At 65.1% G+C, this 54,603-nt stretch carries 54 protein-coding genes, 1 pseudogene and 1 riboswitch (1 of these 56 only partly in view); of the genes and pseudogenes, 23 read left to right on the top strand and 32 right to left on the bottom strand.

Translation table 11 applies throughout. From position 1 onward, the window contains the following. Nucleotides 1-353, bottom strand: a 353-nt coding sequence (locus AC3WK8_RS06300) for a DUF2946 domain-containing protein (protein ID WP_178087996.1), incomplete at its 3' end; no start/stop codon positions are given. 93 nt (nt 354-446) lie between these two features. Between AC3WK8_RS06300 and AC3WK8_RS06305 the strand changes: the two genes are divergently transcribed. After that, entirely contained in the window at nt 447-884 is a 438-nt protein-coding gene (locus AC3WK8_RS06305) for a DUF3995 domain-containing protein (protein WP_085598855.1), read from the top strand. 40 nt (nt 885-924) lie between these two features. Here AC3WK8_RS06305 and AC3WK8_RS06310 read toward each other — a convergent pair whose 3' ends face one another. From AC3WK8_RS06310 to AC3WK8_RS06335, 6 genes are read right to left on the bottom strand one after another with little or no spacing between them, the layout of a single operon-like run. Further along, nucleotides 925-1,293: a Na+/H+ antiporter subunit G gene (locus tag AC3WK8_RS06310; protein WP_022643987.1), complete on the bottom strand. Its 369-nt coding sequence runs from the start codon at nt 1,291-1,293 to the stop codon at nt 925-927. Beyond that, entirely contained in the window at nt 1,290-1,568 is a 279-nt protein-coding gene (locus tag AC3WK8_RS06315) for a K+/H+ antiporter subunit F (protein ID WP_022643988.1), read from the bottom strand. Before AC3WK8_RS06315 ends, AC3WK8_RS06310 begins: the two co-directional genes overlap by 4 nt. Next, nucleotides 1,565-2,053: a Na+/H+ antiporter subunit E gene (locus AC3WK8_RS06320; protein WP_022643989.1), complete on the bottom strand. Its 489-nt coding sequence runs from the start codon at nt 2,051-2,053 to the stop codon at nt 1,565-1,567. Before AC3WK8_RS06320 ends, AC3WK8_RS06315 begins: the two co-directional genes overlap by 4 nt. Further along, complete coding sequence (locus AC3WK8_RS06325) at nt 2,050-3,738, bottom strand: monovalent cation/H+ antiporter subunit D (protein WP_085598851.1); 1,689 nt, start codon at nt 3,736-3,738, stop codon at nt 2,050-2,052. Before AC3WK8_RS06325 ends, AC3WK8_RS06320 begins: the two co-directional genes overlap by 4 nt. Then, on the bottom strand, nt 3,735-4,079 hold the full coding sequence (locus tag AC3WK8_RS06330; RefSeq protein ID WP_011060906.1) for a Na+/H+ antiporter subunit C: 345 nt from the start codon (nt 4,077-4,079) through the stop codon (nt 3,735-3,737). The genes AC3WK8_RS06325 and AC3WK8_RS06330 overlap by 4 nt, the downstream gene beginning before the upstream one ends. After that, a complete protein-coding gene (locus AC3WK8_RS06335) occupies nt 4,079-6,997 on the bottom strand; it encodes a monovalent cation/H+ antiporter subunit A (RefSeq protein ID WP_103324325.1) in 2,919 nt (972 codons plus the stop codon). Before AC3WK8_RS06335 ends, AC3WK8_RS06330 begins: the two co-directional genes overlap by 1 nt. 199 nt (nt 6,998-7,196) lie before the next feature. On the opposite strand from AC3WK8_RS06335, the gene AC3WK8_RS06340 reads away from it, so the two are divergent. Further along, nucleotides 7,197-7,571, top strand: a complete 375-nt coding sequence (locus tag AC3WK8_RS06340; protein ID WP_103324324.1) for a hypothetical protein — start codon at nt 7,197-7,199, stop codon at nt 7,569-7,571. A gap of 10 nt (nt 7,572-7,581) precedes the next feature. On the opposite strand, the gene AC3WK8_RS06345 is transcribed toward AC3WK8_RS06340, so the two are convergent. After that, nucleotides 7,582-8,583, bottom strand: a complete 1,002-nt coding sequence (locus AC3WK8_RS06345; RefSeq protein ID WP_103324323.1) for a DMT family transporter — start codon at nt 8,581-8,583, stop codon at nt 7,582-7,584. A 16-nt stretch (nt 8,584-8,599) separates the two neighbouring features. Here AC3WK8_RS06345 and AC3WK8_RS06350 point away from each other — a divergent pair, with 16 nt between their 5' ends. From AC3WK8_RS06350 to AC3WK8_RS06375, 6 genes are all read left to right on the top strand, one after another. Next, nucleotides 8,600-9,163, top strand: coding sequence for a helix-turn-helix domain-containing protein (locus tag AC3WK8_RS06350; RefSeq protein WP_022643993.1), 564 nt, complete (start codon nt 8,600-8,602; stop codon nt 9,161-9,163). Between the two features lie 191 nt (nt 9,164-9,354). Next, on the top strand, nt 9,355-10,557 hold the full coding sequence (locus tag AC3WK8_RS06355; protein WP_103324332.1) for an SfnB family sulfur acquisition oxidoreductase: 1,203 nt from the start codon (nt 9,355-9,357) through the stop codon (nt 10,555-10,557). Between the two features lie 11 nt (nt 10,558-10,568). Then, entirely contained in the window at nt 10,569-11,042 is a 474-nt protein-coding gene (locus AC3WK8_RS06360) for an acyl-CoA dehydrogenase (protein ID WP_103324322.1), read from the top strand. Next, a complete protein-coding gene (locus AC3WK8_RS06365; RefSeq protein WP_053130629.1) occupies nt 11,032-12,462 on the top strand; it encodes an LLM class flavin-dependent oxidoreductase in 1,431 nt (476 codons plus the stop codon). The genes AC3WK8_RS06360 and AC3WK8_RS06365 overlap by 11 nt, the downstream gene beginning before the upstream one ends. Before the next feature lie 57 nt (nt 12,463-12,519). Continuing rightward, nucleotides 12,520-13,431 carry an AMP-binding protein gene (locus AC3WK8_RS06370; protein WP_103324321.1) on the top strand — a complete coding sequence of 304 codons (912 nt, stop codon included), beginning with the start codon at nt 12,520-12,522 and terminating at the stop codon, nt 13,429-13,431. 174 nt (nt 13,432-13,605) lie between these two features. Continuing rightward, nucleotides 13,606-15,039 (top strand): FAD/NAD(P)-binding protein, encoded by a 1,434-nt coding sequence (locus AC3WK8_RS06375; RefSeq protein WP_103324320.1) that lies wholly within the window; start codon nt 13,606-13,608, stop codon nt 15,037-15,039. A 56-nt stretch (nt 15,040-15,095) separates the two neighbouring features. Here AC3WK8_RS06375 and AC3WK8_RS06380 read toward each other — a convergent pair whose 3' ends face one another. The 6 genes from AC3WK8_RS06380 to AC3WK8_RS06405 all read right to left on the bottom strand — a co-directional run bounded on the left by AC3WK8_RS06380 (nt 15,096) and on the right by AC3WK8_RS06405 (nt 20,550). Further along, a complete protein-coding gene (locus tag AC3WK8_RS06380; protein ID WP_103324319.1) occupies nt 15,096-16,202 on the bottom strand; it encodes a Gfo/Idh/MocA family protein in 1,107 nt (368 codons plus the stop codon). 277 nt (nt 16,203-16,479) lie between these two features. Next, nucleotides 16,480-17,247, bottom strand: coding sequence for an SDR family oxidoreductase (locus AC3WK8_RS06385; RefSeq protein WP_085598833.1), 768 nt, complete (start codon nt 17,245-17,247; stop codon nt 16,480-16,482). Between the two features lie 38 nt (nt 17,248-17,285). Next, entirely contained in the window at nt 17,286-18,353 is a 1,068-nt protein-coding gene (locus AC3WK8_RS06390) for a phosphotransferase family protein (RefSeq protein WP_103324318.1), read from the bottom strand. Nucleotides 18,354-18,523: 170 nt separating this feature from the next. Beyond that, a complete protein-coding gene (locus AC3WK8_RS06395) occupies nt 18,524-19,480 on the bottom strand; it encodes an NAD(P)-dependent oxidoreductase (protein ID WP_103324317.1) in 957 nt (318 codons plus the stop codon). Nucleotides 19,481-19,495: 15 nt separating this feature from the next. Next, nucleotides 19,496-19,882 (bottom strand): VOC family protein, encoded by a 387-nt coding sequence (locus tag AC3WK8_RS06400; protein ID WP_103324316.1) that lies wholly within the window; start codon nt 19,880-19,882, stop codon nt 19,496-19,498. A gap of 128 nt (nt 19,883-20,010) precedes the next feature. Then, complete coding sequence (locus AC3WK8_RS06405) at nt 20,011-20,550, bottom strand: cysteine hydrolase family protein (protein ID WP_103324315.1); 540 nt, start codon at nt 20,548-20,550, stop codon at nt 20,011-20,013. Between the two features lie 496 nt (nt 20,551-21,046). Here AC3WK8_RS06405 and AC3WK8_RS06410 point away from each other — a divergent pair, with 496 nt between their 5' ends. Continuing rightward, nucleotides 21,047-22,327, top strand: a complete 1,281-nt coding sequence (locus AC3WK8_RS06410; protein ID WP_022644005.1) for a serine/threonine transporter — start codon at nt 21,047-21,049, stop codon at nt 22,325-22,327. 276 nt (nt 22,328-22,603) lie between these two features. Here the strand turns inward: AC3WK8_RS06410 and acnB are convergent, their stop codons facing one another. Beyond that, entirely contained in the window at nt 22,604-25,213 is a 2,610-nt protein-coding gene (gene acnB / locus AC3WK8_RS06415) for a bifunctional aconitate hydratase 2/2-methylisocitrate dehydratase (protein ID WP_053130612.1), read from the bottom strand. Between the two features lie 408 nt (nt 25,214-25,621). On the opposite strand from acnB, the gene AC3WK8_RS06420 reads away from it, so the two are divergent. Then, on the top strand, nt 25,622-26,092 hold the full coding sequence (locus AC3WK8_RS06420; RefSeq protein ID WP_103324314.1) for a DUF1289 domain-containing protein: 471 nt from the start codon (nt 25,622-25,624) through the stop codon (nt 26,090-26,092). 45 nt (nt 26,093-26,137) lie between these two features. Here AC3WK8_RS06420 and AC3WK8_RS06425 read toward each other — a convergent pair whose 3' ends face one another. Continuing rightward, a complete protein-coding gene (locus AC3WK8_RS06425; RefSeq protein WP_022644008.1) occupies nt 26,138-27,001 on the bottom strand; it encodes a universal stress protein in 864 nt (287 codons plus the stop codon). A gap of 232 nt (nt 27,002-27,233) precedes the next feature. Here AC3WK8_RS06425 and AC3WK8_RS06430 point away from each other — a divergent pair, with 232 nt between their 5' ends. The 3 genes from AC3WK8_RS06430 to AC3WK8_RS06440 all read left to right on the top strand — a co-directional run bounded on the left by AC3WK8_RS06430 (nt 27,234) and on the right by AC3WK8_RS06440 (nt 30,014). After that, entirely contained in the window at nt 27,234-27,839 is a 606-nt protein-coding gene (locus AC3WK8_RS06430; RefSeq protein WP_085598825.1) for a MiaE family protein, read from the top strand. A gap of 171 nt (nt 27,840-28,010) precedes the next feature. Further along, nucleotides 28,011-28,721 carry a response regulator gene (locus AC3WK8_RS06435; protein WP_085598823.1) on the top strand — a complete coding sequence of 237 codons (711 nt, stop codon included), beginning with the start codon at nt 28,011-28,013 and terminating at the stop codon, nt 28,719-28,721. Continuing rightward, nucleotides 28,722-30,014 (top strand): ATP-binding protein, encoded by a 1,293-nt coding sequence (locus AC3WK8_RS06440; protein WP_103324313.1) that lies wholly within the window; start codon nt 28,722-28,724, stop codon nt 30,012-30,014. It abuts the gene before it with no gap. 112 nt (nt 30,015-30,126) lie between these two features. Here the strand turns inward: AC3WK8_RS06440 and AC3WK8_RS06445 are convergent, their stop codons facing one another. Further along, nucleotides 30,127-30,927, bottom strand: a complete 801-nt coding sequence (locus AC3WK8_RS06445; protein WP_085598819.1) for a MipA/OmpV family protein — start codon at nt 30,925-30,927, stop codon at nt 30,127-30,129. A 6-nt stretch (nt 30,928-30,933) separates the two neighbouring features. Beyond that, nucleotides 30,934-32,757, bottom strand: a complete 1,824-nt coding sequence (locus AC3WK8_RS06450) for a serine hydrolase domain-containing protein (protein ID WP_103324312.1) — start codon at nt 32,755-32,757, stop codon at nt 30,934-30,936. 166 nt (nt 32,758-32,923) lie between these two features. Further along, a riboswitch (yybP-ykoY riboswitch) is annotated at nt 32,924-33,084 on the top strand. A 10-nt stretch (nt 33,085-33,094) separates the two neighbouring features. Between AC3WK8_RS06450 and AC3WK8_RS06455 the strand changes: the two genes are divergently transcribed. Further along, the gene (locus AC3WK8_RS06455) at nt 33,095-33,667 is read left to right on the top strand and encodes a manganese efflux pump MntP (protein ID WP_022644014.1); all 573 of its coding nucleotides are present in this window, start codon (nt 33,095-33,097) and stop codon (nt 33,665-33,667) included. A 55-nt stretch (nt 33,668-33,722) separates the two neighbouring features. Here the strand turns inward: AC3WK8_RS06455 and AC3WK8_RS06460 are convergent, their stop codons facing one another. Then, nucleotides 33,723-34,289 (bottom strand): GNAT family N-acetyltransferase, encoded by a 567-nt coding sequence (locus AC3WK8_RS06460; RefSeq protein ID WP_053130604.1) that lies wholly within the window; start codon nt 34,287-34,289, stop codon nt 33,723-33,725. A gap of 258 nt (nt 34,290-34,547) precedes the next feature. Between AC3WK8_RS06460 and AC3WK8_RS06465 the strand changes: the two genes are divergently transcribed. Then, nucleotides 34,548-36,251, top strand: coding sequence for a hypothetical protein (locus AC3WK8_RS06465; protein WP_103324311.1), 1,704 nt, complete (start codon nt 34,548-34,550; stop codon nt 36,249-36,251). Then, a complete protein-coding gene (locus AC3WK8_RS06470; protein WP_022644018.1) occupies nt 36,238-36,588 on the top strand; it encodes a hypothetical protein in 351 nt (116 codons plus the stop codon). The genes AC3WK8_RS06465 and AC3WK8_RS06470 overlap by 14 nt, the downstream gene beginning before the upstream one ends. 25 nt (nt 36,589-36,613) lie before the next feature. Here the strand turns inward: AC3WK8_RS06470 and AC3WK8_RS06475 are convergent, their stop codons facing one another. The 10 genes and pseudogenes from AC3WK8_RS06475 to AC3WK8_RS06520 all read right to left on the bottom strand — a co-directional run bounded on the left by AC3WK8_RS06475 (nt 36,614) and on the right by AC3WK8_RS06520 (nt 47,264). Further along, complete coding sequence (locus tag AC3WK8_RS06475) at nt 36,614-36,940, bottom strand: hypothetical protein (protein ID WP_085598813.1); 327 nt, start codon at nt 36,938-36,940, stop codon at nt 36,614-36,616. A 59-nt stretch (nt 36,941-36,999) separates the two neighbouring features. Then, nucleotides 37,000-38,534: pseudogene (locus AC3WK8_RS06480) on the bottom strand (amidase). Nucleotides 38,535-38,563: 29 nt separating this feature from the next. Beyond that, nucleotides 38,564-39,670: a polyamine ABC transporter substrate-binding protein gene (locus tag AC3WK8_RS06485; protein ID WP_103324309.1), complete on the bottom strand. Its 1,107-nt coding sequence runs from the start codon at nt 39,668-39,670 to the stop codon at nt 38,564-38,566. Between the two features lie 105 nt (nt 39,671-39,775). After that, nucleotides 39,776-40,807 carry an AraC family transcriptional regulator gene (locus AC3WK8_RS06490; RefSeq protein WP_085598809.1) on the bottom strand — a complete coding sequence of 344 codons (1,032 nt, stop codon included), beginning with the start codon at nt 40,805-40,807 and terminating at the stop codon, nt 39,776-39,778. A gap of 137 nt (nt 40,808-40,944) precedes the next feature. Continuing rightward, nucleotides 40,945-41,223 carry an Ada metal-binding domain-containing protein gene (locus AC3WK8_RS06495; RefSeq protein ID WP_103324331.1) on the bottom strand — a complete coding sequence of 93 codons (279 nt, stop codon included), beginning with the start codon at nt 41,221-41,223 and terminating at the stop codon, nt 40,945-40,947. Next, nucleotides 41,220-41,837 (bottom strand): DNA-3-methyladenine glycosylase family protein, encoded by a 618-nt coding sequence (locus AC3WK8_RS06500; RefSeq protein ID WP_103324308.1) that lies wholly within the window; start codon nt 41,835-41,837, stop codon nt 41,220-41,222. The genes AC3WK8_RS06495 and AC3WK8_RS06500 overlap by 4 nt, the downstream gene beginning before the upstream one ends. Before the next feature lie 88 nt (nt 41,838-41,925). Then, on the bottom strand, nt 41,926-42,849 hold the full coding sequence (locus tag AC3WK8_RS06505; RefSeq protein WP_103324307.1) for an alpha/beta hydrolase: 924 nt from the start codon (nt 42,847-42,849) through the stop codon (nt 41,926-41,928). Nucleotides 42,850-42,869: 20 nt separating this feature from the next. After that, nucleotides 42,870-45,107, bottom strand: a complete 2,238-nt coding sequence (locus AC3WK8_RS06510; protein ID WP_371857937.1) for a TonB-dependent siderophore receptor — start codon at nt 45,105-45,107, stop codon at nt 42,870-42,872. A gap of 127 nt (nt 45,108-45,234) precedes the next feature. Further along, entirely contained in the window at nt 45,235-46,572 is a 1,338-nt protein-coding gene (locus AC3WK8_RS06515) for a HAMP domain-containing sensor histidine kinase (protein WP_103324306.1), read from the bottom strand. Then, nucleotides 46,572-47,264, bottom strand: coding sequence for a response regulator transcription factor (locus AC3WK8_RS06520; protein WP_103324305.1), 693 nt, complete (start codon nt 47,262-47,264; stop codon nt 46,572-46,574). The genes AC3WK8_RS06515 and AC3WK8_RS06520 overlap by 1 nt, the downstream gene beginning before the upstream one ends. Nucleotides 47,265-47,458: 194 nt before the next feature. On the opposite strand from AC3WK8_RS06520, the gene AC3WK8_RS06525 reads away from it, so the two are divergent. The 7 genes from AC3WK8_RS06525 to AC3WK8_RS06555 all read left to right on the top strand — a co-directional run bounded on the left by AC3WK8_RS06525 (nt 47,459) and on the right by AC3WK8_RS06555 (nt 52,803). Continuing rightward, entirely contained in the window at nt 47,459-48,154 is a 696-nt protein-coding gene (locus tag AC3WK8_RS06525; RefSeq protein WP_103324304.1) for a helix-turn-helix transcriptional regulator, read from the top strand. Nucleotides 48,155-48,159: 5 nt separating this feature from the next. Then, complete coding sequence (locus AC3WK8_RS06530; RefSeq protein WP_103324330.1) at nt 48,160-48,945, top strand: PhzF family phenazine biosynthesis protein; 786 nt, start codon at nt 48,160-48,162, stop codon at nt 48,943-48,945. 99 nt (nt 48,946-49,044) lie between these two features. Beyond that, a complete protein-coding gene (locus AC3WK8_RS06535; RefSeq protein WP_103324303.1) occupies nt 49,045-49,689 on the top strand; it encodes a hypothetical protein in 645 nt (214 codons plus the stop codon). Next, nucleotides 49,686-50,165 carry a surface-adhesin E family protein gene (locus AC3WK8_RS06540; RefSeq protein WP_085598792.1) on the top strand — a complete coding sequence of 160 codons (480 nt, stop codon included), beginning with the start codon at nt 49,686-49,688 and terminating at the stop codon, nt 50,163-50,165. The genes AC3WK8_RS06535 and AC3WK8_RS06540 overlap by 4 nt, the downstream gene beginning before the upstream one ends. 10 nt (nt 50,166-50,175) lie before the next feature. After that, on the top strand, nt 50,176-50,484 hold the full coding sequence (locus AC3WK8_RS06545) for a hypothetical protein (RefSeq protein ID WP_022644035.1): 309 nt from the start codon (nt 50,176-50,178) through the stop codon (nt 50,482-50,484). Nucleotides 50,485-50,520: 36 nt separating this feature from the next. Next, on the top strand, nt 50,521-50,865 hold the full coding sequence (locus AC3WK8_RS06550) for a hypothetical protein (RefSeq protein WP_058435957.1): 345 nt from the start codon (nt 50,521-50,523) through the stop codon (nt 50,863-50,865). Nucleotides 50,866-51,195: 330 nt separating this feature from the next. Beyond that, nucleotides 51,196-52,803, top strand: a complete 1,608-nt coding sequence (locus AC3WK8_RS06555; RefSeq protein ID WP_053130579.1) for an alpha/beta hydrolase — start codon at nt 51,196-51,198, stop codon at nt 52,801-52,803. Nucleotides 52,804-52,839: 36 nt separating this feature from the next. Here AC3WK8_RS06555 and AC3WK8_RS06560 read toward each other — a convergent pair whose 3' ends face one another. From AC3WK8_RS06560 to AC3WK8_RS06570, 3 genes are all read right to left on the bottom strand, one after another. Then, on the bottom strand, nt 52,840-53,514 hold the full coding sequence (locus AC3WK8_RS06560) for a hypothetical protein (protein WP_103324302.1): 675 nt from the start codon (nt 53,512-53,514) through the stop codon (nt 52,840-52,842). 76 nt (nt 53,515-53,590) lie between these two features. Next, nucleotides 53,591-54,145 (bottom strand): UPF0149 family protein, encoded by a 555-nt coding sequence (locus AC3WK8_RS06565; protein WP_103324301.1) that lies wholly within the window; start codon nt 54,143-54,145, stop codon nt 53,591-53,593. A gap of 70 nt (nt 54,146-54,215) precedes the next feature. Continuing rightward, nucleotides 54,216-54,603, bottom strand: partial view of a hypothetical protein gene (locus AC3WK8_RS06570; protein ID WP_103324300.1) — the 3' portion only. Its footprint extends 14 nt past the window's final position; 388 of the gene's 402 nt are visible here — the last part of the coding sequence; its start codon lies off the right edge, out of view; the stop codon is at nt 54,216-54,218.

Below are 54,603 nucleotides of genomic sequence, written 5' to 3' on the forward strand. Positions count from 1 at the left end.
GGCCAGCTATGCTGGGCGGGGAGATCGACCTGGAGCGGGCCGGCCAGCGGCGGCGCCTGGGGCTGCGGCAGGAAAGCCAGGCCAAGGCTGGTGTTCAGCGCCGGGCCCATGCCACCGGTGGAGCACAGCGGGCAACCGAAGGCCTTGGCCAGGGTCGGCAGCGAATCCTGGTCGGTGGGGGCTTGTACCGGCGCCTGGGTGGCCGGGTCGACGCTGCAGAACTGCCCGCCGATGCCGTTAAGCTGCATGCCCAGCATCTGGCCATGGCCGATGCTGCAGGCGAACACGTTGAACAGGACGCAGCAATACAGCATCCAGGCAACGAGCGAGCGATCGGAACGGGCGAATTTCATGGGCCGGCACTTTAGCATCGAAGACGACGAACGTACTTACCAAAACGCGCAATCAGGTCCATTCTTCAGCGAAATTTTCCAGGGACGTCCAACATGACTCATCTGCTTGCACAGGGAGTGGCCGGAACCTTTTTATCGATCAGCCTGTTGCACCTGTACTGGGCCGCTGGCGGCAAGCGCGGCAGCGAGGCGGTGATCCCGCAGGTGCCTGGGCCTGCGCCCGGGCAGAGCCAGCCGGCCTTCCAGATACCGGCGCTGGCGACCTTGCTGGTGGCGCTGGCCCTGTTGCTGGTAGCGCTGCTGGTGTGCCTGCGGGTCGGGCTCTTGTTGCCGAGCGTGAGCCATCCGGCATTGCAGTGGATCATCAGCGCCATGGCCTTGCTGATGTTCGGCCGGGCCATTGGCGATTCGGAACTGGTGGGGTTCTTCAAGCAGGTGCGGGGTTCGCGCTTCGCCCGGCTCGACACGCTGTTCTATTGCCCCTTGTGCGTGGTACTGGGGGCTGGGCTGCTGGTGCTGGCCTGGGCCTGAGCAGCCCAGCAAGGCAGGCGCGGGGCGAGCCCGCGCCTGCTCAGTTGCCGGTTTCCTGGCGTTTGCTGCTGACTTCCGCCGGCACGTCGTCGCCGGCCATGCGCTTGCGAAACAGCGCGGCGCGGGCCAGCAGCAGGGTCGTCACCGGTACGGTGATCGACAGCAGGATCGGGATCAGCCAGGCGTGCAGCACCGGCCCCGACTTGAGCGCCGAGAAATACAGGATCGAGGCCAGGGCCACGGTCCACGAGCCCAGGGTCGAGGCCAGGGCCGGCGGGTGCATGCGCTGGAAGTAGCTCTTCATGCGCAGGATGCCCAGCGCGCCGATCAGGGCGAACAGGCTGCCCAGCAGCAGCAACAGGGCCACCAGGATTTCCACCCACAGGGGCAGTTGTTGCAGGTCGTTCATTCGATCACCTCGCCACGCAGGAGGAATTTGGCCAGGGCGAAGGAGCCGACGAAGCCGAACAGGGCGATCAGCAGCGCCGCCTCGAAGTAGGTATCGCTGGAGTAGCGAATGCCCAGCACCAGCATCATCAGCATCGCCAGGATGTACAGGTAGTCCAGCGCCAGGACCCGGTCCTGGGCCGAAGGCCCCCGGAACAGGCGTACCAGGGTCAGGACCATGGCCAGGGAAAAGATGAACAGGCTCAGCAGGATCGCGTTATCCATCAGTGCGCTCATTCGAAGATCTCCATCAGCGGGCGCTCGTAGGTGGCCTTGAAGTGCTGGATGAATTGCGCTTCATCCTCCAGGTCGAACACGTGCAGCAAGAGGATGCTGCGGTCCAGGGAGAGCTCGGACCAGACCGTGCCCGGCACCACCGTGGTAATGGTCGACAGCGCCGCCAGCCCGTTGGCGTCGCGCAGGTCCAGGGGCACTTTGACGAACGCCGAGCGCACCGGACGCCGGCCGTTGTTGAGCACGCCCCAGGCCACCAGCAGGTTCGACACCAGTACGTCGCGACCCACCAGCAGGAACAGGCGCAGGATGGTCCAGGGCCGGCGGATGCGGATCGGTTGCGGGCGCAGCGGGCGCATCAGCAGCGGCGCGAGAAAACCCAGCGCCGCGCCCAGCAGCAGGTTGCCGGGGCTGACGGAGAGGTTCAGCAGCAGCCACAACAACCACAACGCCAGGGACAGGAAGGGCGATGGGAACAGGCGTTTCATGGCTGCACCTCCATCGACAGTGCAGCCTTGGCCTCGGGGCTGAGCACCGTCCGGGTGCCCAGTACCGCCATCACGTAGTGCTCGGGATGATTGAGGTTGTCGGCGGTGTCCTGGGTGAAGCGCAGCAGCGGCTCGGCCTTGAAGCTCAGCACCACGCACAGGCCCAGCAGCGCCACTATCGGCACGCACTCCAGGCGCCGCAGCACAGGCGAGGGTCGCTCCTCGGGCGTCCAGAAGCGGCGGATGCCCAGGCGCGCGAAGGCGATCAAGGACGCCAGGCCGGAGAGGATCAGCAGCGCCAGGAAGCACCAGCCCGCCACCGGCACCTGGGTCTGCAGGCCACTGCCCAGGCCCTGGGGGTTGAGCAGGGCGGCGATCAGGTTGAGCTTGCCGATAAAGCCCGACAGCGGCGGCATGCCGATGATCAGCAGGGCACAGGCGATGAAGCTCAGGCCCAGGAAGGCCATGGTCCAGGGAATCACTTGGCCGACCACCACCTGCTGCTCATCGTCGAGGTTGCTGCCCCGGGGCGGCGAGGCCCCCAGTGGTTGCGGCAGGATCTCGCCTTCGTCTTCCAGGGGCGCCTCGGTGGCCGAGCGCGAGCGTTCGATCAGTTCGGCTAGGAGGAACAGCGCGCACATGGCCAGGGTCGAGCTGAACAGGTAGAACAGCGCCGCGCCGGTCAGTGCCGGTTGGGCGAAGCCGATCACCGCGAGCAGGATCCCCGCCGAGACCAGGATGCTCAGGCTGGCCATGCGCTCCAGGCGTTGCGCGGCGAGGATGCCCAGCGCCGCACAGCAGATCGTCGCCAGGCCGCCGTACACCAGCCACTGGCTGCCGAAATAGGCCGAGGCTCCGGCCTGGCCGGAAAACAGCAGGGTCCACAAGCGCAGCACGGTATAGACCCCGACCTTGGTCATCACCGCGAACAAGGCCGCTACCGGTGCGCTGGCCGAGGAATAGGCCGGCACCAGCCAGAAGTTCAGCGGCCACATCCCGGCCTTGGCCAGGAAGGCGATGGCCAGGATCGCCGTGCCGGCGTGCAACAGGCCACGGTCGGCCTCGGGCACCAGGGGGATCTTCATGGCCAGGTCGGCCATGTTCAGGGTGCCGGTGACTCCGTAGATCATCGCCGTGCCGATCAGGAACAACGACGAGGCCAGGAGGTTGATGGTGATGTAGTGCAGTCCCGAGGACACCCGCGCCCGTCCCGAGCCATGCAGCATCAGGCCATAGGACGCTGCCAGCAGCACTTCGAAGAACACGAACAGGTTGAACAGGTCGGCGGTGAGGAAGGCCCCGTACAGGCCCATCAGCTGGATCTGGAACAGCGCGTGGAAGCTGGCGCCGGCGCCGTCCCAGCGGGCCATGGCGAACAGCAGCGCGCTGACTCCGATGATGCCGGTCAGCACCAGCATCAGCGCCGCCAGGCGATCGACCACCAGCACTATGCCGAACGGTACCTGCCAGTTGCTCGGCAGGTACACGCCGAAGGAGCCGGTGGCGCCATCGGCCTGGGTCCAGTACAGCAGGTACAGCGCCAGGCCCAGGCCCAGCAGGCTGGAGAACAGGTTGAGCCGAGCCTTGAGCGGCCGGTGTTTTTCTCCCAGCAACAGGAGCAGGGCCGCGGTCAGCAGCGGCAACAGGATGGGGGCGACGATCAGGTGCGACGACAACAGGTTCATTCCTTGGGCTCCCGACCGTCGACGTGGTCGGTGCCGGTCAGGCCCCGGGATGCCAGGAGTACCACCAGGAACAGCGCGGTCATGGCGAAGCTGATGACGATGGCGGTGAGCACCAGCGCCTGGGGCAGGGGGTCGGTGTAGTGCAGCAGGTCCTGGGGCACGCCGTCCTTGACGATCGGCTCCTTGCCGATGAACAGGCTGCCCATGCTGAAGATGAACAGGTTGACCGCGTAGGACAGCAGGCACAGGCCCATCACCACCTGGAAGGTCCGGGGGCGCAGCACCAGCCAGACTCCCGAGGCGGCGAGGACACCAATGGCGATTGCAATGACTTCTTCCATCAGGCGGCTCCGCTCTTGATCAGGGATTTGGACTGGCTGGTAGGCTTGTGGGCCCGCACCGACTGGTGCGCCAGGGCGGTGAGGATCAGCAGCGTCGCGCCCACCACCACCGCGTACACGCCGATGTCGAAGAACAGCGCGCTGGCGATATGGATATCACCGAACAGCGGCAGGTCCAGGTGCAGGGTGTGGGTGGTCAGGAACGGATAGCCCCAGGCCAGCGCGCCCAGGCCCGTGGCCACCGCGAACAGCAGGCCGGTGCCCATCCAGCGCAGCGGTCGCAGGCTCATCTGCGCCTCCACCCACTGGGTGCCGGCCACCATGTACTGCAGGATGAACGCCACCGACATCACCAGCCCGGCGACGAAACCGCCACCCGGCAGGTTGTGCCCGCGCATGAACAGGTAGAAGGACACCACCAGGGCGATCGGCAGCAGCAGGCGCACCAGCACCGCAGGCACCATCATGAAGCCCAGGGCGGTGTCGCTGGCCTGGCGCGGGTTGACCAGGTCGGTGACCACGTCCGGTGCCAGCAGGCGCTGCTGGGCCGGCAGCTGCATGCTTTCCTTGGGCGGGCGGAAGCGTCGCAGCAGGGCGAACACGGTCAGGGCCACGGCCACCAGCACGGTGATCTCGCCCAGGGTGTCGAAGCTGCGGAAATCCACCAGGGTCACGTTCACCACATTGGTGCCGCCACCCTCGGGCAGGGCCCGGCTCAGGTAGAACGAGGAGATGTCGTTGGGCGTCGGCCGGGTCAGCATGGCGTAGGACAACAGCGCCATGCCCAGGCCCACGGCGACCGACAGGCTCAGGTCGCGCAGGCGGCGGATACGCGCCTTGGGCACGCTGCTGGGCAGCGGCGAGACGTCCTCGATCCGCCGCGGCAGCCAGCGCAGGCCCAGCAGGATCAGCACCGTGGTCACCACTTCCACCACCAGCTGGGTCAGGGCGAGGTCGGGAGCGGAGAACCAGACGAAGGTCACGCAGGTCATCAGCCCGCAGACGCTGACCATGGTCAGGGCGGCCAGGCGGTGATACTTGGCCTGCCAGGCGGCGCCCAGGGCGCAGGCGATGGCCAGCAGCCAGAAGGTCACGAAGACGATGGAACCGGGGATCTTCGGCCGGTCGCCCCAGGTCAGGCTGCTGTAGAGCATGGGGATCAACCCGGCGATCACCGCCGCCAGCACCAGCAGGAACAACTGGCTTTGCAGGCGCTTGGTGCTCAGCCGCCGTTCCAGGCCACGGGCCAGTCGGGTCAGGGCTACCAGGCAGCGTTCGAACAGGCGCTTGCCATTGAAGCGGCCCACGCCCGGCGGGTAGGCGAAGCGGCCACGCACCAGCGGCTTGCGCAGCAACAGGTAGAGGACGATGCCGCAGGACATGGCGATCAGGCTCATGATCATCGGCGCATTGAGGCCGTGCCAGATCGCCAGGCTGTATTCGGGCAGGGTCCCGCCCACCACCGGCCGCGCAGCGGCGGCCAGCAACGGCCCGATGATCTGGGCCGGGAAGATCCCCACCAGCAGGCAGGTGAACACCAGCAGCTCCACCGGCGCGCGCATCCAGCGTGGCGGTTCGTGGGGGGTGTGGGGCAGGTCGGTGGCCGGCTCGCCGAAGAACACATCGACGGTGAAGCGCAGGGCATAGGCGACGCTGAAGGTCCCGGCGATGGTGGCGATCACCGGCAGGGCGATCTCGACCCAGGCGCTGGAATTGATGAACACCGTCTCGGCGAAGAACATCTCCTTGGACAGGAAGCCGTTGAGCAGCGGCACCCCGGCCATGGAGGCGCTGGCCACCATGGCCAGGGTCGCGGTGTAGGGCATCAGCTTGATCAGGCCGTTGAGCTTGCGGATGTCGCGGCTGCCGCTCTCGTGGTCGATGATCCCGGCGGCCATGAACAGCGAGGCCTTGAAGGTGGCGTGGTTGAGGATGTGGAATACCGCGGCCACCGCCGCCAGCGGGCTGTTCAGGCCCAGCAGCAGGGTGATCAGGCCCAGGTGGCTGATGGTGGAGTAGGCCAGCAGGCCCTTGAGGTCGTTCTGGAACATCGCGCAATAGGCGCCCAGCACCAGGGTACAGGCGCCGGCGCCGCCGACGATCCAGAACCATTCTTCGCTGCCGGACAGCGATGGCCACAAGCGGGCCAGGAGAAACACCCCGGCCTTGACCATGGTCGCCGAGTGCAGGTAGGCCGAGACCGGTGTCGGTGCGGCCATGGCGTGGGGAAGCCAGAAGTGGAAGGGGAATTGTGCGCTCTTGCTCAGCGCACCGAGCAGGATCAAGGGAAGCAGGACAGGGTAGAGGGCATGGGCCTTGATCTTGTCCGCGGCAGCCAGTACCTGGTCCAGGTCATAGCTGCCGACCACATGGCCGAGCAGCATGACCCCCGCCAGCAGGCATAATCCCCCGGCACCGGTGACCATCAACGCCATGTAGGCGCCACGGCGGGCGTCGGAACGGTGATGCCAATAGCCGATCAGCAGGAACGAGAAGAGGCTGGTCAGTTCCCAGAAGAACACGATCTGGATCAGGTTGCCGGAGATCACCAGGCCCAGCATGGCGCCCATGAACGCCAGGAAAAAGGCGAAGAAGCGCGGCACCGGGTCCTGGGGCGACATGTAGTAGCGCGCATACAACGACACCAGGGTGCCGATGCCCAGCACCAGCAGCGAGAACAGCCAGGCGAAGCCGTCCAGGCGCAACACGAAGTTCAGTCCCAGGCTGGGCAGCCAGGCGTACTCCTCGCGAATCACTCCGCCATCGGCGATCTGCGGATACAGCAAAGCCACCTGGATGGTGCCGATCAGGGCAACCAGGCCGGCCAGCAGCGATTCGGTGTTACGTGCGTTGTGCGGCAACAGGGCCGCCAGACAGCTGCCCATGAATGGCAGAAGCAGTAGAACTATCAGGGACATAGGCTTCTAATCTGCGGAAAAGTATGACGCATAATACGTGCCAGGCCCTTGATCACCAACCGCCAAGCGCGGCCAGGCAGCCATCAGAAATGTTACATGCGCTTTCAAAGGTAGGAGACAAATGCCCGCTTCGCCCGTTCGCCGGGTGTTCGCACAAGGTTTGCCCTGCACGCAACTCATCGGACAAGGATCGACACGGATGCACCCAGCCAAAACCACCACCAGCAGCCGATTGCTCCGGCGTGGCTGCTTCGCCCTGCTGTTCACCTGCCTGGGCGCCGCGTTGGCCATCGGCCTGGAACGGCTGTACCCGCCGGCCCAGGAGATGATCAGCACTCGCAAGGCCCTGGTCATCGACGGCCCCCCGGACGACGGGCACCGCTACCTGTTGCCGCCAGGCACCGTGCTGTATTACGAAAAGGCCATGCCGGAGGGGCATGTCCGCTACCGGGCCTATTTCTATTACAAGGGCGAAATTGAAGGTGATCCGCTGCCGCTGGAGCCCAAGCACCATGGGTCCTTGATCGCCCCGGGCTGGCTTTCGAGCCCCGAGCCCGATGCGTCGTCCTTGTAGGTGGCTGGGGTCAGGGCGGGGTCGACTCACCGCCCAGGGAGGCTTCTGGCCTGTGCGTCGATCTGCGGTTGATCTTCAGCTCGCTGACGATCACCGCCAGCACGATCATTGCCCCGCCCAGCAGGGCCAGGGCGGGCAGGCGTTCCCCGGCGATGCGCCCGACGATCCCGGCCCATACCGGCTCGCCGGCATAGATCAGCGTGGCCCGGGTCGGCGAGACGCTCTTCTGGGCCCAGTTCATCGCCACCTGGATCGCCGCGCTGGAGACGCCCAGGCCCAGGGCGATGACCAGCAGCAGCCAGGAGAACTCCGGCAGCGTTTCCCCGGTGGGCAGCACCATGGCAAAGGCCAGCATCGAGGTCACCGCCAGTTGCACCACCGTCACCCGGCGCACATCCACGCGCCCGGCAAAGCTGCTGATGAGGATGATCTCCGCGGCGATCGCCACGGTGCTGATCAAGGTCGCGATCTCTCCGGGGCTGAAATCCAGGGAGGCGCCGTTGGGCCCGGACAGCAGCATCAGCCCGGTGAATGCCAGCATGATCCCCAGGCTGGGCAGCAAGCCCGGGCGCTTGCCCATGAACAGCCATTGCAACAGGGGCACGAAGGGCACGTACAGCGCAGTGATGAAGGCCGACTGGCTGCTGGGGATGGTTTGCAGGCCCACGGTCTGCAAGCCATAACCGAGCATGATGGCAACCCCGATGAAGCTACCGGCGCGCAACTCGAACAGGGTCAGGCCGCGCAGGCGCGACCAGGAGAAGAGCGCGACGATGGCGGCGGCCGCGGCGAAGCGCAGGCCGACGAAGAACATCGGGCCGCTGACGCCCATGGCTTGTTGCACCAGGAGGAAGGTGCCGCCCCAGATCATGGTGATCAGCACCAGTACGGCCTCGGCCTTGCTGAGCTTGTAGGAAAAAGTGCTGGAAGTCCCGGATGTCATGGTCTTGCGTGCTACCTGAGGGGGACGCACAATGCGCCGGAAATTGGGCAGTATACTGCGCAGGCCCAGGGAGCGAGCGAATAGAGTGCATAAGGAAAACAGTCATCGGGCTTCGGTCCTGCAACATGTCAGCCTCAATGTCCGGCGCCTGCGCCACGCCGCCGGCTTGAGCCAGAGTGCCCTGGCGCAGAAGTCGGCGGTCAGCCGGCGGATGCTGGTGGCCATCGAGGCGGGGGAGAAGAACGTCAGCCTCGGGACCCTGGATCGGGTCGCCGAGGCCCTGGGCGTGGCCTTCAGCGACCTGATCCAGGCCCCGGATTCCCGGGACTCCAGCCGTATCAACGAGCTTGCCTGGGCGGGGCTGATTCCCGGCAGCCGCGCAGTGCTGCTGTCCAAGGCCGAGGCCAGCCGTGAGGTGGAACTGTGGGAATGGCACCTGGAGCCTGGCGAGGAGTACCGCTCCGAGTGCGATGCCCAGGGCTGGAGCGAGCAGTTGTATGTGTTCGAGGGCTGCCTGACGGTGTTCTTCGGCGACACCGAGCGCCGCCTGGAAAGCGGCGACTTCTTCATGTTCGCCAGCCATGTGCCCCATGGTTACCGCAACGATGGCACCCAGCCCACGCGCTTCGTGCGCAACGTGGTGATCTGATTCCGCGACAACTGTCCGCCTGCCAACAGTGGTTGGGCAGTTTGCCTGTTTTGTATTGCGGTGTTTTGTCGGTTTTATTCATAGCTCATTGAAATAGAAGGTTTTTATTCCTGGGCACGAGTTCTGCAATGGTCTTGGCGGCAGGCACCCGACGGGTGTCGATCTTGACCACCAGCAAGCGGAACCGGCCCATGACAGCCCCAGCCCAACCTCCTCGCACTGCCCATATCATCCGCAGCGATGCCGAAGCCATCAGCATCGCCCGGGACCTGGCCCGGCGCTTCGCCGTGGAAGCCGCAATACGCGACCGTGAACGGCGCCTGCCGGTGGCCGAGCTGGACGAGTTCTCCGCCAGCGGCCTGTGGGGCATCACCATTCCCCGCGAATACGGCGGTGCCGGGGTGTCCTATGTGACCCTGGTGGAGGTGATCAAGATCATCTCCGCCGCCGATCCATCCCTGGGCCAGTTGCCGCAGAACCACCTGGGGGTGGTGGACATCCTGTTGCAGACCGGCAGTGAGGAGCAGAAGCGCCGCTACTTCAGCCAAGTGCTGCGGGGCTATCGCTTCGGCAACGCCTTCTCCGAGGCCGGTAGCAAGCATGTCGGCGCCTTCCAGAGCCAGATCCGCTTCGACGGCGACCAGGCCCGGATCGATGGGCAGAAGTTCTACTGCACCGGTGCCTTGTTCGCCCATATCGTCCCGGCAGTGGCCGTGGATGAGAACGGCCAGGCCCATATCGCGTTCATCGAGCGGGACAACCCCGGGCTGACGGTAATCGATAGCTGGGACGGCTTCGGCCAGCGCACCACCGCCAGTGGCGGGGTCAGCCTGCAGGCGGTACAGGTGCCGCGCAGCGCGGTGATCCCGGCCCACCGGGCCTTCGACCAGCCCACCGCCGATGGGCCGATCTCCCAGGTGATCCAGGCCGCGGTCGACACCGGCATCGCCGTCGCCGCCCTGGAGGATGCCAAGCTCCACGCCCGGCAGTCCCGGCCCTGGATCGACAGTGGCCTGGACCATGGCTGGCAGGATCCCTACACCATCGCGGCCATCGGCGACCTGGAGTGGCGGGTGCACGGTGCCGAGGAAATCCTCACCCGCGCGGCCCAGGCCATCGACCAGGCCCTGGCCAGCCCTGATGCGGACAGCGTCGCCCAAGCCTCGCTGGTGGTGGCCCAGGCCAAGGTGCTGTCCACCGAAAGCGCCTTGCTCGCGGCCAGCAAGCTGTTCGAACTGGCCGGCACTCGTTCGGTGTCGGCCAGGTACAACCTCGACCGCCACTGGCGCAATGCCCGGACCCACACCCTGCACGATCCGGCCCGCTGGAAATACCACCTGATCGGCAATTTCCTGCTCAACGGCGTCAAGCCGGCCCGCCACGCCTGGAACTGAAGGACAGCCCCATGAATGCCTTGACTCGACCCGATACCCCCCAGGATGCCCTGGCCCGCAATGCCGAGCAGTTGCAGCGGGCCCGAGCCCTGTTGCACCAGACCCTGGCCTACGTACGCCAGCAAGCCCGGCCCTGGCCGGGCAGCGGCTTGGCGCAGGCCAGCCAGGACCCCTACGTGATCAGCCGCTTCGGTGACCTGCAAATCCGCATCGAAGTGGCCGCGGCCCTGCAGGAGCGTGCCCAGCGCCACTTGCACGCGGAGCAGGACCCGGCCCAGACCCGGGTCGCCCTGGCGGAGGCGGCGATCGCCGTCGGCGAAGCGTTGCTGGCTGCCAGCAACGCCGAGTTCGAACTCACCGGCCAGCGCAGCCCGCATCCCTCGACCCTGGACGACCCGCTGCGTTGGAAGTACCAGTTGATCGGCAACTATCGCCTCAATGGCGTGTTGCCCGAAGGTTCGGGAGTGCTGCCTGATGCCCCGTGAGATCCGCCTCAATGCCTTCGACATGAACTGCGTCGGTCATCAGTCTCCCGGGCTCTGGGCCCACCCCCGGGATCGCTCCTGGCAGTACAAGGACCTGGAATACTGGACCGACCTGGCGCGAATCCTCGAGAGGGGCAAGTTCGACGGGCTGTTCATCGCCGATGTGCTGGGCATCTATGACGTCTACAACGGCAACGGCGAGGCGGCGATCCGCCAGGCGGCCCAAGTGCCGGTGAACGATCCGCTGCAACTGATTCCGCCCATGGCCCTGGTCACCGAACACCTGGGGTTCGGCCTCACCGCGTCGCTGTCTTTCGAGCACCCTTATCCTTTCGCCCGGCGCCTTTCCACCCTCGATCACCTGACCAAGGGCCGGGCCGGCTGGAACATCGTCACCTCGTACCTGGAGAGCGGCGCACGCAACATCGGCCAGCAGGCCCAGACCGAGCACGACGCCCGCTATGACTACGCCGAGGAGTACCTGGAGGTCTGCTACAAGCTCTGGGAGGGCAGTTGGGAAGACGGCGCGGTGCTGCGCGACCGCGAGCGGCGGATCTTCAGCGATCCAAGCAAGATCCACGAGATTCGCCACCAGGGCAGGCACTTCCAGGTGCCGGGCATCCATTTGTGCGAGCCTTCGCCGCAGCGCACCCCGGTGCTCTACCAGGCCGGGGCCTCCAGCCGGGGCAAGCAGTTCGCTGCCGAGCAGGCCGAATGTGTGTTCGTCGCGGCGCCCTCCAAGGTGTTGCTGAAAAAGACCGTGGCCGATATCCGCCGCCGCGCCGCCGAGGCCGGGCGCGATCCGTCGAAGCTGCTGATCTTCAACCTGCAGACGGTGATCCTCGGCGAAACCGATGCCCAGGCCAAGGCCAAGTTCGAGGAGTACAAGAGCTGGGTCAGCTACGAAGGCGCCATGGCCCTGATCAGTGGCTGGACCGGCATCGATTTCAGTCGCTTCCGCCCTGACGAGCCGCTGCAGCATGTGCATACCAATGCCATCCAGTCGGCGGTGGAGGCCTTCTCCACGGCGGATCCGAACAAGGTCTGGACACCCCACGAGCTGGCGGACTGGGTGGGCATCGGTGGTTTCGGCCCGTTGTTCGTCGGTGGTCCCCAGACCGTGGCCGACCTGTTGCAGGAGTGGGTCGAGGAAACCGACGTGGATGGCTTCAACCTGGCCTACGCCTTGACCCATGAAACCTTTATCGACGCGGTGGAACTGCTGGTGCCGGAGTTGCAGAAGCGCGGGGCGTACAAGACCGACTATGCGCCAGGCACCCTGCGCGAGAAGCTGTTCGGCGCAGGCCCCAGGTTGCCCGAGAGCCATCCGGGCAGCGCCTGGCGCGATCTCGGCGCGCAACGCCAGGTGGTAGCCGCTGCCGAGCCGGTGCGGCTGCGCCCGGCGGCGCAGCGGCCGTAGTGCGTCACTCGATGTCCGCTGGCGGCAGCGGTCACGCGGGGGCACCAGGGAGCGGTCATGGAAATGTACGAGTCGCTGCGACACTGGGCCCGGGTGCGACCCTTGGCCAATGCCCTGCGTCACAAGCGCCGGGGCCATTGGCATGGTTGGCGCTGGATCGATGTACTGCGCGATGTCGAGCGCCTGGCCGATGGCTTGCGCCAGCATGGCCTTGGCTGGCGCTCCCGGCTGATCCTGAGTGGGCCGTTCGAGCCAGACCTGCTGCTTTTGGCCCTGGCGGCGCGCAGCCTGGGGGCCGAGGTGGCGAGCCTTGGCGACCAGTCGCCCATCGGGGCCTTGCGTCAATGCCTGTGGCGCTGGCGGCCCAGTCATGTGTTCGTCGGCAGCGGCCGGCAACTGGCGTGCTGGATGGCGGCGGGGGAGAACGGCGTGGCTCCAGGCCTGCTGATCGTCCGTGAGCCGCCAGTCGACTTGGCGAGTTCGCGCCAGCCCTGGCTGGCCTTCAGTCAGTTGCTGGGGCCCGGCAGTGGCTCCCGGCGCCAGGCAGCTTGGCGCCAGCGCAACGCGGGCGTGCAGTTGTGGAGCGAGGAGGGGACCCAATGGCAGGGCGGGCTGGAGGTGCTGCTCGGGCAATGGCTGGGTAGCGGGCACAGCCTGGCGTTTCCTGAGAGCCAGGGTTCGGCGGCCCGTGACCGGCGCGAAATGGCTCCCAGCGACCTGTTGCTGTCACCGCTGCGTTTGCAGGGCCTGGCAGAGGAGATCGAAGGCCACCTGGGCGCCGTCGCTAGCTGGCGCCGACGCTTGTGGGGCTGGACCCTGCGCCACCCGAGCAGCACTCTGGCGCGGCTGCTGGAGCGCCAGGTGCGGCGTTTCCTGGGCCTGGCCCGCCTGCGCTTCATCTGGCAACCGATGCCGTCCCAAGGAGCGCTACCGGGCTGGATCGGCCGGTTCGAACGCCGCCACGGATAGGCCACAGCGAATGGCGTCCTACTTTGGTACTGCCTGGCGAATCCGGTCGTGGCGCAGGCCTATTATCTTGCTGGGGATGTTCCAGGTGCCGGGCCAGGCATTACCCTGCTGCACGGGGATGTGCCCCACGCCCTCCGGGACAGGGTCCCGGCCAACACTGACCATGAGCCTTGCATGAACCAGACCCCTATCGGGCAGCCGGATCCTGCCCCTTGCGATGCCGAAGTACTGATTATCGGTGGCGGCCTCAGTGGCGCCTTGCTGGCCGCGCAATTGCTACGCCTGCCGGGCGCGCGCCGCATCCTGGTGATCGAGCCGCGTGCCGAGCTGGGGCGCGGCGAGGCCTATAGCGCCACCGAACTGGGCCATACCCTCAATGGCAATGCGGCGCGCATGAGCATCGACCCGGACAACCCCGACGACCTGACCCAGTGGCTGACCCAGCACATTGCCGAAGGCGGTTGGCCCGAGTCGGCCGGCCAGCCAGTGCCCATCAGCGAGCTCTTCCCGCCCCGGGGTTTGTTCGGGGTCTATGTCCAGCAGCGTTTGGCCGAGGCCCGGGCGCTGGGTTTGGAGCAGGGCTCCTCGGTGGAGCATGTGCACAGTGAGGTGGTGGACCTGCAGCATAAGGACGGCGGGATTTCGCTGGTCCTGGCCGATGGGCGCCAATTACAGGGCGCGCGGGCGGTACTGGCCACGGGCATGTTCCCCGCCGCCCGTACCCGGCAAACCCATTCCAGCGGCCTCAACGCTGCCGCCCTGGACCCTTGGGATGTGAGCGCCATGGCGCGCCTGGACCCTATGTCCAGGGTGCTGATCATCGGTTCCGGGCTGACCATGGTCGATGCGGTGGTGTCGCTGGAGCAAGCCGGGCACCGGGGCCCCATCGAAGTGTTTTCCCGCCACGGGCTGCTGCCCCATGTCCGTCGGCAACCGCCGGCCTGGGTCGACTTCCTGGGCCTGGACCCGGCGATCCGCAGCCCCCGCCAATTGCTCCGCGAGCTGCGTCGCCAGTGCCGGCAGGCCCTGGCCCAGGGCATCGACTGGCAAGCGCCGTTGGACACGGTGCGGGCGCATATCCCGCGTTTGTGGAGCCAGGCCAGCGATTTCCAGCGTCGCCAGTTCGTACGGCATGTGCGGCCCTGGTGGGAGAGCCATCACCATCGTTCGCCGCCCTTGAGCGATGAACTGGTGAGGCGCCTGCATGCCCAGGGGCGGCTGCGGATCCATGCCGCCAGCTACCAGGGGCTGGAGCCGGACAGCGAGGGGCGCCTGGCGATTCGCTTGCGTCATCGCGGCAGCCGGGAAAGCACGCGGGTGTTGGGCGATGCCTTGATCAACTCCAGTGGCATCGAGTACGACTGGCGCCGGGTGGACCGGCCCTTGCCCCGGCAGCTGCTGGCCCGGGGCCTGGTGCAACCGGGACCGCTGGCCCTGGGCATCAGTGCCGAGCCCGACGGCGCGGTGCATGACGCCCAGGGCCGGGCCGGCGAACGCCTGTTCGCCATGGGCCCGCCATTGCGTGGCCTGTGGTGGGAAAGCACCGCGGTCACCGATGTGGCCCTGCAAGCCAAGGCCCTGGCCATACGCCTGGCAGCGTTGTTGTAGCCGCTGGCGGGCATTGGGCTTGGCGTGATGAAGGCCTCGTCCCGGCCCGGCAGCGGTTACAAGGTGATCCAGCGTTGTTCTTGGGCGGCCAGGCGGATCGCTGCCGCCAGTCGTTCCACCTCCCAGGCTTCCTGGAAATCGGTGCCGTCTCGCCCCTGGCCGCACATCGCCATGAGCAGCTCCTGCACTTCCAGGGTCTTGAGTTCGTTGTAGCCCAGCTGGTGCCCCGGCGCCGGGCTGAAGGCCGCGTAGCCGGGGAGGGCCGGGCCGGCCAGCAAGCGCTGGAAACCCGGTTGGCCGGCCCGATACAGACGCAGTTCGTTCAAGCGCTCCTGGTCGAAGGCCAGGGTGCCCAGGGTGCCGCTGATCTCGAAGGCCAGGTGGTTCTTGTAGCCGTGCTTGATCCAGCTGCTGCCCACGCTGCCCCGGGCGCCATTGGTGAAGCGCAGCAGCGCATGGGCCTGGTCGTCCACGGCGATGGCGCGGCGTTCAGGGGCGCCGGCCCGAACGGGGCGCTCCTGATGCACGGTGTGGGTATCGGCGCACACGGCGGCTACCGGCCCCATAAGAAAACGCGCCATGGCCAGCAGGTGGCTGCCCAGGTCCGCCAGGGCGCCGCCCGCCTGTTGCGGGTCACAGCGCCAGGTCCAGGGTGAGTCCGGATCGGCCATGAAGTCCTCGCTGAATTCGCCCTGGAAACTCACCAGTTGCCCCAGCTCGCCATTGCCGATCAGCTCCCGGGCCAGGACGATCAACGGATTGTGCTGGTAGTTGTAGCCGACCCGGGTCACCACTCCAGCCGCCTGTGCGGCTTGATGCATCTGCTCGGCCTGTTCGCTGGTCACGGCCAGGGGTTTTTCGCAATACACCGCCTTGCCGGCTGCCAGGGCCGCCATGGCCATGGGAAAGTGCAAGTGATTGGGGGTGGTGATCGCCACCAGGCCGACCTGGGGAGCATCGATCAACTGGCGCCAATCCGCGTGGGCCTGGGCGAACCCCCAAGCTTTGGCACACTGCGCGGCGCGTTGCCCATCGGCATCGGCCAGGGCCGCCAGGCGCAGGCGCACCGGCAGTTCGAATACCGCACCGACACTGCGAAAAGCCAGGGCGTGGGCACGCCCCATGAATCCGGTTCCGATCAGCCCAACGCCCAGTTCATCCATCGCCGCACCTTTAAAGTTGTTGTGGTAGGGATGGCTATTTATGGAATAAAAATTCACTAATTTCAATAAAGAGAATAAATATTCATTTGTGGGGCAAAACCCCGCACGAGCGAGGCTTGCCCGCGATGAACCCGGGGGCGCCGCGTTCCGTCAGACGTTGCACGTCATCGTTAACGAGCCTCGCGCGCAATCGAGCGTCCACCGGCTGCTCCTGCAGGTTTATGTGGGGTATGAAAAAGGCAGCCCGCAGGCTGCCTTTTTGTACAGCGCAGGTGGCTCAGGACAGGAAACCGCCATCCACGTTCAGCGCAGTGCCGGTGGTGTAGCTGGAAGCGTCGCTGGCCAGGTAGAGCACCGCACCGGCCATCTCGCTCGGGTCGGCCACGCGCTTGAGCGGGATCTGCGCCAGGGCGGCGTTGCGGATGCTGTCGTTCTTGACCAGGGCCGAGGCGAACTTGGTGTCGGTCAGGCCCGGCAGCAGGGCGTTGCAGCGGATGCCGAACTGCGCGCATTCCTTGGCGAAGACCTTGGTCATGTTGATCACCGCGGCCTTGGTCACCGAGTAGATGCCCTGGAACAGCCCCGGCGATACACCGTTGATCGAAGCCACGTTGATGATGCTGCCGCCACCGTTTTCGCGCATCAGCTTGCCGGCTTCCACCGACATGAAGAAATAACCGCGGATATTCACGTCGACGGTCTTCTGGAAGGCGCCCAGGTCAGTGTCCAGTACATTGCAGAACTGCGGGTTGGTGGCGGCGTTGTTGACCAGGATGTCCAGGCGCCCGAACTGCTCGCGGATGGCGGCGAACACCTGCTGGATCTGCTCCATTTCACCGATGTGGCAAGCAATGGCGGTGGCCTTGCCGCCGGCGGCGACGATGGCCTCGGCCACCTGCTGGCAGCCTTCGAGCTTGCGGCTCGAGACGATCACGTGAGCGCCTTGCTGGGCCAGCAGCTTGGCAATGGCCTCGCCGATGCCACGGCTGGCGCCGGAGACGAATGCGATCTTGCCGTCGAGGTCGAACAACTGAGTCTTGGACATGGTTTTTCCTTGTTGGGCGGTCAGGCGCCGAAGCGCGCTCAGAGGCTGGATTTGCCGATGACTTGCAGGCTCATCTGCTCCAGCAGCTTGTTCATGTGGATGAACTGCGCGAAGCGTTTGTCCTGGGTCTGGCCGTGGTAGAAGCGGTAGTAGATCTGCTGCACGATGCCCGCCAGGCGGAACAGGCCGTAGGTGTAGTAGAAGTCGAAGTTGCCGATCTGGATGCCGGAGCGCTCGGCGTAGTAGTCGACGAACTGCTGGCGGCTGAGCATGCCCGGGGCATTGCTTGGCTGGCGGCGCATCAGTTGCACCGGCCCTGGGTCGCTGGCCTCGATCCAGTAGGCCAGGGTGTTGCCCAGGTCCATCAGCGGATCGCCCAAGGTGGTCAGTTCCCAGTCCAGCACGCCGATGATCTGCATCGGGTTCTGCGGGTCGAGGATCACGTTGTCGAAGCGGTAGTCGTTATGCACGATGCTCGAGGTCGGATGGTCGGCGGGCATCTTGTCGTTGAGCCAGGCCTTGACCACGCCCCACTGCGGGGCATCGGGAGTCAGGGCTTTCTCGTAGCGGTCGCTCCAGCCCTTGATCTGGCGCTGCACATAACCTTCGGGCTTGCCCAGGTCGCCCAGGCCGCACGCCTGGTAGTCGACCCGGTGCAGCTCGACGAAACGGTCGATGAAGCTCTTGCACAGTGCCTGGGTGTGGCTGGCGTCGAGGTTCAGTTCCGCTGGCAGATCGGAGCGCAGGATGATGCCCTTGACCCGTTCCATCACATAGAACTCGGCCCCGATCACCGATTCGTCGGTGCAGTGCACGTAGGCCTTGGGGCAGTACGGGAAGCCGTCCTTGAGCTGGTTGAGGATGCGGAACTCGCGGCCCATGTCGTGGGCCGACTTGGCCTTGTGGCCGAACGGCGGGCGGCGCAGGACGAATTCCTGCTCGGGGTATTCCAGCAGGTAGGTGAGGTTCGAGGCGCCGCCGGGAAACTGGCTGATCCGTGGCGTGCCGGTCAGGCCGGGAATCTGCGCCTTGAGGTACGGATCGATCAGAGCGGCGTCGAGTTCTTCACCGGAGCGGGTTCGGGTGGACTGGTCTGTAAGCGCCATGCTTATCCCTTCTGCTTATTCTGGAGGCCAGAGATTATTGACTAATCTAATGCGCGCGCTGGCCCCCCACAATCGCGGTGGGCCGTTATTGGCGTGGGTGTTGCTGGACAATCATTGTTTTTGATACAGGCGTTTGAACCGCTGCCAAGAGCATAGGCGCTGTTCGGGATTCAGCCGCGACCGGGTAGCGGCAGGGCCAGGGGGGTCAGCAACGGCTGGCCGCAGAAGTGCGCCTGCAGGTTGCGGCCGACCATGTCCACGGTGTCGCGGCTGGCCTCTGGCGACAGCCCGGCGACATGGGGGGTGAGCACCACGTTGTCCAGGCGCTTGAAGCGCTCCGGAACTCCAGGTTCGGCATCGAACACGTCCAGGGCCGCATCGGCGAGCCGACGCTGCTCCAGTGCCAGCAGCAGGGCCTCGGTGTCTACCACGCTGGCCCGCGCCACATTCACCAGGAAACCCTCGGGCCCCAGGGCCGCCAGCACCTCGTGGTCCACCAGGTGCCGGGTCTCGGCGCCGCCGGGGGTGGCGATCACCAGCAGGTCGACGTCCCGGGCCAGTTCCAGCAGGGTCGGGCAGAAACGATAGGGCTGCTCCGGTCGCGGCTGGCGGCTGTGATAGCTGACCTGCATGTCCAGGCCCAGGGCGCAGCGCCGGGCGATGGCCTGGCCCACCGCGCCGAGCCCGAGGAGGCCCAGGTGCATGCCGGTCAATGACGGGCGCGTGACTTTCGGCCAATGCCCCTGGCGTACCGCCGCGTCCGCCTGGGGGATGCCGCGCACCAGGGCCAACAGCAGCGCCAGGGCGTGGTCGGCCACCGACGGGGCATTGATCCCGGCGCCAGTGGTCACGGCGATCCCCCGGTTGCTCGCCGCTTGCAGGTCCACCTGCTCGTAGCCGGCGCCAATCACGCAGATGATCTGCAACCGGGGCAGGGCGCCGATCTCCTGTGCGCTCAGGCCCAGGGGACCACGGGTCAGCACGGCGTCGATCTGCCCGGCGTGGTCGACGATCGCCCGGGCCCGGGTAGCGGGCGTCTGGGCCAGGATCAGCTCAAAGCCCAGCGCTTCGAGCCGTGGCAGGTAGGCGTTGAAATTCTCAACCAGGACCAGGACGGTGGCGGGCATGGTGGGCTCCTCAGGTTATCGAGACAGGGTTTGCCGCAACTGGAAGATATTGCCTTCCGGATCGATACCGTCGCAGACCCGGGCGCCCTTGAACTGCCATTCACGTTCGGGTTCGTACAGCCGCCCGCCGGCACCGGCGGCGCGTTGCCGGGCCAGATCCAGGTCACTGACCCAGAACACTGGCTTGCAGGCGGATTCGCTGCGGGGCAGGGGGGGATCTTGCAGGACGATGCGCGCGGCGATCGCCGCCGGTACCTGGATCAGCGTCAGCTCCATGCCCTGGTGTTGCAGTTGCAGGTAGTCGGGCTGTCGCTCGCTGACGGGCCAGTCCAGCAGTGCGCTGTAGAACCGCGCCAATGCCTGTGGATCAAGGCTGTAGAGCACGAAGCCGGCAACACTCATGGGCAACTCCAGTCGGACGATGGCGAAGGCTCAAGGGTGCGTATTAGCCGGGCATTTGGCAATGCCCGGAACAGCCGTTGCCGGGGAGTGGCGCCGTCGTCGGCGCGTCCCGGGCATTGATTGCAAGATCAGAAGGCGACGTCGGCGGTCGCGGCGAGGGTGACGAAGGCGCCATCCAGGGTGGTGTTGTGATGATCGATGATCTTGCGCGCCCCCAGGTATGGGGTGTCCATGCAGGTATGGGCATCCTGCACCAGCAGTGCGGTAAAGCCCAGGTCGCCGGCGGCGCGGCAAGTGGCATCGACGCAGTACTGGGTCTTCATGCCGACGATCACCAGCTCGCTGACCTGGGCCTGGTGCAGGCGCTCGGCCAGCCCGGTGCCGGTGAAGCAATTGGGGCGCGTCTTGTCCAGTACGCAGTCTTGTTGCTCGTCCACTTCCAGGGTCGGCAGCAACTGCCAGAACGGGCTGCCGGGAGCGATGGGCGAGTCGGCCGTGCCGGTATGGCGCATGGCGAAGATCGGCGCCCCGGCCTGGCGGGCGCGACGGATCAGCTGGTTGATATGGTCCAGGACCTGTTCGCGCTGGTAGGGCTTGTCCGGTCCGTTGAACAGTCCGACCTGCATGTCGATGATCAGCAGGGCGCGCTTGGCGTTGGGTGAAGGCATCTTGTCTCTCCTTGTTGTGCCAGCCGGACGGAGAAACAAAAGGCCCCGTCCATTGCTGGCGGGGCCTTGGTTGTCACTGTGCTCGCTTCATCCTGCACAGCCACCACACGACCCGCCGGAGGCAGTCGTGGTGTAGGTGGTAGGGATGAGCGGATAGGCATTCATGGGCCCGATCATGCCGTTCGTCGCCGACTCCTGTCAACGCAGGCGCGGGTCGGCCGGAATTCGCCAGGGGTGAGGCGATAAGCCGCTTTGACGGGCCGATCGGCACCTGCGAAAAAGCCGCAGGACCAGGGAGAGGGCCGGGCCAGACGCCTTGCGACAAAAACGGACATTATTGTTGCAACGCAGGTCCCATTCCTCTGCTGAGTCTATGCAGCGCCCTTGGAATCCCGGACAATCGCGCCCCCCTCTGTTTGCTCGGGGTTCTGTCTGTCGGGTATTCCGACGCGCTTCGAGCCAACGGCAAACGACCGGAATGTGGAGATCCCACCGGATGAATGATCAGGCCAACAGCGTTGATCAACGCTTTGAAACGGCGGCCCCAGCGACCCTGAGCAGCTGGAATCGCCAAGACACCACTTGGATGCTGGGCCTGTTCGGCACTGCCATTGGTGCCGGTACCCTGTTTCTGCCCATCAACGCTGGCCTCGGCGGCTTCTGGCCGTTGCTGATCCTGGCGCTGCTGGCCTTCCCCATGACCTTCTACGCGCACCGTGGCCTGACTCGCTTCGTGCTCTCCGGACGTGACGGCGCCGACATCACCGAGGTGGTGGAGGAGCATTTCGGGATCAAGGCCGGGGCCCTGATCACCTTGCTCTACTTCTTCGCCATCTTCCCCATCCTGCTGATCTACAGCGTGGCCCTGACCAATACCGTCGGCAGCTTCATGGAGCACCAGCTGCACATCGCCCCGCCGCCGCGGGCGATCCTGTCCCTGGTGCTGATCCTCGGCCTGCTGGCGGTGGTGCGCTGTGGTGAGCAGGTGATCGTCAAGGCCATGAGCCTGATGGTCTATCCGTTCATCATCGCCTTGCTGTTCCTGGCGGTGTTCCTGATCCCGCACTGGAACGGCGGCATCCTCGCCACCGCCGGCGATATCCCGGCGCCATCGGCCTTCCTGCATACCCTGTGGCTGGCGATTCCGGTGATGGTGTTCTCCTTCAACCACTCACCGATCATCTCGGCCTTCGCCGTGGACCAGAAGCGCCGCTACGGCCAGCACGCCGAGCAGCGCAGCTCGCAGATCCTGTCCCGCGCCCACCTGCTGATGGTGGCCATGGTGCTGTTCTTCGTCTTCAGCTGCGTGCTGACCCTGTCGCCGGCCCAACTGGCCGAAGCCAAGGCGCAGAACCTGTCGATCCTGTCCTACCTGGCCAACCACTTCAGCAACCCGACCATCGCCTTCGCTGCACCGCTGATCGCGTTCGTGGCCATCGCCAAGTCGTTCCTGGGCCACTACATCGGTGCCAGCGAAGGCCTCAAGGGCCTGATCATCAAGAGCGGGCGGCGTCCGGGCGCCAAGACCCTGGACCGGGTGACCGCGGCCTTCATGCTGGTGATCTGCTGGGCGGTGGCGACCTTGAACCCGAGCATCCTGGGCATGATCGAGACCCTGGGCGGCCCGGTGATCGCGGCCATCCTGTTCCTGATGCCGATGTACGCCATCCGCAAGGTGCCAGCCATGGCGCGCTATCGCGGCCAGGCGTCCAACGTGTTCGTGACCCTGGTGGGCCTGGTGGCCATCACCGCACTGGTGTACTCGCTGGCCTCCTGAGGCCGGGCTTGCCAGTCGCAACCCAATAGCTGCAAGCAACGCCGCCGGTGCTTCACTGCACCGGCGGCGTTGTCGTTCATGGGGGGGATGCGGCAGCTGTGCAGCGGGAAGCGCAGCACGAGCGGGTTGGCCCCAGTCTTGTTCCGGACTCGAGGTCGAACAGCGCGGGGTTGGCGCGGCGCTCTGTTGTCCGGGGGGGAGAAGGGGCTGAGGTCGGGCAATAAAAAACGCCGCGTATCGTGGAATACGCGGCGTTCTTTCTACAGCGCTAGAACCTTAGGCTTGCACCACCGGGATCTTGGCGTTGGCTGCCGCTTCGCGGAACTCGGCGATCTGATCGAAGCTCAGGTAGCGGTAGACGTCGGCAGCCATGCTGTCGATGTCCTTGGCGTACTGCATGTACTCCTCGACGGTCGGCAGCTTGCCGATGATCGAAGCGACAGCAGCCAGCTCGGCCGATGCCAGGTACACGTTGGTGGCGTCGCCCAGGCGGTTCGGGAAGTTACGGGTCGAGGTGGAGACCACGGTCGAACCGGTCTGCACACGTGCCTGGTTACCCATGCACAGCGAGCAGCCTGGCATTTCCATGCGCGCACCGGCCTTGCCGTAGATGCCGTAGTAGCCTTCTTCGGTCAGCTGGTGAGCGTCCATCTTGGTTGGCGGAGCCAGCCACAGACGGGTCGGGATACCACCCTTGACCTTGTCCAGCAGCTTACCGGCAGCGCGGAAGTGACCAATGTTGGTCATGCACGAACCGATGAACACTTCGTCGATCTTCTCGCCCTGTACCGAGGACAGCAGGCGGGCGTCGTCCGGGTCGTTCGGCGCGCAGAGCACAGGCTCCTTGACGTCGGCCAGGTCGATTTCGATGATTTCGGCGTATTCGGCATCGGCGTCGGCCGACAGCAGCTCAGGCTTGGCCAGCCAGGCTTCCATGGCCTGGGCACGGCGCTCCAGGGTACGGGCATCGCCGTAGCCTTCACCGATCATCCAGCGCAGCAGGGTGATGTTGGACTGCAGGTACTCGGCGATGGCCTTTTCCGGCAGCTTGATGGTGCAGCCGGCAGCGGAACGTTCGGCCGAGGCGTCGGACAGTTCGAAAGCTTGCTCGACGGTCAGGTCGTTGAGGCCTTCGATCTCCAGGATGCGGCCGGAGAAGGCGTTCTTCTTGCCTTTCTTCTCGACGGTCAGCAGGCCTTTCTGGATGGCGTAGTAAGGGATGGCATGAACCAGGTCACGCAGGGTGATGCCAGGTTGCAGCTTGCCCTTGAAGCGCACCAGGATCGACTCCGGCATGTCCAGCGGCATGACGCCGGTGGCAGCGGCGAAGGCTACCAGGCCGGAACCGGCCGGGAACGAGATGCCGATCGGGAAGCGGGTGTGGGAGTCGCCACCGGTACCCACGGTATCTGGCATCAGCATGCGGTTCAGCCAGCTGTGGATGATGCCGTCGCCAGGACGCAGGGACACGCCACCACGGGTGCGGATGAAGTCAGGCAGGGTGTGGTGGGTGGTGACGTCGATCGGCTTCGGATAGGCCGCGGTGTGGCAGAACGACTGCATGACCAGATCGGCGGAGAAGCCCAGGCAAGCCAGGTCTTTCAGTTCGTCGCGAGTCATCGGGCCAGTGGTGTCCTGGGAGCCGACGGTGGTCATCTTCGGTTCGCAGTAGGCACCCGGGCGCACGCCCTGGCCTTCTGGCAGGCCGCAAGCACGGCCGACCATTTTCTGCGCCAGGGTGAAGCCCTTGCCGGAGTCGGCAGGCTGCTCTGGCTTCTTGAACAGGTCGGAAGCACCCAGGTTCAGCTCGGCACGGGCCTTCTCGGTCAGGCCGCGGCCGACGATCAGCGGGATACGGCCGCCGGCGCGGACTTCGTCCAGCAGCACTTCGGTCTTGAGTTCGAAGTTGGTGACCAGCTCGTTGCTGTCATGGCGACGTACTTCGCCCTTGAATGGATAAACGTCGATGACGTCGCCCATGGCCAGGTTGGTGCAGTCGAATTCGATCGGCAGGGCGCCGGCGTCTTCCATGGTGTTGTAGAAGATCGGGGCGATCTTGGTGCCGAAGCAGAAGCCACCGGCGCGCTTGTTCGGAACAAACGGGATGTCGTCGCCGAAGAACCACAGCACCGAGTTGGTGGCCGATTTACGCGAGGAACCGGTACCGACCACGTCACCGACGTAGGCGACCGGGAAGCCCTTGGCCTTGACCGCTTCGATCTGCGCCAGTGGGCCGACCGAACCTGGTTGCGAAGGCTCGATGCCATCGCGAGCCATCTTCAGCATGGCCAGGGCGTGCAGCGGGATATCAGGGCGCGACCAGGCGTCCGGGGCAGGGGACAGGTCGTCGGTGTTGGTTTCGCCAGGCACCTTGAACACGGTCAGGGTGTATTTGTCGGCGATGGCGGGACGGGCGGTGAACCACTCGCCAGCGGCCCAGGAGTCCAGCACGGCCTTGGCGTGGGCATTGCCGGCCTTGGCTTTTTCGGCCACGTCGTGGAAGGCATCGAACATCAGCAGGGTGTGCTTGAGCTGTTCGGCGGCGACGGCGCCCAGTTCGGCGTCATCCAGCAGCGCGACCAGAGTCTCGATGTTGTAACCGCCCTGCATGGTGCCCAGCAGTTCGGTGGCGTGCTTGCGGTCGATCAATGGCGATTTTGCTTCGCCCTTGGCCACGGCGGAGAGGAAGGCGGCCTTGACGTAGGCAGCTTCGTCGACTCCTGGCGGAACGCGGTTGGTGATCAGGTCTACGAGGAAGGCTTCTTCGCCGGCCGGCGGGTTTTTCAGCAGCTCGACCAGGCCTGCAGTTTGTTCGGCGTTTAGCGGCTGGGGAACGATACCCAGTGCTGCACGCTCTTCGATATGTTTGCGGTAGGCTTCAAGCACAGTTATTACCCTCATCAGTGGTCCCAAATGGGTGTCCGGGACGCTCATCCCGAAATTGCCGTACTCATGCGCTGCGTGGCGTTGTGGGCCACTTAGCCAGAATTACCGACAATTCCTTACAGAAGCTGCTTTCAAAGTTTTACGCCTGCAGAACGGGAGCTGATGAGGGTTGGCTCCGGGCTTTTCCCCGCTGGAAAAACCCTTCGCCAACACCGCTCTGAAGGAACGACTGTGCTCGTGACGCTTTGAAAACAGCTTCAAACGGACATTGGCGCCTAAAAAGGCTGGATGATTCTACGGCAAAAAAAATCTAAACGTAAGTTGGCGTATTGAAGTTTGAGGGGTGATCAATGTTAGACAAAGGGCTAACATGCCGGCCTGTTTTGCTTTCCCGCGTGACCTTCACCTATGCCTAACCAGACCATCAAGACCCCCTGCGTCGGCCTCTGCTCCACTGTCTACGGCGACCTGGTGTGTCGTGGCTGCAAGCGCTTCCACCACGAGGTGGTCAACTGGAACGGCTACAACGAGGATGAGAAGCGCGCGGTCTGGCTGCGCCTCGAACAGCTGCTGGTGCAGGTGATGACGGCCAAGCTGGAGGTCTTCGATCCGACGCGCCTGCGGGCCCAGCTGGAGCAGCGCAAGATCCGTTTCGTGCCCCACCAGTCGGAATACTGCTGGGCCTACCAGCTGATCGCTCGGGGCGCGCGGGTGATCAACCAGTTGGATGCCTACGGGATGGTGCTGTTGCCGGAGTTTCGCGATTGGGGCTTGCCGGAGTTGCGCGACGCCATCGATCGCGAGTTCTTCCTGCTCTCCGAGGCCCACTACCAGCGCTATATCGCCCCGGGTTTCCTCAAGGACGCGCTGGGCTCCTGAGTGAGCCGCGTGGCGGGGCGGCTTGCCTCGCCACGGTTCGCTGCCTCAGGCCTTGGCGGCCAGTTCTTCGAGGTGGCTCATGATCTGCGCCGGCTTGAGCACCAGCACATCGCTGTCCAGGGCATCGAGCACGACCTCGGCGGTATTGCCGATCAGCGCCCCCGAGAGGCCCGTGCGGGCCACGGTGCCGATGATCGTCAGCGCCGCTTCCAGCTTGTGGGCCATGTGAGGAATCAGTACGTCCGCCGGGCCTTCTTCTATGTGCAGGTGGCCATCGTCGATATCGAATTCGCTCTGGAACGCCTGGCAGGCATCGCGGTAGCGTTTTTCGATGGTTTCCTTGAGCTGGAACACCGGATCGGCCGCCGACAGCATCGGCGACGGATGGGCGCTGATCACATGCAGCTGGGCCTTGGCCAGGCTGGCGATGTCGAAGCCATGGTCGACGATGCTGGCATGCAGGGCGCGATGCTCGCCATCCAGGTTGCCGACGTCGATGGCCGCCATGACCACTCCGCCGGTCCAGGGCGTGGCGGTCTTGACCAGCAGGACCGGAGTCGGGCAATAGCGCAGCAGTTTCCAGTCGGCTGGCGTCAGCAGGGCCTTTTTCAGCGGGGTGTCGGGCAGGTGCTGCTTGATCACCAGGCCGCAACCTTCGGCCTGCTGCACGTCGATGATGGTCTCGTGCAGGCTTTCGTTCCACGCTTGTTCGGTGGTAACGCTGTAGCCCTCGCCGGTGAGGCTGCTCTTGAGCACGCTGAGCAGTGCCGAATGCTCATGCTTCTTGTCGCAGACCAGCAAGTGCAGGTGGGCCTGGGTGACCCCGGCGATCAGCTTGGCGCGCTTGAGGGCCAGGCTTTCGCCAGGCGCGGGATCGATGACCACCAGGATGCTGCGGATGCTTTGCATGATCGTGAACTCCGGCAAAGAGTGAATGGGAACTGCTCATAACTATAGTTGCTGGCACTTGGGCGGGACGTTGATGCATATCAATCGCGGTCGCTGGTGGTCTGCGGCGTGGCCGGTATAATCGCCGCCTTTGCCTGTGAAGCCCTGCCTGTACCGTGAGCCTCATGTTATCGACCACTGCTGATGCCGCCCGCCAGTCCCGCGCTGGGGCGGACCGCCCGGAAACCTGCCGATGAACTTCCCGCCCATTGATCAATTCCTCGGCTGCCGGACTCCCGATGCCTGGGTCCAGGCAGCCCTGGCCGACCAGGAAAACCTGCTGATCGACCACAAGAACTGCGAGTTCAAGGCTGCCAGTACGGCCCTGAGCCTGATCGCCAAATACCACTCGCACATCGACCTGATCAACATGATGTCGCGCCTGGCCCGCGAAGAACTGGTGCACCATGAGCAGGTCCTGCGCCTGATGAAGAAGCGCAAGGTCGAACTGCGCCAGTTGTCCGCCGGGCGTTATGCCTCGGGCCTGCGCAAGGTGGTGCGCAACCACGAGCCGGTGAAGCTGGTGGATACCCTGGTAGTGGGGGCCTTCATCGAAGCCCGCAGTTGCGAGCGTTTCGAGGCCCTGGTGCCGCACCTGGACGAGGAGTTGGGCAAGTTCTACTTCGGCCTGCTCAAGAGTGAGGCCCGGCACTACCAGGGTTACCTGAAGCTGGCCTACCAGTATGGCGATGCCGACGATATCGCCCGGGTGATCGACAAGGTCCGGGCCGCCGAGCAGGAGCTGATCGAATCCCCCGACCAGGAGTTGCGCTTCCATAGCGGCGTGCCGGCCTGGTGAACCCTGGCCCCCGGGGCGCGCCCGGGGGCAAATTGTTAAAAACTCTTAAAAAGATGAAACCTTGCATAAAACCGTGCAGGTTCCAGGTTTTGTGCTGCGCTTTAGCCTTTCTTTAATCCTCTGCCGCATATAATGCGCGCACTCAAATCGTGCGTTCGCAGACTGGTATTTATGGATAACCTGGGTCTTGGCAAAGTATTGCTGGTGGAAGATGACGAAAAGCTCGCCGGGCTGATCGCGAATTTCCTCTCCCAGCATGGCTTTGAAGTGTTGACGGTCCATCGGGGCGATGTGGCCCTGGCGGCTTTTGAAGAATTCAAGCCGAAGCTGGTGGTGCTCGACCTGATGCTGCCAGGCCAGAGCGGCTTGCACGTGTGCCGGGAAATCCGCGCGGTATCGGACGTCCCGATCGTCATCCTCACCGCCAAGGAGGATGATCTGGACCATATCCTGGGCCTGGAATCCGGCGCCGATGACTACGTGATCAAGCCGATCAAGCCGGCGGTGCTGCTGGCGCGCCTGCGGGCCTTGCAGCGCCGCCAGGTGCCCGAGCCCGCGGCCCAGCGTGGCGCCCTGGAGTTCGGCGTGCTGAGCATCGATCGAAGCAGCCGCGAGGTGCGCTTGGGCGGCGAGTCGGTCGAGTTGACCACCATGGAATTCGAACTGTTGTGGCTACTGGCCAGCGCGGCGGGCAAGACCCTGTCCCGGGACGACATCCTCAACCGCATGCGCGGCATCGAGTTCGACGGCCTCAATCGCAGCGTCGACGTCTACATCAGCAAGCTGCGCTACAAACTCAAGGACAACCCCCGTGAACCGGCCTGCATCAAGACCGTGTGGGGCAAGGGCTACCTGTTCAATCCATTCGCCTGGGAGATCTGAATGCTGCGGCTGTTTCTGGGGCTCTACCTGTTCCTGGTCCTGGGTTTCGCCGGGTCGATGGCGGCAGTGCAACACATCTTCCTCAATTACCTGGCAGCCGACCTGATCGAATCCTACAACCGCGAGGCGGTGCGGGGGCCGGCCTACAGCCTGGGTGAACAACTACGCCCGCTGGACGAAGCCGGGCGCCAGCGCCAGCTGGAGGAGCTCAAGCCTCACTATGGCCTGCTGCTGGCGCTGGTGAATGCCGATCAACTGAACCTGACCCCTCGCGAGCAGGCCCTGCTGGACTCCAGCCAGTTGGTGGTGCGCGGTGGCGATTACGACGAGTTCATCTCCAGTATCGACGGCGGCTCGCAGCTGTTGAGCATCAAGTTGCCGGAAGAGCAGCCGGTGACCCTGCACTACAACATTGCCGGCTATGCCTTGCTCGGCGCCCTGCTGGGTATCGTCCTGTACTTCTGGGTGCGGCCGCACTGGCGTGACCTGGAACGTTTGCGCCTGGCCGCCGAGCGTTTCGGCAGCAACGACCTGGGCACTCGCCTGCACCTGTCGCGGCGCTCCAACATCCGCGACCTGGCCCAGCACTTCAACCGCATGGCGGCCCGTATCGAAGGCCTGATCGCCAACCAGCGCGAGCTGACCAACGCGGTATCCCATGAACTGCGCACGCCCATCGCCCGGCTGTCGTTCGAGCTGGACCAGCTCAAGCAGAACCCGGCCCCCCAGGAAAGCCAGGAACTGATCTGCGACATGTACGCCGATCTGGGCGAGCTGGAGGAAATGGTTTCCGAGCTCTTGAGCTACGCCAGCCTGGAACATGGCGCGGCCTCGATCAACCGCGAGAACATCCAGGCCCAGAGCTGGCTCGACAGCGTGGTCGGCAGCGTGACCCTGGAAGCCGAGGCGGCCGGGGTGCAGTTGCTGATTCGTTCATGCCAGGTGGACTACGTGAGCATCGAGCCACGCTTCATGGCCCGGGCGGTGATCAACCTGCTGCGCAACGCCATCCGCTACGCCGAGCGGCGGGTGGAGGTATCCCTGGTACGCCTGGATAACGGCTATGAGGTGCGCGTCAACGACGATGGCCCCGGTGTACCGCTGGAGGGGCGGGAAAAAATCTTCGAGCCATTCTCCCGGCTCGATGCCAGCCGCGACCGGCGCACCGGCGGCTTCGGCCTGGGCCTGGCCCTGGTGCGCAGGGTCTCGCAGTGGCATGGCGGCAAGGTGGAAGTCGTGGACTCGGAGTGGGGCGGCGCCTCGTTCCGCATGACCTGGGCCAGCGCCGACTGACGCGGCACCGGGCGAGGGGGCAAGCGCCCTGCATCAAATGACCAGGCCCCTCGCGGGGGCTTGGTCTTCTACACCATACGGCCCGTGATCACGGGCCGTGTTCTTTGCTGCCTTAGAAGCTGTATTCGATCTGGGTGGACAGCACCGTCTGCAGGCGCCGGTCGACGATCGGGCTGTCGGCAGCCTTCTTGCCCAGGTAGTCCATCGACAGTTGGGTGGACAGCTTGGTCTGCTCGTTGAGTGGCAAGGTCCAGGTCAGGTCGGCACCGCTGCTGACCAACCCGCCCTTGGCGTTGTAGGCGCCAAAGCGACTGTTGGCCGCCTGGGTGCTGCTGACGCCGTACCAGGTCTGCATGTAGTCGGCGTTGCCGAACAGGGTGTTGACGCTGGCGTCCAGGCTGCCGTAGCTGCCTTCATACAGGTTGGTGCCGATGCTCAGTTCCAGCTGGCTGTAGGCCCGGCCGGTATCGCGGTTGTTGTTCTTCTTCACGGCGTGGGTCACGGTGGCGCCCAGCTCGAATGGGCCCAGGTCGTAGCCCAGGTGCGCGCCGTATTGCGCCCGGGTCTTGATATCCCCCATGCCCCTCAGGCGCTTGGAGCCCTGGCCCATGTGGTTCTTGTCGCGGCGCGACTCGCTCGGGCCGACCCAGGTGCTGAACGACAGGTCGCCCCATTTGTTGCCCCAGCCCAGGCCCTGCTGGGTGTTGAGGAAGATGCCGTAGGGGCTGACGACCTCGGCGCCGAGGATCGGCACCACGGTGCGCTCGTCGCTGCCGCTGTAGCGTGGAACGCTGGCCACCCCGGCGTTGACGCCGAATTTCCAATCCTCGGCATGGGTCACGGCAGAGGCCGTGGTCAGGCCCAGGGTGCCGAGCCACAGCGCGGTGGTGGCGGAGCGTTTCAGGGTTTTCATATCGGTCTAGAACCTCAGGTAGTTGGTGTTATAGGAACGCTTGAACGAGTAGCCCAGGACGTTGACTCCGTTGATCTGGCGTCGCACGGTGTCGCCCAGGCCGGGACCATGGCCGGCGATCACCGCATGCGCGTTGTCCACCGGGGCCAGGATGTAATCAGTCAGGGTGCGGCCCTGCTGCAGGCTGCGGATCATCAGGAAGCCCTCTTCCAGGGCGATGCTGACTCCGCTGACGGGAGTGTTTTCCTCGCTGTCGGCAAGGGCTTCGTAGGTGCCCACCGTGGCCAGCCAGTTATCGGGCAAAGGCACCGGATCGATGCGTTCGCCCACCGCCAGCAGTTGGCCGTGGCTCTTGGCGGTGAATACCCGATGTCCCTGGATGCTGACGACATCCAGTTGCACCCGGCCCAGGTCGCCCAGGTCCCGGAGCCAGAGGCCGAGGATTTTTTTCTGCGCCCGCAGCCAGCCATGTTCGTCGCGCAGTAGCTCGAAGCGCACGCCAGCCACCTCGCCGAACAGGCGCTGGCCCTGGTCCCTGATCCGCAGCACGCCATAGGCCGTGGCATAGAAACCGGCCAGTTGCTGGCGGTCGGCGGCTTCCGGCACCCGGCGCCGTACTGCCAGCTCACGGGGTGGCAGGCCAGTGCCCGTGTCTTGTTCCTCGGGAGCGCCGTGGGCCTGCAGCAGCAGGCGCAAGGCCTGGGTCACCAGGCCCGGGACCAGCGTTTCGCCGGTGTCGGAGTTGCTCATCACGATCACCGCCAGCTGTTGTTCCGCCAGCACGCTGACCTGGGCATGGAAGTTGTTGCCGATGCCGCTGTGCTGCCAGGTACGAATGCCGGGGCGCACCCACTCGTCGCCGCATGGCGAGAGGAACCAGCCCAGGCCCACTTCACAGTCGAAATCCAGGGCATTGCCGATGTTCTGCGGGCGGGTCATCTCCTGGATCGAGCTGGCCGACAGCAACTGGCGTTGCTTGTAGTGACCCTGGGCGAACAGCATCCGGACGAACTGGCTCAGGTCCCGCGGGCTGGTCCACAGGCCGCCGGCGGGAATGTCGCGCTCCGGGCTATGGCCGCTGGCGGCACCATCCTGGTAACCGCGGGCGCGATAGGGCTCCTGGCGGCTGTCACCGATGAAGCTCGACTGGCGCATGCCCAGGGGCCGCAGCAGGCTGGCCTGCAGGTGCTGCTCGAAGTCCTGGCCGGTGCTGCGTTCGATAGCCGCGCCCAGCAAGGCGTAGCCAAGGTTGGAATAGGCGGTGCGGGTGCCGGGGTCATTGTTCAGCCATACCCCGCTGACCTTCTGCGGTAGCTGGCCCAGGACATGAGGCGTGCGCAGGTCATGCAGGTATTCGCCAGGCATCCCGGCCTGGTGGCTGAGCAGGCGGCGCAGGGTCACTGCCTGGTCGGCGGCGTCCTGGTCGTCGTGAAAGCGCGAGCGGACGTAGAACTCCTTGAGCGTGGCTTGCAGGGGGGCATCGAGCTGCAAGCGACCTTGCTCCACCAGTTGCATCACCGCCGTGGCCGTCAGCAACTGCGACAAGGCACCGGCACGGAACGCGGTGTTCTCGGTCACTTGCAGCCCCCGCTCCTTGTCGGCGAAACCAAAGCCCCGGGCCCAGATCAACTCCTGGCCGTCTACCAAGGCGATGGACAAGCCGGGCACCTGGTGCTCGGCCATTTGCTGCGGGATGTACTGCTTCAGGTAGCGAATGATGCTGGCGTAGTCACCCTGGACGATGCTCGGAGGTGTCGGCGGCTGGCCGTTGCAACCCAGGTTGCTGAGCAAGAGGCCCAGCAGCGGCAGGCCAAAGAGTTTGGCGGACATGAAACACCCGGGCACAAGGATTGGATGCCGGGAATGCTAGGGAAGGGCGTGTGGCCAGTCTTTGGCAGCTTTGTCAGGAAAATGTCAAAGAGTGTTAAACCGGCAGTTAACCGGGGGATGCAGGGCCGCTGATGAAATTTTCACAAGTGGCGGGTTAAGCTGCGCGCCTCTTTGGGGAGTAGCCTGCCACCGCTTCTTGCGGTGGAGCCCGTATCAACACTCTCGGCAACCTGCCGTGGTGCGGGCGCCGTTGCGGTTGGTGAGACCATCGACATACCTGCGCTGAAGTCGGGCGCGTGGGCATGTCGTGGACTCAAGCCCGACCGGAAGACCCAAGATGAATCCAGCCTCGATCATTTTCCTCGCCTTCGCCATGTCCACCGACGCCTTCGCGGCTGCGGTCGGCAAGGGTTCGGCCATGTTCAAGCCACGCCTGCTCGAAGCCCTGCGCATCGGCCTGATATTCGGCGTCATCGAAGCCATTACCCCGGTAGTCGGCTGGTTCATCGGCCAGGCCGCGGCCCAGTGGGCGGCCGCCTGGGACCATTGGATCGCCTTCGCCCTGCTGTCGGCGCTGGGCCTGCACATGATCTACAACGGGGTGCGGCTGGAGACTGAAGCCGAGCCGCAAGCGCCCAAGGCGCATGGATTCTGGTTGCTGGCGGTCACCGGTTTCGCCACCAGCATCGACGCCCTGGCGGTAGGTGTAGGGCTAGCCTTCGTCAACGTCAATATCTGGGTGGCGGCCACCGCCATCGGCCTGGCCACCATGACCATGGTCACCCTGGGCGTCATGCTGGGCCGGGCCATCGGCACGGTCATGGGGCAGCGTGCCGAGGCCCTGGGAGGCCTGGTGTTGATCATCGTCGGCAGCGCGATCCTCTATGAGCACTTGTCGGCGGTGGCTTGATCCTATAGTTGGTTTTTACTGGCGATCATCTCGGGCTGAGGCACGGCCTGGAGGGTTACAACGCCAGGCTGTGGATCACCTGGGTGGCGTCGTCGGGGTCGATGGCGCTACGCATGCCCAGGAGCTTGGCCAGGCGGCGCATGCTGTAGTTGGTGGCCGAGTCCACCGAGTACATCTGCTGGTAGCCGTTGTGACGGGCCTCGTCGATCAGGTGCTGCATCAGCAGGGCACCAAGGCCCTTGCCTTGCCATTCATCGGCGATGGTCACGGCGAATTCGCAGCGCCAGGGCTGGTCGTCCACCTGGGCATAACGGCTGATACCGACTTCCCGCAGTTCGCCGTTGTCATGTACCAGGGCCACGTAGGCCACCCGTTGCGCGGTGCCGACATCCATCAACTGGTCGAGCAGTTGATCACCCACTTCCTTGACTTCGCCGAGAAAGCGCTGGTGCCGGGTGATGGGCGAAAGGTTTTCGATGAAGGCTTTTTCCCGCTGCCGATCCTGCGGGCGCAGTGGGCGGATCAACACATGGCTGCCGTCGCTCAAGGCGTCGATCCAGTACTGGCCTTGCTGCGCCGGGAACGGCGGGTGAGGGAGCATATCGAGAGCGCTGCTGGACATGGTCAAGTCTCCTGGGAGGCGAGGGGCGGGCTGCAACCACAGCCCTGGTTGCCCAAAGCTTCATCCTTGTGGAGGTGCGGTTGCTTGACCGGCATCAATATCTCTGGCTGTACCGGCAATCGGCGGATCACCGGTCATGGCGTGGCCACTGATAAGGCCATTGGCTATTAGGGCTATCGCTTAATATTCTGGAACTTCCCGGCTGTGCTGCGAATGAGCTGATCTACGCTCTCGAGCAGGACAGACAGGAGTCATGATATGGAGCGTCGGACCAGCGGTGCGAGGTGGTTGTGCAAGTCGTTTGCCAGTGCCCTGGCCAGCGCCGCGATGCTGCTGGGCGCCAGTGCCCATGCCCAGTCGCTGGCGATCACGGTGTCTCCCAACGTGCCCCGGGACATTCCCGGAGGGGCGCCCCAGGCCTCGCTGGCGGCCGCTGCGGCCTTCGTCTGGCAAGAGTTCATCGCCCTGAACTGGCCAGCCCGCGCCGGGCAGCGTGATGTGCCCGATTTCAACCGGCCTTTCGGTGCCTCGGGTGGGCCATTGGTCTGGCAGACCTACCGCAGCAAGGTGGAGATCTTCCCGGGCAACGGTAATGCCAATGTCGGGCCGCCAGGCTATTCCCCAACCGGGGGCCCCAGCTATGGCTACAACACGACCCCGATCTACAACTACGCGATCCCGGTGCCCGCCTGTCCCGGCCAGGCCCCCGTGTCGCAGCCGGCCTGGGTCAACCTCGATGAGATCACCCAGATCGGCCTGAACCAGATGTTTGCCGGGATCTCGTCCACGGCCCCGTCCAACCGCAATTCGCAGCCGCAACTGGTGCGCTTCCTGGCCAAGGCCAACCAGACGCAATACAGCTATGTCGCGGCCAATCAGTATTGGTACACCAATGCCGCACTGCGCCAGGCCGCGCAGAACTTCGTCAACGGGATCAAGCAAGTGCCGCCCAGGTTCGCGGCCAGCCGAGTGGCGTTTCCCAGCGGCACCATCGAGGTCAAGTCAGCCTGGCGCAAGCTGGCGCCAACTGAAGATCCCTCGCGCTTTCACCGCCAGACCGTACGCTTCTACGAACGCAAGGGGACGAACAACGGCCTCTGCTATTTCGAAGAGCAGTGGGCCATGGTCGCGCTGCATATCATCCACAAGACCCCCTCGGCCCCCAACTTCATCTATGCCACCTTCGAGCAAAGCGACAACATCCTGTTGGCCGACGGCTCGCGGGTCGAAGACCAGAACGGGGTCATCCTCAGGCGTCCGCCGGTCTCGTCACCGACCACGCCAGCCCTGAGCTACCAGGACTCGCCGAGCAATCCCCAGGTCAGGGCCAATGGCCCTTTCTGCCAGCCGGCCAGGCAGCTGTACTACCAGGAAACCCCGGGCAGCGGGAAACCCGTCGGTGGCTCGATCTGCGTCAACCAGCGCTATGAGTCGATCACCGCCGAGGTGATCCAGGCCAACCGCGATGCGCACCAGGCCATCCAGGCCTATACCCTGGGCCGGGGGATCGGGAGTTCGCCCTGGCAGTACTACAAGCTGGTCTCGGTCCAGGCCCAGCCGTTCGATGTCAGCCAGATCTCCAGAAGCGACGTCAGCCACGGCCCGGCGGTCTTCTACCAGGCCAATATCATGGTCGAGACCGACTACACCCTGCAGCAGTTCAAGGGCCGCATCGCTGCCAACGGTGCGCCGACTTCCTTCCAGGCCGCAGGGGCGCCGCCGCCACCCAATGTGTACTCCCTGACCAACCGGCCGCCGGTGGCCCAAGGGGTGAACATGGGGGGATGCATGGGCTGCCATGGCAATGCCCAGGTCGCCGGCTACGACTTCAGCTTCATCCTCAAGGGCGGCCAGGTCCGACTGCCCGAGGCTCCTGGCGGCAATGCGCTGGCCGAAGCCAGCGCCCGTTACCAGGAAGTGTTCAACCCCCACATAGAGGGCGATAGCCATGGCGCTCAATAGTTTCAAGGATGTGCAGGCCCTTCTCGACAACTTCGTCGCGCAGAACAACCTGGATATTTCCGGCGCGCCCCATGGCGCGTTCTGGCAGACCTCCTACCAGGCGTTCGTGACGGGCAACGTGCCGGGGGTACAGAACCCGTCGACGGGGCAGGCGCTGCCGATCCTGGTCAAGGGCGATGGCGCCCACTCCAACATCATCTATGCCCTGAGTGGCACCCAGGGCACCTTCTGGGGACCGACCGGAGCCTTTGGCCAGATGCCTCCGGGCGGCCCCTACCTGCCGCAAGCCCAGATCGATGAGCTCAGCGCATGGATCAGCAAGGGCTGCCCGCAGTAGGGGCAGGGGTTCGCGGCGGAGGCGATCAGTTGCTGTAGCTGGGCAGGGCGATCTCGCCGCTGACCGGCGGCTTGCGCCCACGGGTCCGCCAGTGCTCCACCAGTGCCCGGCCGTGGGCCATGCCGGCTTGCAGGGCGGCGTCGGTACTGGCGTAGTCGTTGCCGTAGGGCGGGCAGGCGAAGTGCAGGGAAAAGCACGGATGCTGGCCCTGTCCGGCCAGGCGCCCGACATAGCTGTAGCTGGAGCCGGACTGGTGCGGGTCAAGGCTCGGCGAACCGGGCTCGCGGATGACCATCACGTAGATGTCATGCTCGAACTGGGTGTCTTGGTACCAACTGCTTGAAGAATCCATGGTCCACCTCCTTGTCCGTGTCGCATCGCTGGCTGGCAGCGACAGGTCGTGCTTTTACGTTATTGTTCGATACCCGACGCCTCAGGGGCGTCGGCCAGGCCGTGGGGATGTGCGAAGGGTGCCATGGGCTGGAGTTTTTCCAGGGTCCTGGCCGCTCGCAGTACCAGGTCGTCGCGACCGAAGCGCGCGACGATCTGCAAGCCGATGGGCAGGCCGGCGGCGCTCAGGCCGCAAGGCATGCTCAGCGCCGGCTGACGGCTGTAGTTGAATGGGAACGTGGTCGGCTGCCACATGCTGCTGGCCTGTTGCGGCCAATCGGGCGGACTCGACAATTCCACGGCAAATGGCTCGACCACTGCGGTCGGCGTCAGCAGCAGGTCGTAGTCGCTGAGAAAGGCATGCAGGACCTGGGCTACCTGGTGCCGTTCCTGCACGGCGTTGGCATAGTCCAGGGCATTGAGCTGGCGGGCCCGCAACTGGCTCTGCTGGAGAAAGTCGCTGAGCAGGTGCTGTTGCTCCCCGGGAATCTCCAGGTCCACGGCGCTGGCCGCTTCCACGGGCCAGGAGCGCACGAAACCGGGGGCGGGGTTGCCGATGTCCGGCGAGGCCAGCACCAGGGTCGCGCCGGCAGCCTCCAGGCGTCGGGCCGCAACCAGGCAACTGGCGGCGATCTGCGGGTCGACATAGGCGGCATAGCCCAGGTCCGCGCTGAAGGCGATGCGCAACCCCTGGACGCCATCCTCGATCTGTTCCAGGAAACCCAAAGGGGCATGGGGCCAGGCAAAGGGCTCGCCGGGCTCATAGGCGCTCATGTGCTCCAGCAACAAGGCGATGTCGCGCACATGGCGGGCGATCGGGCCCTCGGCGGACATGCCACCTGGATCGATGGCCGGGCTGGTCGAAACCAGGCCGTGGCTGGGCTTGAGGCCGATCACCCCGCAGAAGCTCGCCGGGGTGCGGATCGAGCCGGCCGCGTCGTTGGCCGTGCGGCCGGGGCATAACCGGCCGCCACCCCGGCGGTGCTGCCACCGCTGCTGCCGGCGGCATGCAGGGCGAGATCCCACGGATTGCGGGTGACTCCGGTCAAGGGGCTGTCGGTCAGGGGCGTGCAAGCCAGTTCCGGCAAGGTGGTCTTGGCGATGAAGATTGCCCCGGCTTCGCGCAGGCGCGCCACCAGGGCGCAGTCGTGCTCCAGGGGCGGGCGGTTGGCCAGGGCCCTGGAACCGTTGCGAGTCTGCCAGCCCCGGATGTCGTGGTTGTCCTTGACCAGCACCGCGATGCCGTCCAGGCGGCCCATGGGTTGCCCGGCGGCCCAGCGCTCGGCACTGGCCTGGGCGGCCAGCAACGCCGCCGCATCCTGGCGCGCGCACAGGGCGTTGAGCCGTGGCTCATGCTGCTCGATGCGCGCCAAGAGGTCGCGCAGCAGGTCTACCGGGGTGAACTGCAAGGTGGCGAAACCGTGCAGCAAGGCCTCGATCGACAGCTGGTGCAGGGGTGGATGGCTGGGCATGGCTGGCGACATGGACAACTCTTCTTTCAAGGGCGCCGGATGCGCTGGCAAGTCGGCGGTGAAAGCTTGCGGTCGGTTCTGCATCAGGCCGCAAGGCTTTCGGGGCAAGTGGTTCAGCGGCCGCTGGTGACCTTGATCCAGGTCCGGGTCCGGGTGCGTTCGGCCTTGGCCGGCAGCGGCGCCAGGGGGAACAGGCGGGTCATGGTCTCGGCGCTGGGGAACAGGTCCGGGTTATCCAGCAGCGACTGTTGGATGAACGGCTTGGAGTCCGTGACGCCGTTGGGGTAGCCGACGAAGTTGCTGATGGAGGCGATGACGTTGGGTTCCATCAGGTAGTTGAGGAAGGCATGGGCGGTGTCCACGTGCTTGGCGCCGCTGGGGATGGCCACGGTGTCGATCCAGGCCAGGGTGCCTTCCTTGGGAATGCGCATCTGGATATGCACGCCGTTCTTGGCCTCGTTGGCACGGTTGGCGGCCTGCAGGAAACCGCCGGAATAGCCCACTGCCACGCAGATGTTGCCGTTGGCGATATCACCCATCCACTTGGCGCTGTGGAAATAGCGCACGTAGGGACGCAGCTTGAGCAGCAGGGCCTCGGCCTTGCGGTAGTCCGCAGGGTTCTGGCTATTGGGGTCAAGGCCCAGGTAGTGCAGGGCCAGGGGCAGCATCTCGGTAGGCGAGTCGAGGAAGGTCACGCCGCACTGGCTGAGCTTCTTCAGGTTTTCTTCCTTGAACACCAGGTCCCAGCTGTTGACCGGCGCATCGTCGCCCAGCAGTTGGCGAACCTTGTCACGGTCATAACCGATCAGGTTGGTGCCCCACATGTAGGGGATCACGTAGCGGTTGCCCGGGTCGCTCTGTTCCAGCAGCTTCATCACCGCCGGGTCGAGGTTCTTCCAGTTCGGCAACTGGGCGCGGTCCAGGGGTTGGAAGGCCCCGGCACTGATCTGCTTGCTGACGAAGCCACTGGAGGGCACCACCACGTCGTAGCCGCTATTGCCGGTGAGCAGCTTGGCCTCGAGCACTTCGTTGCTTTCGAAGATGTCGTACTTGACCTTGATCCCGCTGCTGGCCTGGAAATCCTTGATGGTGTTGGGGGCGATGTATTCCGACCAGTTGAAGATGTTCACCGTGCGCTCGGCGGCTGCCATGGCACTGGAGGAACAGGTCAGGGCCAGGCCAAGGGCCAGGCTGGTGAACGCGGTATGCAGCGATTTCATGCGACAGCTCCATGTCTTGAAGAAAGCGAAACCTTCCGTGCGTTATTTTTCGCCGGAAGTGTCCCACAGAGAATGTTGGCAACGGTCAATAGGGGATATTTGACGTCATTCTTGCGAATTGTCTGACAGCGGACCCAGCTGGCCGGCCAATTGCCGGAAACGCCCCGGAGCGACGCCGCTCCAGCGTTGGAAGGCATGGCGGAAGCTGGCGGTCTCCTTGAAACCCAGGGCCTCGGCGATGCGGTAGATGGGCAGGCTGTGCTGTTCCAGCAACTGGCGGGCCCGGGTGTAGCGCAGCTCGTCGAGCAATTGCTGGTAGCTGGTGTCCTGGGCCCGCAGGCGCCGGCGCAGGGTGCTGGGCGAGCAGTGCACCTGGCGCGCCAGGCTGTCGAAGTCCGGCACGGCGTGCAGCTGTTCGTTGAGGATGCGCCGCACCTGGTCGATCCAGGTCGGGCGGGCGCTGAGTTCCTCGTTCAGGCGGATGCAGCGTTGCAGCATGTCGTTCTGGGTCACCAGGTCCGCCAGGGGCAGGCGCCGGTCCAGCCACTCCGGGTCGAAGCCGATGGCGTTGCGCCCGGCATTGAATTGCACCGGGCAGTTGAACGCCTGCTCGTAGCTGTCCAGGTAGGGCTGAGGCCCGTGCTTGAGATGCACTTCGCGCAGTGGCAGCGAACAGCCCAGCAGGTCCTGGCAGGTGACCCGGTAGGACGACATGCAGAAATCGGTGTTGAACACTTCCAGCTCGCTCTCGCTGTACTGGTCGGCGGTGAGCCAGGCCAGGCCGTCGCGCAGTTCCAGGTCGAGGTGGAAGAAGGTGCCCAGCAGCAACGGATAGCGCAGCGCCAGGGACCAGCCCTCGCGCAGGGTGGCGCTGGTCAGCAGGGTCAGGCCGAACATGCCGTAGGCGCAGATGTGCAGGTTGCGCCCCAGCACCAGCCCGAGGTCCGGGCGCAGGGCCACGGCATTGCCGAAGACGCGCATTTCCTGGCTGATATTGATCAGGCTGTTGGGCAGCTCCAGGTCTGCCAGCTGGATGCCGCTGCCCTCCAGCAACACCTGGGCCGGGACGTCGCTGTCGCGAAAAGCGTCCAGTACTGCTTGGGTGGTGTGCAGGGTGGTCAGGCGAAGGGCAGCCATCGACGATCTCGAAGCAGGAATCGGAAAGGCGAGACTTTAGGGGTTACGCAACGGGGGTTCAATCGACGATGCGACTTTTGTCGACCGATACCGGCATGTTCCGCTCGTATCGCCCCGTGCTACCGCCCGGAACCTGCCTATGGGCTCGCGCCCGACTCGCGCCAGGCGCGGTAGGCCTGGGGCAGGCAGCGAGCGCAGGGACGGTAGCCGGCGGCGAGCGCGGTCTGGGCATCGAGGAAGAACACTCGCTGGCGCACGTAGCCGCCCCGGGCGATGGCGGCCAGGGCGCAGGGGCAATCCAGGCGGCCATAGATCCGGCTGCACCGATGACCGCCCAGGGTCCCGGGGCAGGGGCTGGACCAGGGCTGGCCGTGGCGGTCCAGCAGGGTCCAGTGCCGCGTTGCCTGGTCGCTCATGGCGCCGGTACCCGCCACAGGTACCAGGCGGCGGTGGTGCGCCAGGGGCTCCAGGTTTGGCCCAGTTCACGCATCAGGCGCGGGCTGGGCTGGCGCTCCAGGCCCTTGAGGCGCCGGTAACCCTCGCGTACGCCGAAGTCGTCCACCGGGAGTACGTCCTGGCGCTCCAGGCTGTAGATCAACAGCATCTCCACGGTCCAGCGACCGATCCCGGGCAGTTGCGTCAGCCGTTCGACCAGTTGTTCGTCGTCCAACTCCCGTGCAGCGTCCGCCGACGGCACCAGGCCGTCTAGGGTGGCCTGGGCGATACCCTGCAGGGTGGCCGCCTTGCGCGCGGAAAAACCGCAGCCGCGCAGCTGTTCGACGCTGCTCGCACAGAGCTGCCCGGGGCTGGGAAAGTCCTGGTCGGGAAACAACGCCCGCAGCCGGGCGAGGATCGCGTCGCCGGCCTTGGCATGCAGTTGCTGGTAGGCCACGGCGCGCACCAGCGCCTGGTAGGGCTCGCGTTCCGGCCTGGGCTGGTGCAGGCAGGGGCCGATGGCGGCGATATGCCGGGCCCAGTCGGCATCCAGGGCGGCGAGGAAGGTGCTGGCAAAGTCAGGGCTGGCGGGCATCGGTGATCCGGGGCAAGGGTCGGGACGCCTGGCAGGTTAGCCGCTGCGTCCCGTCCTGGCACCCCGTCCCTTGCGCTGGAACTGGGCCTCAGTCCTTGTCCGGGGACAGGTACAGGCGCTCCAGCACATAGTGCAGGGACGCCGCCAGGGTCTGGCCGTGGCTGAGTTTCTCGAAGCTGTGGTACTCAAGGGCCAGCCCGGGGACCTGGGCCAGTTGCGTGCGCAGTTGCCGGGCCCGTTGGTCGGCGTCGGGGGCCGGAATCGACGTGGCGGCCTGGCGTGGGTCCCCCGGCTCGGCATCACCGCGCATCAGCAGCAGTTGCGCCCGATGCCCCTGCATGTGCTCAGCCAGCCCCCGGGCCTGGTCGAGGATCAGCCCATCGCCCCACCACAACGACGGGCTGGCGGCGGCGTAGTGGCGAAACTCCCGGGGCTGCTTGAACAATGCCTGCAGCACCAGCAGGCCACCATAGGAGTGCCCCCACAAGGTCTGCTGCGCAGGGTCGATCGGTACCCGGGCGGCCACAGCTGGGCGCAGGCGCTCGCGCAACAGTTGCAGGAACGCTTCGCCGCCACCGCTGGGTTGTCCGGTCAAGGGGTCTTGCTGCACTTCGCGGCCAGGCTGGCGCGGGGTGTAGTCGTAGGTCCTGGCGGTACGCTCGATGCGTAGCGGCGTCTGGTAGCCCACCGCCACCAGCAACGGCGCCTGGCCCTGGTCCAGCTGCTTGAGCTGCTGCGGGTCGAGGGCGCCGATGGCGGCGTTGCCATCGAGCATCCACAGCACCGGATAGCCGTGCTCGGGGGCGGCCTTGAGTGGTTGGCCGATCCATACCTGGTAGTGCCGCTGGCCGTCGGTGGAATCCAGTTGCAGGCTGCTGAAGCGATAGGGCAGGTCCTGGCGTTGCAGCAAGCTGCTGTCCATCCGCTGCTCGGGAGCCGGTTGGGCCGTCGCCAGGCCACTGGCGGCGGCCAGCGCCCAGCCCAGGGCCAGGCGCAAGGTCGTGGTTCTCATCAGGCTTTCTCGTTATGGGCTTAGAACGACGCACTCAGGCTGGTGTACAGGGTGCGCCCCGGTTCGTTGTAGGTGGCGGCGCCGGCCCCGGCGATATCCACCACGCCCTGGGCATTGCCTTCGCGGTACAGGCGCTTGTCGAACAGGTTGTCGACCCCGGCGGTCAGGCTCAGGTTGCGGGTCAGGGCGTAAGTGCCGCTGATGCCGGCGATGGCGTAGGGGGCCAGTTGCTGGGTGGCGCTGCCGGTGACCCGGTCGCCGTGGTAGTCGAATTTCTTCGGCGTCTGCTTGCCGTACCAGGCCACGTTCATCTGCAGCGACAGGTCCTGGGTGGCTTGCCAGTCGAGCATCGAGTTGAGGGTGAAGCGCGGGGTCACCGAGAGGTAGTCGCCGGTCTCCTTGTTCTTCGATTGCAGCATGTAGGTGAAGTTGTTGTTCCAAGTCAGCTGGCTGGCCAGGGGCACGGTCAGGGTGCCTTCCAGGCCTTCGACCACGGCCTTGGGCACGTTTTCCCACTCATACACCGCGGCGTTCTTGTATTGCGCCGAACTGCCGCCGCTGGCCCGGCCGGTGGGGGCCAGGCCCGACTCGACCTTGTTCTTGTAGTCGTTGCGGAAGTAGGTCAGGCCGGCCACCCAGCCGTCGGCCTTGTACTCCAGGCCCAGCTCCTTGTTGACGCTGGTTTCCGCCTCCAGCTTGTCGTTGCCCCGCAGGTAGCAGCTGGTGGTCTGGCCATAGCAGCCCTGGCCACGGCTGTAGAGCAGGTAGTCGGGGTTGAGCTGGTACAGGTTCGGCGCCTTGTAGGCCCGGGCGATACCGGCCTTGAGGGTCAGGCTGTCGCTCAGGGCATGGGACAGGTTCAGCGACGGGCTCCAGTTGTCGCCGACGATGCTGTGGTGATCGAAGCGCAAGCCGGGGGTGAGCATGGTGCCGGGCGCCAGCTCGATGTTGTCCTCGGCGAACAGCGAGAAGATCTGCGCGCTGATCTGGCTGCTGCGGTTGTTCGAGGCCAGGCCGGGGATGGCACCGGCTTCCTTGGTGTCCTGGGTGTTGGAGCTGGGATCGTCGAGCTTCTGCTGCGTCCACTCGCTGCCCAGGGTCAGGGTCTGCTCGAAGCCTGCGTGCAGCGGCAGGTTGAGCTCGCCATGGGCGGTCAGGTCGCGCAGCACCGAGGTGTAGAAGTTGGCGTCGCTGAAGATGCCTTCGGTACCGCCGGCCAGGCCTTCGTTGATCCGTGTATTGCGGGTCTTCTCGTATTGCAGGTAGGCCATGGAACTGCCGAAGTCCCACTCGCCGCGGTGGGTCAGCGAGTAGGTCTGGCGGTAGGTGCGGTTGGTCTCGTGGCCCAGGAGGCTCTTCACGTTCTTGTTGCTGTTGGTGTTCTGGGTGTCGCCGGTATAGATGTTGCCCTGGCGGCTGAAGCCGGCTTCGAAGTCCAGGCTCTGGTCCGGGGTCAGTTGCCAGCTCAAGAGGCCGTTGAGGTCCTTGTTGCGCACGCCCTCACGGCCGGCGGGCAGGGTGCCGGCCTGCTTGCCGGTGCGCAGCGACTCATGGCCGGCGTTGATGTCGGCGTCGTCGGAGTCGGTGCGGGCCACGTTGCCATACACCCGGTAGCTGAGGGTGTCGGTCAGTGGCCCGTTGAGGCCAAAACTCATGCGCTGGGTCGCGCCTTCGTCCTTGTGGGCGGGGAACGAGCTGTAGAGCGTGGCATTGCCGTGGGTCTGGCTGCCGGCCTGCTTGGTGATGATGTTGATCACCCCGCCGGCAGCGCCGTTGCCGTAGCGGGCGGCGGCCGGGCCGCGGATCACCTCGATGCGCTCCACCTGGTCGGCCGGCACCCAGTTGGTGTCGCCCCGGGTATCGCGCTCGCCGCGCCAGCCATAACGCACCGAGTTGCGGCTGCCCACCGGCTTGCCGTCCACCAGGATCAGGGTGTTCTCCGGGCCCATGCCGCGAATGTCGATCTGCCGGTTGTTGCCGCGCTGGCCACTGGTGGAGTTACCGGTGAGGTTGACCCCGGGCATGGTGCGGATGATCTGCGACAGGTCGTTGGCCGGCGGGCGCTTCTGGATGTCCTCGGCGGTGATCACCGAGACCCCAGGGGCCTGCTTGGTCTCTTCCTTGGCGGTGGCGACGATGCTCTGGGGCTGGAGTTCCAGGACCGGCTGCGGCGCCTCGGCATTGGCCGCCTGGACGGCATGGCTGAGCAGGCAGCAGCTGGACAGCAGGAAGGGCGCGAAAGGACGCATCGAGCGCATGGACATCGGTGATCTCCGGGACGAAAGCTGGAACAGGAAGATCACGAATGATAATGACTGCTATTTGCGAGTAAAGCGCATTAACTTTCTAAACACTTCGGCGGCGACGAGGCGGCAGCGCCTGCCTTCAGGCGGCCGGCAACAGCAGGTGCATGCACAATCCCGGATGGCCGTTGCTGGCCCAGATCCGCCCCTGGTGCAGCTCCACGGCGCGCTGGGCGATGGCCAGGCCCAGGCCGAAACCCTCGCCCTGGGCCGAGCCCAGGCGCTGGTAGGGCTGGAAGATCCGCTGCAGGTCCTGTTCGGCGACCCCCGGGCCCTCATCTTCCAGGCACAGGTGCCAGTGGCTGCCCTCGCGCCAGCCGCGCAGGCTGACCCGGCCGCCCTCGGGGGAGTAACGGATGGCGTTGCGCAACAGGTTCTCCAGGGCCTGGGCAATGCTGTCCAGGTGCACCTGGACCCGGCAATCGGCGTCCAGCAGGCAGGGCAGGCGCTCCAGGTTCCAGCCGCTCTCGAAGCAGGCGTCTTCGCGCAGGGCCTCCCAGATCGACAACACCTGCACTGGCTCGGTGGACAGTTGCGGGCGTTCGGTGTCGAGCCAGGCCAGGTCCAGGGTGTCTTCCAGCAGGCGCTGCATGTCGAGGATCTCGCGGTCCAGGCGCTGGCGCAGTTGCTCCGGCGGTAGCCGGCTGTCATGGGCGATGCGCAGTCGTGCCAGGGGCGTGCGCAGCTCATGGGACAAGGTCCGCAGCAGCAGGCGTTGCTGGGCCAGGCTCTGGCGCAGGCGCTCGGCCATGTGCTCGAAGGCCAGGGCCAACTCGCCGAGTTCGTCGCTGCGCCGGGCCAGGGGCGTACCCAGGCCCGGGCTCTCCAGGTCGTCGGCGCGCAGGGCATCGGCGCGGTCGCGCAGGCGGTTCAACGGCAGCACCAGATGACGGTAGAGCAACAAGCCGAGCAGCGCGGCCAGCAAGGTCGGCACCACCCCGTGGCTGAGCACGTGGGTCCAGGGCGTGAGGCCGCTGGGCAGCAGGCGTTCGGGCAGTTGCAGCACCAGCCGGCCCTGCTCGGGATGCTCCGGGAACTGGATGCTGACGTAGGGCAACTCGTCCTGCAGGCGCCGGCTCATGGGCCAGTCCAGCTTGCGCATGAAGGTCAGGTGGCTGGCTTCCTCAGCGCTCAAGGGCGTACTGCCGAGGCTTTGCAGGCGCTCGCCAATCACCGCGACCCAGGTGTGTTCCCGGGCCGCCAGCTGGCGCTGGAAGGCATCGACGCCGCTGGTTCCTCCCTGGCGCCAGGCAGTTTCGGCCTGCTGAGCGTAGCCGGCCAGGTACTGGCGGTCGGCCGGGTCGAGAAAGTAAGTGCTGCGCTCGGCCGACAGGCCCCAGGTCCAGATGATCCAGGTCAGCAGCAGGCAGAAGCCGATCTGCAACAGCGCCAGCTTCCACAACAGGGGGTGGCGGCGCATCAGCCGCGGTCCGCTTGTACCAGGATGTAGCCGGCACCGCGCACGGCCTGGATCTGCAAGTGCTGTACGCCAATTTCGGCCAGCTTGCGCCGCAGGTTGCAGACGTGCACGTCCAGGCCGCGATCCAGGCGGGTGTAGATGCGGTGCAGCACCTGCTGGTAGAGGAAGGGTTTGCTCAGGGTCTGCCCGGGATGCTCGCGCAGGGTCACCAGCAGGCGGTATTCGGAGCCGGTGAGGCCGGCGGCGCGGCCTTGGCTGAGCACGTCCTGGGCCTGGTCGTCGAAGGCGGGCAAAGGGTCCTGGCGTTGGCTGGGGGCCGGCTGGACCCGGGCCATGCGCCGCAGCAGCGCATCGACCCGGGCATCCAGCTCGGCCAGGCTGAAGGGCTTGGGCAGGTAGTCGTCGGCGCCCCGGGTGAACCCGGTGATGCGGTCCTGTTCGGCGCCCAGGGCCGACATCAGCATCACCGGGATGCCTTGTTCGTGGCGCAGGGTATCGAGCAGGGCCAGGCCATCGAGGCCGGGCAGCATGATGTCCAGCAGTACCAGGTCGAAGTGCCCGGCGCGCAGCGTCGCCAGTCCTTCGCGACCATCGATGCAGGCGCTGACGGCGAAGCCGCGCTGGCGAAAATGCCGGTCCAGGTCCTGGCGCAGCCGGGCGTCGTCTTCCACGAGAAGCAGATTGGGGGTCATTGGGTGGGGTACTTTGCGCAAGCGGCTGGAGGGAAGACTTAAATGAGAACGTTTAACATCCGCGAATATTGCAGCAATGCCCCTGGCGATGCAATTGCCGTGATGGCCAGGGTTGATCGAGGTCAGGTAAACAAAAAGTTGAATATTCAACATTACGTTGATATTTTTCGCCAAAGATTTTTCCCGGAGTGTCCATGAGCCAGCCTTCTTCCGCTGTCTTGGCCGAGCGCCAGCTGGTCTTGCAGGTACTGCGCAGTACCTTGCAGATGCTGGCCGGTGTGGTGGGGCCGCATGTGGAGATCGTCCTGCACGATCTCGACCAGCCCGAGCGCTCGATCATCGCCATCGCCAACGGCCATGTCACCGGGCGCCGGGTCGGTGGTCCGGTGCTGGGCGGACCGCGCCAGGACCTGGGCTTCGCCGCGGTGCTGCGGGCCTTGCACGACCGTTCCGGCAGCACTCCGCTGGTGCTGGAGAACTACCCGACCCTGGCGCCCGATGGCCGCGAGCTGCGCAGCTCCACCGTGGTCTTTCGCGACAGCAGCGGGCAGCCCTTCGCCAGCCTGTGCAGCAACAGCGACCTGAGCGGGATCGCCGCGGCCCATGCCTGCCTGGGGCAGATGCTGGGCCTGGGCAGTGCGCCGGAGCCGCGGGGCGATGAGCCCCAGGACATGGAGCAACTGCTGGCCCAGATCATCCAGGCGGCCTGTCCGGAGCCCGGGGCGCGGTTGACCAAGCAGCACAAGCTCGAAGCCGTGCGCCAGATGCAGGAGCGCGGCCTGTTCATCGTCAAGGGCGGGATCGAGAAGGCCGCTGCGGCCCTCGGCGTGACTCGCTACACCATCTACAACTACCTGGACCAGATCCGCGCCCAAGGCGCTGAGGAATGACCGCGATGCAGATCGATATCTTTCAAGTGGATGCCTTTACCTCCAGTGTCTTCGGCGGCAACCCGGCGGCGGTCTGCCCGCTGCAGGCCTGGCTGCCGGACGCGGTGCTGCAACGCATCGCCGAGGAGAACAACCTGTCCGAAACCGCCTACTTCGTGCCCAAGGACGAGGGATTCGAGCTGCGCTGGTTCACCCCGACGGTAGAGGTCGACCTGTGCGGCCATGCCACCCTGGCAGCGGCCTGGGTGCTGTTCGAGCAGTTGGGCGAGCAGCGCGACGTGCTGCGCTTTTTCACCCGCAGTGGCGAGTTGCGGGTCAGCCGCGAGGGTGGCTTGCTGTCCATGGACTTCCCGGCCAAGCAGCCCGAAGCGGTGGAGATCCCCGCGGCCTTGTTGCAAGCCCTGGGCTTGAGTCGGGCCGAGGCGTTGTATCGCACCGACGACTACCTGCTGGTGGTGGACGACGAGCGCCTGCTGGATGAGCTCCAGCCGGATTTCGTGGCCCTGGCCCAGTTCGGCGTGCGCGGCATCGCGGTGACCGCGCCGTCCCGGGAGTTCGATTTCGTTTCCCGCTGGTTCGGTCCCAGCGTCGGGGTCAATGAAGATCCGGTCACCGGTTCCGCCCACACCTCGCTGGCTCCCTATTGGGCCGCGCGCCTGGGCAAGAGCCAGTTGCGGGCGCAGCAGGGCGGGGCGCGCAAGGGCCAGTTGCAGTGCCAGGTGCTGGACAACGGACGGGTCATCATCAGCGGCCATGGCGCGCTGTACCTGCGTGGCAGCATTTTCCTCTGAGGCGGTTCCCGGGAGCCTGGGCTCCCGGGATTATTTGTGTCGGAAGCTGGCGAGGTTTAGAGTCGCGATTTTTTTCGCCTGACCCGGAAGCTTCTGACAATGGATTTGATCCGCGCCATCTCCCGCCATTCACCCAAGCCCCTGGCCCTTGTGTTGAGCCTGTGGGCCGGTAGTTCGCTGGCGGCCAGCCTGAGCGACAGCCTGATGCAATGCCAGCCGGCGTTCTTCAAGGACCTGTACCAGCAGCGCGCTGAACTCGGCCGGGTAGTGGCTCTCAAGCACGATGACCAGCAAGGTATCGCCTGGATTCCGGTGCCCGACCGGCACGACAGCTCGACCTCCACCGCCACCTTCTCCCGCCCACTGCAAGACAAGGGCCTGAAGTTGACCGGCTACTACGACAGCGTGTTCGACCTGGGCAGCGAGGGCATCTACTACTTCTGGGGCCTGGAGATCGATGCCAGCCGGGAAGCGGTGATGGCCGCCATGCCCCAGGCCGGCTGGCAGGAGGCTGGCGAGTACTTCATCTCCCGGCCGCAGATCAAGCCCAACGCCCAGGCGCCCTGGCAGGACAACCCGGCGGCGGTTTCCGAGATCGCCCCGGCCCCGGGCTCCGCGGAGAAGATCCTCATGCTCAGCGTGGAGCACGGCAAGACCCGCATGCTCTGTTCGTTGCAAGGCAGCGTCGATGCCACGTTGTTGCGCCAGGAGCGGCCAGACATGGCCCAGGGAGCAGCGCAATGAAGCGCCTGTGGTGGCTGGGTGGCGTGCTCCTGCTGGCGGGCTGTGCCCATGACCAGGCCGGCGATGCTGGCGCGGCGCGTCCCGAGGCCATGTTCAAAGTGCTGGACACTCCGGAGTCGGCGACTTACTTCGCGGCCAACTCCCTGGCCCTGTACCAGAACAACCCGCATCTGCGGCAGTTCTACCTGGTCAACAACTACAGCAAGCCCACCGCCCCGGGAGATTCCAAACCCCTGATCCACAGCTCGCGGGTGGTGCGGATCATCAACTGCGAGCGCGATGAATCGGCGCAACTGGGCCGGGTGTATTTCTCCGAACCCTTCGCCCAGGGCGTGGAGGTCATGCGCAAGGAGGCCCACGCGCAATGGGCGGCCTTTCCCCGGCAGTCGGTGATCGGCGAGCTACGCAACATGGCCTGTGGCATCGATGCGGCACGCTTGGGCGCGCCGCCGTTCAAGGGCCCCCAGGGCGATTGAGGGCAGGGCGATGGCAGCAGGACCGATACGCGAGAACAACCGCAAGATCACGCTCACCGCAGACCAGGCGCTGCAAGCCCTGGCGCAGCTGGAGTTCATCGTGCTGTCGCTGCACCGCATGGGCAGCCATTACGTGGACAAGCCCGTGGCGGACTACCAGCGCGCGACCACCGACTTCATCGACAACGAGCGCGTCACCGGGCGTTTGGCGCAGGTGCGCAGGATCCTCACCGAGCCCTTCGACCTGACCCTGGGCGAGGACGACATGGATGACATCGAGCGGCATCTGCAAGGTGTCAAACCCTGGCGTCCGGACTAGGGTCGAGCCCCACCGACTTTTTTGCAGGATCAGGACATGTCCAGAATCAGCATCGCCTTGATGGCCCCCAGCACCGACCTGGCGCTGGTGAAGTTCCTCCACCAGCGTCTGGGCATGTCGCTGCGTATCGCCCGCGAGCACTTGGGACAGGGGCCCCAGGGGGTGTTCTACAGCGCCTGGCTGTTCCATAACGACCATGTGCAACGGGAACAGGAAGTGCGCGACATCCTGGCTTTTTTCGGCGCCGCCCAGCTGCCCTTGCGGGTGCTGGAGTGCATCTCGGACCCGGACCAGGCCGGCCCCGTTGGCCTGGACGACGAGCAGATCGATGAGCAACTGCTGCTCAACCTGCTGGAGGCCTGCGATGGCTGTTATGAATGATTGCGCTCGCCTGCGACTTGCAGTCTCTGTGTTGCGCGGCATGAATGATTAAGTTGATTGCCAGCTAATTATAAGTTGGCTATTCGCTTCTGCTTAAGTTGCGTTGTTTACCAGTTTTCATATTCGACATTTCAGCATTGCATCAAACTATCAGTGTCGTTGCTTTGATTTTATTTATTTTTTCTTGGATGTTTTCTAGTTAATGGCTATTTGATATTTGCTGACTATATTCAGGCTGTAGTCAACGGTGCGTGCAGTTGCTGCACGCCAGCCAAGAATAAAAAATACAACTGTCAGCAGCCGGGTCAAACATGACCCAGGGAGTCAGTCATGGCGAGTCTGAAGTGGGCGGGTATCTGGATCCTGGGTATCAGTATCGCCGGTTGTTCCGGGCCCGGTACGGTCATGGAGCCCTATGAGTCGGCGTTGGACGTCGAGAGCACCAATGCGCAAGGTTTTCATTCCAGCCTGTACTTTCCCTCCGGCACGGCCCTGCATTACCCGGGCTACGTAGTGGCCCTGGAAAAGAGCCCGCAAGCGACGGTGGGTGGGCCCAAGCCCTATCCCCAGGTCAGTTTCGTCAAGAGTGGCCGGTACATCCAGGCCGAACAACCCAGCCGCTGGGGCACGTCCAGCCAGATCGAGCGCTTCCAGAACAGCGATCCCAAGGCGATGTTCGTGTCGCACATCATCAAGAACTCGGTAGCCAGGGACGATCGTGGCGGTAATGTTCCTTACTTCTCGAAAAGCCACTGCTTTGTATATAACGCTTATGCCGCCAAGCCCATATCCTTGACGCGAAAAGACTACGACCTGGCCAAGGTCAGCGATTGGCACGCCTGCGAAATCTCGACCAATCTCGACAAGGTAGATGCCAAGAAGTATCAACTTTATGATTATGGAAAGTACGCGCTGGTGTCATTGCAAGACAACTTGACCAAGGACCTGAAACAGGGCAACTACACCCATGTCCTGGTAATAGTGATGGGTTGGAACACCGCGCAACAGGAAGCCATTCGCAACTTCAACGACCTGACCGGCAACTTGATGGCGGCTTCGCTCGAAGCGGCCAGTGGCCAGCAGGAAAGTCCCATCGACCGCACCAAGGCGATCCAGCCGCTGGCCAAGGACCGTCCTGCAGGCAGCTTCCGCCCCCTGGTGATCGGGGTGACCTGGCCTTCCTACTGGTCCAACTCGTTCGGCAACGTGTTCAGTTACTCCAACAAGGCCAACGATGCCGACGAGATCGGTTTGTCTTGGTTGAACAAGCTGCTCAACGAAACCATCCCGCTCAGCCTCCAAGCTTCCGGCAGCCACGCCCGGGTGGTGGCCCTCGGGCACAGCTTCGGTGCTCGCGCCATGACCCGGGCGGTGTTCAGTTCGCCGGCACTGGTGCCCTTGCAGGGCGGCTTTCCCGACCAGTCCATGGTGAGCAGCCCGGTGGACTTGGCGGTCGGTCTGCAGGGAGCCATGAGCATCAACCGGTTTGCAGCGCAGCTAGGCAGTGAAGGCGCCCCTTACCGTGACTTCGCACGGCTGGACAAGACCAAGATCGTCTTGACCGCCGCCACCGAAGACTCGGCCACCGGCGCGCCTTTCGTGGTCTGGACCGACCCGGCCGGTTCCATCGGCTCCTACCGCAAGGCTTGCGCTGCGCCGGGCTCGCTGTATCAGCCGATATTCGATTGCATGACCGCCTCCGATACTTCCGCCACTCCCGGTGGCCGGTTCGAGGTCTGCAAGTATGGCCAGGCGGGATGTGTCGACCCGTTCGACGGCACCGGCCAGGGGCACAAGGTGGCCTATATCGATGCGTCGAACGGCATCACCCAGTTCAACTCGCCCGGATCGGGTGGCGGTGCCCACAGCGATATCTACCGCCTGCCCATGGGGCGCCTGTTGTGGAAGCTGGTGGAGCAGTACGCGCCTGCTCGGTGAGGCGGCAGCAACGAGGCGCTGGGGGAGGGCGAGTGTTCAGACCTTCAGCGCCTTGAGCAGCGTTGCGAAGGCTGTCGCGCTCAGATGGGCCTCGTTCTTCCAGGTCGTCATGATGGTGCTCAGGGTGAGGTCGTCGATGGCGGGCAATGGGTACCACTGGCCCTCCAGGTACAGCTGGATGTCTTGCCGGGGAATGTGCAGGTTGTTGGCATTGCAGATGATGTACTGGCAGCTCTGATCGTTTTGGGTTAGGTCGACATGATTATGTCGGCCAACCAAGGCTGCAGTGGTCTTCCTGTAGCGGGTCAGCAAACACAGCAACATCTTGTCGGCACAAGTCACTGGCATGCCGTTATCGGCACGGACGACCTGGCGATGAAAACTGTTGATCTTGGCCTGCCCGTCGTTGAACGAGGCGTAGTAATAGAAGGCATGCACCAGGGCGCCGCCTGCGGCGGCCTGTAGAAGAGGCGGATTCTTCCTCAAGTCTTGGGTGATCCCGCCATCTGGGTTACGACAGGTCACGCGAAACTCGGTGGTAAAAAAATCTCCCCACCTATTGGCGGCCTCGGTTCTGTAGTAGAAGTCGCCCGCTGGATCCTGAGCGCAGGTCTGCATGGTTGCCAGCAAATCCGTGAGCGTCGGTGGGGCGGGCTCGGTGTGTGTTGCCGAGGCATCACGGCCAAACAGACGCTTGATCCATTCGATCATCGGGCATTCATCCTTGAAGAGCCGGGCTCGCCAGAGGGGCCCGGTGGGTGTGCAGGCCAGAGAGGCGGCGGTGGGATTAGCGCTGGCTCGACCAGTACTGGTGCAACTGGCGGGCGGCCGGTTCGATGCTCGCCAGCTGCTGCTGGTGCAGGGCGATATCCAGGTCCGCCGGCAGCTCGAAGTGGTCCTGCTCGGCGCAGTCGATGATGGTCTGCAGCAAGGCGGTCTGCGGCGCCGGCATCTGCGGCCAGTTGCCCACCGCGACCCCGCGCAGGTAGCCGAAGCACCATTCCTCGGCCAGCAACAACGATTGGCCCTGGTGCTCGGTGGCTTCCAGGCGCGCCTTGAAGCCTGCGGCGTCGCTGTCCAGTTGCACCGCCAGGCTGTTGATGTGGCGCACGCACAGGTCGATGAACTGTCGGCATTCCTGCGGGCTTTCCCAGGCCGGGTTCTCGCCGCCCCAGATCGCCGGGAACCATTCGGCGATATCGACCTGGGCCGGGCCCGACACCAGGGCGGTGAAGTAGCCGTCCAGCTCGCAGGGGTTGAGTACCGAGTGGTCGTCGCCGTACTTGAGCAGGGTGTCTTCGAGCGTCTCGAAGTCGGCGGCGTTCAGGGGAGTGTTCTGCATGATGGGCATTCCAGGGAAAAACAGCGGCGATTCTCAAGCCTTGGCGTTGTGGCTGCAAGCACCGGGCGTTTCAGGCGTCGCGCAGCAGGTCTTGGGAGTCGAGCAGGCGGTAGGCGATTTCCGGACGGATCTCCATGGCCCGACGAATTGCGGCGGGTATGTTCTGCCGGGTCTTGCGGCACAGTCCGGGATGCTCGACCAGGACGATGGCGATGCCGCGCATGCTGCGCACTTCATTGTCGCTGGGGGTGATTTCCAGGCGGATTCCCAGTTGCTGGTACATCCGGCGTTGCATGTGCTCCAGGTCGGCCAGGTCCTTGAGATTCTCCAGGCGCTCGACCAGGCGTTTTTCTTCCTGGCGCGTGAGATTGAGGATGCGCAGGTCGGCTCCGGGAGTGTCCAGCAACTGCTCGCGTTGGCAGACGCAGGCACCGGGCGGGCAGGGTTGGCGGATCGCG

This window comes from Pseudomonas sp. FW507-12TSA (assembly GCF_058781435.1).

Coding starts and splice junctions, on each gene's coding strand:
- AC3WK8_RS06550 (WP_058435957.1), top strand. CDS start 50,521: ATGTCCAGAATCAGCATCGCCTTGATGGCCCCCAGCACCGACCTGGCG.
- AC3WK8_RS06335 (WP_103324325.1), bottom strand. CDS start 6,997: ATGTCCCTGATAGTTCTACTGCTTCTGCCATTCATGGGCAGCTGTCTG.
- AC3WK8_RS06360 (WP_103324322.1), top strand. CDS start 10,569: ATGAATGCCTTGACTCGACCCGATACCCCCCAGGATGCCCTGGCCCGC.
- AC3WK8_RS06435 (WP_085598823.1), top strand. CDS start 28,011: ATGGATAACCTGGGTCTTGGCAAAGTATTGCTGGTGGAAGATGACGAA.
- AC3WK8_RS06370 (WP_103324321.1), top strand. CDS start 12,520: ATGGAAATGTACGAGTCGCTGCGACACTGGGCCCGGGTGCGACCCTTG.
- AC3WK8_RS06490 (WP_085598809.1), bottom strand. CDS start 40,807: ATGGCTGCCCTTCGCCTGACCACCCTGCACACCACCCAAGCAGTACTG.
- AC3WK8_RS06430 (WP_085598825.1), top strand. CDS start 27,234: ATGAACTTCCCGCCCATTGATCAATTCCTCGGCTGCCGGACTCCCGAT.
- AC3WK8_RS06505 (WP_103324307.1), bottom strand. CDS start 42,849: ATGAGAACCACGACCTTGCGCCTGGCCCTGGGCTGGGCGCTGGCCGCC.
- AC3WK8_RS06470 (WP_022644018.1), top strand. CDS start 36,238: ATGGCGCTCAATAGTTTCAAGGATGTGCAGGCCCTTCTCGACAACTTC.
- AC3WK8_RS06560 (WP_103324302.1), bottom strand. CDS start 53,514: ATGATCGAATGGATCAAGCGTCTGTTTGGCCGTGATGCCTCGGCAACA.
- AC3WK8_RS06305 (WP_085598855.1), top strand. CDS start 447: ATGACTCATCTGCTTGCACAGGGAGTGGCCGGAACCTTTTTATCGATC.
- AC3WK8_RS06380 (WP_103324319.1), bottom strand. CDS start 16,202: ATGGATGAACTGGGCGTTGGGCTGATCGGAACCGGATTCATGGGGCGT.
- AC3WK8_RS06385 (WP_085598833.1), bottom strand. CDS start 17,247: ATGTCCAAGACTCAGTTGTTCGACCTCGACGGCAAGATCGCATTCGTC.
- AC3WK8_RS06465 (WP_103324311.1), top strand. CDS start 34,548: ATGGAGCGTCGGACCAGCGGTGCGAGGTGGTTGTGCAAGTCGTTTGCC.
- AC3WK8_RS06500 (WP_103324308.1), bottom strand. CDS start 41,837: ATGCCCGCCAGCCCTGACTTTGCCAGCACCTTCCTCGCCGCCCTGGAT.
- AC3WK8_RS06325 (WP_085598851.1), bottom strand. CDS start 3,738: ATGAACCTGTTGTCGTCGCACCTGATCGTCGCCCCCATCCTGTTGCCG.
- AC3WK8_RS06525 (WP_103324304.1), top strand. CDS start 47,459: ATGAGCCAGCCTTCTTCCGCTGTCTTGGCCGAGCGCCAGCTGGTCTTG.
- AC3WK8_RS06390 (WP_103324318.1), bottom strand. CDS start 18,353: ATGGCGCTTACAGACCAGTCCACCCGAACCCGCTCCGGTGAAGAACTC.
- AC3WK8_RS06425 (WP_022644008.1), bottom strand. CDS start 27,001: ATGCAAAGCATCCGCAGCATCCTGGTGGTCATCGATCCCGCGCCTGGC.
- AC3WK8_RS06355 (WP_103324332.1), top strand. CDS start 9,355: ATGACAGCCCCAGCCCAACCTCCTCGCACTGCCCATATCATCCGCAGC.
- AC3WK8_RS06440 (WP_103324313.1), top strand. CDS start 28,722: ATGCTGCGGCTGTTTCTGGGGCTCTACCTGTTCCTGGTCCTGGGTTTC.
- AC3WK8_RS06365 (WP_053130629.1), top strand. CDS start 11,032: ATGCCCCGTGAGATCCGCCTCAATGCCTTCGACATGAACTGCGTCGGT.
- AC3WK8_RS06340 (WP_103324324.1), top strand. CDS start 7,197: ATGCACCCAGCCAAAACCACCACCAGCAGCCGATTGCTCCGGCGTGGC.
- AC3WK8_RS06395 (WP_103324317.1), bottom strand. CDS start 19,480: ATGCCCGCCACCGTCCTGGTCCTGGTTGAGAATTTCAACGCCTACCTG.
- AC3WK8_RS06540 (WP_085598792.1), top strand. CDS start 49,686: ATGAAGCGCCTGTGGTGGCTGGGTGGCGTGCTCCTGCTGGCGGGCTGT.
- AC3WK8_RS06410 (WP_022644005.1), top strand. CDS start 21,047: ATGAATGATCAGGCCAACAGCGTTGATCAACGCTTTGAAACGGCGGCC.
- AC3WK8_RS06545 (WP_022644035.1), top strand. CDS start 50,176: ATGGCAGCAGGACCGATACGCGAGAACAACCGCAAGATCACGCTCACC.
- AC3WK8_RS06535 (WP_103324303.1), top strand. CDS start 49,045: ATGGATTTGATCCGCGCCATCTCCCGCCATTCACCCAAGCCCCTGGCC.
- AC3WK8_RS06315 (WP_022643988.1), bottom strand. CDS start 1,568: ATGAGCGCACTGATGGATAACGCGATCCTGCTGAGCCTGTTCATCTTT.
- AC3WK8_RS06485 (WP_103324309.1), bottom strand. CDS start 39,670: ATGAAATCGCTGCATACCGCGTTCACCAGCCTGGCCCTTGGCCTGGCC.
- AC3WK8_RS06450 (WP_103324312.1), bottom strand. CDS start 32,757: ATGTCCGCCAAACTCTTTGGCCTGCCGCTGCTGGGCCTCTTGCTCAGC.
- AC3WK8_RS06375 (WP_103324320.1), top strand. CDS start 13,606: ATGAACCAGACCCCTATCGGGCAGCCGGATCCTGCCCCTTGCGATGCC.
- AC3WK8_RS06530 (WP_103324330.1), top strand. CDS start 48,160: ATGCAGATCGATATCTTTCAAGTGGATGCCTTTACCTCCAGTGTCTTC.
- AC3WK8_RS06400 (WP_103324316.1), bottom strand. CDS start 19,882: ATGAGTGTTGCCGGCTTCGTGCTCTACAGCCTTGATCCACAGGCATTG.
- AC3WK8_RS06445 (WP_085598819.1), bottom strand. CDS start 30,927: ATGAAAACCCTGAAACGCTCCGCCACCACCGCGCTGTGGCTCGGCACC.
- AC3WK8_RS06515 (WP_103324306.1), bottom strand. CDS start 46,572: ATGCGCCGCCACCCCCTGTTGTGGAAGCTGGCGCTGTTGCAGATCGGC.
- AC3WK8_RS06420 (WP_103324314.1), top strand. CDS start 25,622: ATGCCTAACCAGACCATCAAGACCCCCTGCGTCGGCCTCTGCTCCACT.
- AC3WK8_RS06455 (WP_022644014.1), top strand. CDS start 33,095: ATGAATCCAGCCTCGATCATTTTCCTCGCCTTCGCCATGTCCACCGAC.
- AC3WK8_RS06495 (WP_103324331.1), bottom strand. CDS start 41,223: ATGAGCGACCAGGCAACGCGGCACTGGACCCTGCTGGACCGCCACGGC.
- AC3WK8_RS06330 (WP_011060906.1), bottom strand. CDS start 4,079: ATGGAAGAAGTCATTGCAATCGCCATTGGTGTCCTCGCCGCCTCGGGA.
- AC3WK8_RS06555 (WP_053130579.1), top strand. CDS start 51,196: ATGGCGAGTCTGAAGTGGGCGGGTATCTGGATCCTGGGTATCAGTATC.
- AC3WK8_RS06510 (WP_371857937.1), bottom strand. CDS start 45,107: ATGCGCTCGATGCGTCCTTTCGCGCCCTTCCTGCTGTCCAGCTGCTGC.
- AC3WK8_RS06520 (WP_103324305.1), bottom strand. CDS start 47,264: ATGACCCCCAATCTGCTTCTCGTGGAAGACGACGCCCGGCTGCGCCAG.
- AC3WK8_RS06310 (WP_022643987.1), bottom strand. CDS start 1,293: ATGAACGACCTGCAACAACTGCCCCTGTGGGTGGAAATCCTGGTGGCC.
- AC3WK8_RS06405 (WP_103324315.1), bottom strand. CDS start 20,550: ATGCCTTCACCCAACGCCAAGCGCGCCCTGCTGATCATCGACATGCAG.
- AC3WK8_RS06565 (WP_103324301.1), bottom strand. CDS start 54,145: ATGCAGAACACTCCCCTGAACGCCGCCGACTTCGAGACGCTCGAAGAC.
- AC3WK8_RS06320 (WP_022643989.1), bottom strand. CDS start 2,053: ATGAAACGCCTGTTCCCATCGCCCTTCCTGTCCCTGGCGTTGTGGTTG.
- AC3WK8_RS06475 (WP_085598813.1), bottom strand. CDS start 36,940: ATGGATTCTTCAAGCAGTTGGTACCAAGACACCCAGTTCGAGCATGAC.
- AC3WK8_RS06460 (WP_053130604.1), bottom strand. CDS start 34,289: ATGTCCAGCAGCGCTCTCGATATGCTCCCTCACCCGCCGTTCCCGGCG.